The organism is Halapricum desulfuricans (assembly GCF_017094525.1).
GTDB classification, from domain to species: Archaea; Halobacteriota; Halobacteria; order Halobacteriales; family Haloarculaceae; genus Halapricum; species Halapricum desulfuricans.
Map to the genome: position 1 here is coordinate 1,839,870 of NZ_CP064788.1, position 53,652 is coordinate 1,893,521.

At 65.9% G+C, this 53,652-nt stretch carries 63 protein-coding genes and 1 tRNA gene (2 of these 64 running past the window's edge); 45 read left to right on the forward strand and 19 right to left on the reverse strand.

Annotation, left to right across the window (positions count from 1 at the left end; all coding sequences use genetic code 11):
• Positions 1-1,100, forward strand: the 3' portion of a protein-coding gene (locus HSR122_RS09495; protein WP_229109468.1) for a DoxX family protein. 34 nt of this gene lie to the left of the window's left edge; only the last 1,100 of its 1,134 coding nucleotides appear in the window; its start codon lies off the left edge, out of view; the stop codon is at positions 1,098-1,100.
• A gap of 137 nt (positions 1,101-1,237) precedes the next feature.
• Entirely contained in the window at positions 1,238-2,698 is a 1,461-nt protein-coding gene (locus HSR122_RS09500) for an RtcB family protein (RefSeq protein WP_229109469.1), read from the forward strand.
• Here the strand turns inward: HSR122_RS09500 and HSR122_RS09505 are convergent.
• Positions 2,695-3,135, reverse strand: a complete 441-nt coding sequence (locus HSR122_RS09505; protein WP_229109470.1) for a type IV pilin — start codon at positions 3,133-3,135, stop codon at positions 2,695-2,697. The two genes, HSR122_RS09500 and HSR122_RS09505, sit on opposite strands and share 4 nt — an antisense overlap.
• A gap of 176 nt (positions 3,136-3,311) precedes the next feature.
• On the opposite strand from HSR122_RS09505, the gene HSR122_RS09510 reads away from it, so the two are divergent.
• The 4 genes from HSR122_RS09510 to HSR122_RS09525 all read left to right on the forward strand — a co-directional run bounded on the left by HSR122_RS09510 (position 3,312) and on the right by HSR122_RS09525 (position 5,371).
• Positions 3,312-3,689 carry a transcriptional regulator gene (locus HSR122_RS09510; protein ID WP_229109471.1) on the forward strand — a complete coding sequence of 126 codons (378 nt, stop codon included), beginning with the start codon at positions 3,312-3,314 and terminating at the stop codon, positions 3,687-3,689.
• The gene (locus HSR122_RS09515; protein WP_229109472.1) at positions 3,686-3,979 is read left to right on the forward strand and encodes a DUF7521 family protein; all 294 of its coding nucleotides are present in this window, start codon (positions 3,686-3,688) and stop codon (positions 3,977-3,979) included. Before HSR122_RS09510 ends, HSR122_RS09515 begins: the two co-directional genes overlap by 4 nt.
• Before the next feature lie 110 nt (positions 3,980-4,089).
• The gene (locus tag HSR122_RS09520; protein ID WP_229109473.1) at positions 4,090-4,386 is read left to right on the forward strand and encodes a DUF7521 family protein; all 297 of its coding nucleotides are present in this window, start codon (positions 4,090-4,092) and stop codon (positions 4,384-4,386) included.
• Positions 4,387-4,510: 124 nt separating this feature from the next.
• Positions 4,511-5,371, forward strand: a complete 861-nt coding sequence (locus tag HSR122_RS09525) for a CheF family chemotaxis protein (RefSeq protein WP_229109474.1) — start codon at positions 4,511-4,513, stop codon at positions 5,369-5,371.
• On the opposite strand, the gene HSR122_RS09530 is transcribed toward HSR122_RS09525, so the two are convergent.
• Complete coding sequence (locus HSR122_RS09530) at positions 5,372-5,989, reverse strand: glycosyltransferase family 2 protein (RefSeq protein ID WP_229109475.1); 618 nt, start codon at positions 5,987-5,989, stop codon at positions 5,372-5,374.
• Positions 5,990-6,076: 87 nt separating this feature from the next.
• Here HSR122_RS09530 and HSR122_RS09535 point away from each other — a divergent pair, with 87 nt between their 5' ends.
• Positions 6,077-6,235: a DUF7559 family protein gene (locus HSR122_RS09535; RefSeq protein WP_229109476.1), complete on the forward strand. Its 159-nt coding sequence runs from the start codon at positions 6,077-6,079 to the stop codon at positions 6,233-6,235.
• A 26-nt stretch (positions 6,236-6,261) separates the two neighbouring features.
• Here HSR122_RS09535 and HSR122_RS09540 read toward each other — a convergent pair whose 3' ends face one another.
• Together HSR122_RS09540 and HSR122_RS09545 are read right to left on the reverse strand one after the other, a co-directional pair.
• Complete coding sequence (locus HSR122_RS09540) at positions 6,262-6,780, reverse strand: redoxin domain-containing protein (RefSeq protein WP_229109477.1); 519 nt, start codon at positions 6,778-6,780, stop codon at positions 6,262-6,264.
• Entirely contained in the window at positions 6,780-7,052 is a 273-nt protein-coding gene (locus tag HSR122_RS09545) for a glutathione S-transferase N-terminal domain-containing protein (RefSeq protein WP_229109478.1), read from the reverse strand. The genes HSR122_RS09540 and HSR122_RS09545 overlap by 1 nt, the downstream gene beginning before the upstream one ends.
• A 148-nt stretch (positions 7,053-7,200) precedes the next feature.
• On the opposite strand from HSR122_RS09545, the gene HSR122_RS09550 reads away from it, so the two are divergent.
• Entirely contained in the window at positions 7,201-8,550 is a 1,350-nt protein-coding gene (locus HSR122_RS09550) for an FAD-dependent oxidoreductase (RefSeq protein WP_229109479.1), read from the forward strand.
• Between the two features lie 160 nt (positions 8,551-8,710).
• Here the strand turns inward: HSR122_RS09550 and HSR122_RS09555 are convergent, their stop codons facing one another.
• Together HSR122_RS09555 and HSR122_RS09560 are read right to left on the reverse strand one after the other, a co-directional pair.
• Positions 8,711-10,108: a small ribosomal subunit Rsm22 family protein gene (locus HSR122_RS09555; protein WP_229109480.1), complete on the reverse strand. Its 1,398-nt coding sequence runs from the start codon at positions 10,106-10,108 to the stop codon at positions 8,711-8,713.
• The gene (locus tag HSR122_RS09560) at positions 10,105-10,851 is read right to left on the reverse strand and encodes a prephenate dehydrogenase/arogenate dehydrogenase family protein (protein WP_229109481.1); all 747 of its coding nucleotides are present in this window, start codon (positions 10,849-10,851) and stop codon (positions 10,105-10,107) included. The genes HSR122_RS09555 and HSR122_RS09560 overlap by 4 nt, the downstream gene beginning before the upstream one ends.
• A gap of 123 nt (positions 10,852-10,974) precedes the next feature.
• Here HSR122_RS09560 and HSR122_RS09565 point away from each other — a divergent pair, with 123 nt between their 5' ends.
• Positions 10,975-11,220, forward strand: coding sequence for a hypothetical protein (locus tag HSR122_RS09565; protein ID WP_229109482.1), 246 nt, complete (start codon positions 10,975-10,977; stop codon positions 11,218-11,220).
• A gap of 14 nt (positions 11,221-11,234) precedes the next feature.
• Here the strand turns inward: HSR122_RS09565 and HSR122_RS09570 are convergent, their stop codons facing one another.
• Positions 11,235-12,077 (reverse strand): COX15/CtaA family protein, encoded by an 843-nt coding sequence (locus HSR122_RS09570; protein WP_229109483.1) that lies wholly within the window; start codon positions 12,075-12,077, stop codon positions 11,235-11,237.
• A 120-nt stretch (positions 12,078-12,197) separates the two neighbouring features.
• Between HSR122_RS09570 and HSR122_RS09575 the strand changes: the two genes are divergently transcribed.
• The gene (locus tag HSR122_RS09575; RefSeq protein WP_229109484.1) at positions 12,198-13,607 is read left to right on the forward strand and encodes a class II fumarate hydratase; all 1,410 of its coding nucleotides are present in this window, start codon (positions 12,198-12,200) and stop codon (positions 13,605-13,607) included.
• Between the two features lie 42 nt (positions 13,608-13,649).
• On the opposite strand, the gene HSR122_RS09580 is transcribed toward HSR122_RS09575, so the two are convergent.
• The gene (locus HSR122_RS09580) at positions 13,650-13,922 is read right to left on the reverse strand and encodes a hypothetical protein (protein WP_229109485.1); all 273 of its coding nucleotides are present in this window, start codon (positions 13,920-13,922) and stop codon (positions 13,650-13,652) included.
• A gap of 154 nt (positions 13,923-14,076) precedes the next feature.
• Between HSR122_RS09580 and gatE the strand changes: the two genes are divergently transcribed.
• The gene (gatE, locus tag HSR122_RS09585) at positions 14,077-15,969 is read left to right on the forward strand and encodes a Glu-tRNA(Gln) amidotransferase subunit GatE (RefSeq protein ID WP_229109486.1); all 1,893 of its coding nucleotides are present in this window, start codon (positions 14,077-14,079) and stop codon (positions 15,967-15,969) included.
• 1 nt (position 15,970) lies between these two features.
• Positions 15,971-16,381 carry a hypothetical protein gene (locus tag HSR122_RS09590; RefSeq protein WP_229109487.1) on the forward strand — a complete coding sequence of 137 codons (411 nt, stop codon included), beginning with the start codon at positions 15,971-15,973 and terminating at the stop codon, positions 16,379-16,381.
• A gap of 3 nt (positions 16,382-16,384) precedes the next feature.
• On the opposite strand, the gene HSR122_RS09595 is transcribed toward HSR122_RS09590, so the two are convergent.
• Entirely contained in the window at positions 16,385-17,107 is a 723-nt protein-coding gene (locus HSR122_RS09595) for an RNA methyltransferase (RefSeq protein ID WP_229109488.1), read from the reverse strand.
• The gene (locus HSR122_RS09600) at positions 17,104-17,622 is read right to left on the reverse strand and encodes a hypothetical protein (RefSeq protein ID WP_229109489.1); all 519 of its coding nucleotides are present in this window, start codon (positions 17,620-17,622) and stop codon (positions 17,104-17,106) included. The genes HSR122_RS09595 and HSR122_RS09600 overlap by 4 nt, the downstream gene beginning before the upstream one ends.
• An 87-nt stretch (positions 17,623-17,709) precedes the next feature.
• Between HSR122_RS09600 and HSR122_RS09605 the strand changes: the two genes are divergently transcribed.
• The 10 genes from HSR122_RS09605 (at position 17,710) to HSR122_RS09650 (ending at position 27,436) form a co-directional block, all read left to right on the forward strand.
• Positions 17,710-18,327 (forward strand): hypothetical protein, encoded by a 618-nt coding sequence (locus tag HSR122_RS09605; protein ID WP_229109490.1) that lies wholly within the window; start codon positions 17,710-17,712, stop codon positions 18,325-18,327.
• 53 nt (positions 18,328-18,380) lie between these two features.
• Positions 18,381-18,791 (forward strand): DUF7124 domain-containing protein, encoded by a 411-nt coding sequence (locus tag HSR122_RS09610; RefSeq protein ID WP_229109491.1) that lies wholly within the window; start codon positions 18,381-18,383, stop codon positions 18,789-18,791.
• Between the two features lie 221 nt (positions 18,792-19,012).
• Positions 19,013-19,870, forward strand: a complete 858-nt coding sequence (locus tag HSR122_RS09615; protein WP_229109492.1) for a hypothetical protein — start codon at positions 19,013-19,015, stop codon at positions 19,868-19,870.
• Positions 19,871-19,910: 40 nt separating this feature from the next.
• On the forward strand, positions 19,911-22,115 hold the full coding sequence (locus tag HSR122_RS09620; protein ID WP_394355562.1) for a cation:proton antiporter domain-containing protein: 2,205 nt from the start codon (positions 19,911-19,913) through the stop codon (positions 22,113-22,115).
• A 78-nt stretch (positions 22,116-22,193) separates the two neighbouring features.
• Positions 22,194-22,727: a DUF5815 family protein gene (locus tag HSR122_RS09625; RefSeq protein ID WP_229109494.1), complete on the forward strand. Its 534-nt coding sequence runs from the start codon at positions 22,194-22,196 to the stop codon at positions 22,725-22,727.
• Between the two features lie 172 nt (positions 22,728-22,899).
• Positions 22,900-23,130, forward strand: a complete 231-nt coding sequence (locus HSR122_RS09630; protein ID WP_229109495.1) for a hypothetical protein — start codon at positions 22,900-22,902, stop codon at positions 23,128-23,130.
• 117 nt (positions 23,131-23,247) lie between these two features.
• Positions 23,248-25,410 carry a methionine--tRNA ligase gene (gene metG / locus HSR122_RS09635; protein WP_229109496.1) on the forward strand — a complete coding sequence of 721 codons (2,163 nt, stop codon included), beginning with the start codon at positions 23,248-23,250 and terminating at the stop codon, positions 25,408-25,410.
• 37 nt (positions 25,411-25,447) lie between these two features.
• Positions 25,448-25,768 (forward strand): DUF7312 domain-containing protein, encoded by a 321-nt coding sequence (locus tag HSR122_RS09640; RefSeq protein ID WP_229109497.1) that lies wholly within the window; start codon positions 25,448-25,450, stop codon positions 25,766-25,768.
• Positions 25,769-25,922: 154 nt separating this feature from the next.
• Positions 25,923-26,483 carry an NfeD family protein gene (locus HSR122_RS09645; protein WP_229109498.1) on the forward strand — a complete coding sequence of 187 codons (561 nt, stop codon included), beginning with the start codon at positions 25,923-25,925 and terminating at the stop codon, positions 26,481-26,483.
• A gap of 323 nt (positions 26,484-26,806) precedes the next feature.
• Complete coding sequence (locus HSR122_RS09650; RefSeq protein ID WP_229109499.1) at positions 26,807-27,436, forward strand: RAD55 family ATPase; 630 nt, start codon at positions 26,807-26,809, stop codon at positions 27,434-27,436.
• A gap of 19 nt (positions 27,437-27,455) precedes the next feature.
• On the opposite strand, the gene radB is transcribed toward HSR122_RS09650, so the two are convergent.
• Complete coding sequence (gene radB, locus HSR122_RS09655) at positions 27,456-28,178, reverse strand: DNA repair and recombination protein RadB (RefSeq protein WP_267491234.1); 723 nt, start codon at positions 28,176-28,178, stop codon at positions 27,456-27,458.
• A 98-nt stretch (positions 28,179-28,276) separates the two neighbouring features.
• Between radB and HSR122_RS09660 the strand changes: the two genes are divergently transcribed.
• The gene (locus tag HSR122_RS09660) at positions 28,277-29,470 is read left to right on the forward strand and encodes a lycopene cyclase domain-containing protein (protein WP_394355521.1); all 1,194 of its coding nucleotides are present in this window, start codon (positions 28,277-28,279) and stop codon (positions 29,468-29,470) included.
• Between the two features lie 26 nt (positions 29,471-29,496).
• On the opposite strand, the gene HSR122_RS09670 is transcribed toward HSR122_RS09660, so the two are convergent.
• Positions 29,497-29,781 (reverse strand): hypothetical protein, encoded by a 285-nt coding sequence (locus HSR122_RS09670; protein WP_229109501.1) that lies wholly within the window; start codon positions 29,779-29,781, stop codon positions 29,497-29,499.
• 182 nt (positions 29,782-29,963) lie between these two features.
• Between HSR122_RS09670 and HSR122_RS09675 the strand changes: the two genes are divergently transcribed.
• From HSR122_RS09675 to HSR122_RS09730, 12 genes are all read left to right on the forward strand, one after another.
• Positions 29,964-30,452, forward strand: coding sequence for a FlaD/FlaE family flagellar protein (locus HSR122_RS09675; protein WP_229109502.1), 489 nt, complete (start codon positions 29,964-29,966; stop codon positions 30,450-30,452).
• A 91-nt stretch (positions 30,453-30,543) separates the two neighbouring features.
• Positions 30,544-31,809 carry a hypothetical protein gene (locus HSR122_RS09680; RefSeq protein ID WP_229109503.1) on the forward strand — a complete coding sequence of 422 codons (1,266 nt, stop codon included), beginning with the start codon at positions 30,544-30,546 and terminating at the stop codon, positions 31,807-31,809.
• Positions 31,810-31,854: 45 nt separating this feature from the next.
• Entirely contained in the window at positions 31,855-32,754 is a 900-nt protein-coding gene (locus tag HSR122_RS09685) for a hypothetical protein (protein WP_229109504.1), read from the forward strand.
• A gap of 175 nt (positions 32,755-32,929) precedes the next feature.
• On the forward strand, positions 32,930-33,532 hold the full coding sequence (locus tag HSR122_RS09690) for a phosphatase PAP2 family protein (RefSeq protein WP_229109505.1): 603 nt from the start codon (positions 32,930-32,932) through the stop codon (positions 33,530-33,532).
• A 177-nt stretch (positions 33,533-33,709) separates the two neighbouring features.
• A complete protein-coding gene (locus HSR122_RS09695; RefSeq protein WP_229109506.1) occupies positions 33,710-34,999 on the forward strand; it encodes an amidohydrolase in 1,290 nt (429 codons plus the stop codon).
• 273 nt (positions 35,000-35,272) lie between these two features.
• Positions 35,273-36,556, forward strand: coding sequence for a Dyp-type peroxidase (locus tag HSR122_RS09700; protein WP_229109507.1), 1,284 nt, complete (start codon positions 35,273-35,275; stop codon positions 36,554-36,556).
• 98 nt (positions 36,557-36,654) lie between these two features.
• A complete protein-coding gene (locus tag HSR122_RS09705) occupies positions 36,655-37,677 on the forward strand; it encodes an iron transporter (protein ID WP_229109508.1) in 1,023 nt (340 codons plus the stop codon).
• A 211-nt stretch (positions 37,678-37,888) separates the two neighbouring features.
• Positions 37,889-38,032: an alpha/beta fold hydrolase gene (locus tag HSR122_RS09710; protein WP_229109509.1), complete on the forward strand. Its 144-nt coding sequence runs from the start codon at positions 37,889-37,891 to the stop codon at positions 38,030-38,032.
• Positions 38,033-38,057: 25 nt separating this feature from the next.
• Positions 38,058-38,225, forward strand: a complete 168-nt coding sequence (locus HSR122_RS09715; RefSeq protein ID WP_229109510.1) for a DUF7838 family putative zinc beta-ribbon protein — start codon at positions 38,058-38,060, stop codon at positions 38,223-38,225.
• 52 nt (positions 38,226-38,277) lie between these two features.
• Positions 38,278-38,664 carry a response regulator gene (locus HSR122_RS09720; RefSeq protein ID WP_229109511.1) on the forward strand — a complete coding sequence of 129 codons (387 nt, stop codon included), beginning with the start codon at positions 38,278-38,280 and terminating at the stop codon, positions 38,662-38,664.
• Positions 38,665-38,770: 106 nt separating this feature from the next.
• On the forward strand, positions 38,771-40,084 hold the full coding sequence (gene purD / locus HSR122_RS09725; RefSeq protein ID WP_229109512.1) for a phosphoribosylamine--glycine ligase: 1,314 nt from the start codon (positions 38,771-38,773) through the stop codon (positions 40,082-40,084).
• A gap of 146 nt (positions 40,085-40,230) precedes the next feature.
• Complete coding sequence (locus HSR122_RS09730) at positions 40,231-40,809, forward strand: MBL fold metallo-hydrolase (protein WP_229109513.1); 579 nt, start codon at positions 40,231-40,233, stop codon at positions 40,807-40,809.
• Between the two features lie 17 nt (positions 40,810-40,826).
• Here HSR122_RS09730 and HSR122_RS09735 read toward each other — a convergent pair whose 3' ends face one another.
• Positions 40,827-41,636: an ATPase gene (locus HSR122_RS09735; RefSeq protein ID WP_229109514.1), complete on the reverse strand. Its 810-nt coding sequence runs from the start codon at positions 41,634-41,636 to the stop codon at positions 40,827-40,829.
• On the reverse strand, positions 41,633-41,902 hold the full coding sequence (locus tag HSR122_RS09740; protein WP_229109515.1) for a DUF5827 family protein: 270 nt from the start codon (positions 41,900-41,902) through the stop codon (positions 41,633-41,635). The genes HSR122_RS09735 and HSR122_RS09740 overlap by 4 nt, the downstream gene beginning before the upstream one ends.
• Before the next feature lie 111 nt (positions 41,903-42,013).
• Here HSR122_RS09740 and HSR122_RS09745 point away from each other — a divergent pair, with 111 nt between their 5' ends.
• The 4 genes from HSR122_RS09745 (at position 42,014) to HSR122_RS09760 (ending at position 46,312) form a co-directional block, all read left to right on the forward strand.
• Positions 42,014-43,357, forward strand: a complete 1,344-nt coding sequence (locus HSR122_RS09745; protein WP_229109516.1) for an outer membrane protein assembly factor BamB family protein — start codon at positions 42,014-42,016, stop codon at positions 43,355-43,357.
• An 88-nt stretch (positions 43,358-43,445) separates the two neighbouring features.
• Positions 43,446-43,805, forward strand: coding sequence for a cell division protein SepF (locus HSR122_RS09750; protein WP_229109517.1), 360 nt, complete (start codon positions 43,446-43,448; stop codon positions 43,803-43,805).
• Positions 43,806-43,917: 112 nt separating this feature from the next.
• A complete protein-coding gene (gene icd / locus HSR122_RS09755; RefSeq protein WP_229109518.1) occupies positions 43,918-45,195 on the forward strand; it encodes an NADP-dependent isocitrate dehydrogenase in 1,278 nt (425 codons plus the stop codon).
• Between the two features lie 112 nt (positions 45,196-45,307).
• A complete protein-coding gene (locus HSR122_RS09760) occupies positions 45,308-46,312 on the forward strand; it encodes a threonine aldolase family protein (protein ID WP_229109519.1) in 1,005 nt (334 codons plus the stop codon).
• Here the strand turns inward: HSR122_RS09760 and HSR122_RS09765 are convergent.
• Positions 46,309-46,470, reverse strand: coding sequence for a DUF7859 family protein (locus HSR122_RS09765; protein WP_229109520.1), 162 nt, complete (start codon positions 46,468-46,470; stop codon positions 46,309-46,311). The genes HSR122_RS09760 and HSR122_RS09765 overlap by 4 nt on opposite strands.
• 223 nt (positions 46,471-46,693) lie before the next feature.
• Between HSR122_RS09765 and HSR122_RS09770 the strand changes: the two genes are divergently transcribed.
• The 3 genes from HSR122_RS09770 to rnhB all read left to right on the forward strand — a co-directional run bounded on the left by HSR122_RS09770 (position 46,694) and on the right by rnhB (position 49,383).
• Complete coding sequence (locus HSR122_RS09770) at positions 46,694-47,656, forward strand: transcription initiation factor IIB (protein WP_229109521.1); 963 nt, start codon at positions 46,694-46,696, stop codon at positions 47,654-47,656.
• Between the two features lie 116 nt (positions 47,657-47,772).
• Positions 47,773-48,618 (forward strand): methyl-accepting chemotaxis protein, encoded by an 846-nt coding sequence (locus tag HSR122_RS09775; protein ID WP_394355563.1) that lies wholly within the window; start codon positions 47,773-47,775, stop codon positions 48,616-48,618.
• Between the two features lie 111 nt (positions 48,619-48,729).
• The gene (gene rnhB, locus HSR122_RS09780) at positions 48,730-49,383 is read left to right on the forward strand and encodes a ribonuclease HII (RefSeq protein ID WP_229109523.1); all 654 of its coding nucleotides are present in this window, start codon (positions 48,730-48,732) and stop codon (positions 49,381-49,383) included.
• A gap of 5 nt (positions 49,384-49,388) precedes the next feature.
• On the opposite strand, the gene HSR122_RS09785 is transcribed toward rnhB, so the two are convergent.
• Entirely contained in the window at positions 49,389-51,002 is a 1,614-nt protein-coding gene (locus tag HSR122_RS09785; protein ID WP_229109524.1) for a DUF255 domain-containing protein, read from the reverse strand.
• A gap of 91 nt (positions 51,003-51,093) precedes the next feature.
• Between HSR122_RS09785 and HSR122_RS09790 the strand changes: the two genes are divergently transcribed.
• Together HSR122_RS09790 and HSR122_RS09795 are read left to right on the forward strand one after the other, a co-directional pair.
• Complete coding sequence (locus HSR122_RS09790; RefSeq protein WP_229109525.1) at positions 51,094-51,618, forward strand: FxsA family protein; 525 nt, start codon at positions 51,094-51,096, stop codon at positions 51,616-51,618.
• Between the two features lie 78 nt (positions 51,619-51,696).
• Positions 51,697-51,770: transfer RNA gene (locus HSR122_RS09795), tRNA-Ile, on the forward strand.
• A gap of 76 nt (positions 51,771-51,846) precedes the next feature.
• On the opposite strand, the gene HSR122_RS09800 is transcribed toward HSR122_RS09795, so the two are convergent.
• From HSR122_RS09800 to HSR122_RS09810, 3 genes are all read right to left on the reverse strand, one after another.
• Positions 51,847-52,230 carry a winged helix-turn-helix transcriptional regulator gene (locus tag HSR122_RS09800; protein WP_229109526.1) on the reverse strand — a complete coding sequence of 128 codons (384 nt, stop codon included), beginning with the start codon at positions 52,228-52,230 and terminating at the stop codon, positions 51,847-51,849.
• Positions 52,231-52,316: 86 nt separating this feature from the next.
• On the reverse strand, positions 52,317-52,928 hold the full coding sequence (locus HSR122_RS09805) for a helix-turn-helix domain-containing protein (protein WP_229109527.1): 612 nt from the start codon (positions 52,926-52,928) through the stop codon (positions 52,317-52,319).
• Positions 52,929-53,009: 81 nt separating this feature from the next.
• Entirely contained in the window at positions 53,010-53,276 is a 267-nt protein-coding gene (locus HSR122_RS09810) for a hypothetical protein (protein ID WP_229109528.1), read from the reverse strand.
• 208 nt (positions 53,277-53,484) lie between these two features.
• Between HSR122_RS09810 and HSR122_RS09815 the strand changes: the two genes are divergently transcribed.
• Positions 53,485-53,652, forward strand: the 5' end (the start) of a protein-coding gene (locus HSR122_RS09815) for an NAD(P)/FAD-dependent oxidoreductase (protein WP_229112201.1). Its footprint extends 861 nt past the window's final position; the window shows 168 of its 1,029 coding nt (coding positions 1-168); the start codon lies at positions 53,485-53,487; its stop codon lies beyond the right edge, outside the window.

Below are 53,652 nucleotides of genomic sequence, written 5' to 3' on the forward strand. Positions count from 1 at the left end.
GTCTGACGGTCGCAACCGTCGTGCTGCTGTGGGCGGCGATACGTCCCGCCGCGGCCCACGTCAGATACGTCACTGCGGACCCGCCTGACGACGGCCTGCAGTTCACCATCGGGGTGCTCACAGAGCCGGCGAACGCGCTGCTGTTCGGTACGACGGGACTGCTCGCCGTTGCCGGTGTTGGGGCGTACCTGTGGGTTCGGCCGACAATCCCCGACTTCGATGTCCTGCGGTCGGCCCTGCGGGAGTATCTCACGTACGTCCCCTGGATGCTCCGGCTGAGCCTCGGCCTCCCGCTGGTCGGGGCCGGCTTCATCGGCTATCTGTTCAGCCCGAGCGTGCGGACGGCCGACGTGCTCGGGACGACCGCCCAGGCCGAGGCCCGGATCCTGCTGATCGGGATCGGCTTCTTCCTGCTGTTCGGGCTCGCCACGCGAGCGGTCGCGCTGGTCGGGCTGGCGACCTACGTCGGATCGGCGATCGCGTTCCCGACGACAATCATCGCGCTCGAGTACGTGCCGGGCTTTATCGCGATCGCGCTGCTCGGCGGCGGACGACCGAGCGCGGATCACCTGCTCGAACGCGTCGCGAGTTCCCCGGGCACCTACTACGGCCGGATCGATCCTGTCCACCGCAGGGCCGGAACGATCCGGGATCGGCTCGATCCCTACACCGCGTACGTCCCCACCGTCCTGCGGATCGGCCTCGGGGCGACCTTCGTGTTACTCGGCCTCGGCGAGAAACTCCTCCGGCCCGGACCGGGACTGGGCGTCGTCGAGAAGTACGATCTCACGGCGGTCGTCCCGGTCGACCCGGGCGTGTGGGTCGTCGGCGCGGGACTGGCCGAAATCGCCTTCGGGATCGCCCTGCTCTTCGGGCTGTTGACCCGCGCGACTGCTGCGGGGGCGTTCGTCCTGTTCACCGTCACCCTCTTTGCCCTGCCCGACGACCCCGTGCTCGCGCATATCACGATGTTCGGGCTCGCCTCTGCGGTGTTCACCCTCGGCGGCGGGCCGCTGTCGATCGACGACTGGTTGAACTCGTCCGTCGAACCCCATCGTAAACCGGCTCCGGGCAGTCAGGCGGAGAGCCGAAGCGGGTAGCCGTCCCAGCGACCGTCGTACGTCGGTTTCGGATCAACCGCATGACCGCGGGCGATATGCCGGTGACTCGGCACGGTGGTCACTACGACTCTGGAAACCGGGAACCTTTCTTTGTGCTGGCGCGTCGATATTCGCGTATGAGGACCTACGAGGCCGGGGACATCACGCTACAGCGAGTCCGCGAGTACGTCTGGGAGATCCCCCGGGAGGGCGAGATGAACGTCCCCGCCCGGGTGCTGGCCAGCGAATCGCTGCTGGACGAGATCAGCGACGACAAGACGCTCGAACAGCTGAAGAACACGACCCACCTCCCCGGAATCCGGAAACACGCCCTCTGTATGCCGGACGGCCACCAGGGATACGGCTTCCCGGTCGGGGGCGTGGCCGGGATCGACGCCGAAAACGGCTGTATCTCCCCTGGAGCGGTCGGTTACGATATAAATTGTGGCGTGAGGTTGCTGAGAACAAACCTCGCGTACAGCGATATTCGGGGCCGCGAGGAGGAACTCGTCGACGCGCTGTTCGACGCGATCCCGTCGGGACTGGGGGGCGGCGGGATCTTCGAGGGAACGAGAGCCGACATCGAGGCGATCCTCGAAGACGGGATGGAGTGGGCACTGGAGAACGGGTACGCGGTGCCCGAGGACCTCGCACACTGCGAGGACGAGGGGCGGCGACCGGAGGCCGACGCGGACGCGGTTTCACAGAAGGCCAAGGACCGCGGGAAGGTACAGGTCGGGTCGCTCGGATCGGGCAACCACTTCCTCGAGGTCCAGCGGGTCACGGACGTCTTCCTGGAGGACGTCGCCGAGGAGTTCGGACTCGAGGAGGACCAGATCGTCGTGATGATCCACTGTGGATCACGCGGGCTGGGCCATCAGGTCTGTACGGACTATCTCCGTGAGATCGAACAGGCCCACCAGGGGTTGCTTGCCAGCTTGCCGGACAAGGAACTGGCCGCCGCGCCAGCGGGGTCACAACTGGCCGAGGAGTACTACGGGGCGATGTGTGCGGCGATCAACTTCGCGTGGGTCAACCGGCAGTTGATCATGCACCGGACCCGCGAGGTCTTCGAGGACGTGTTCGACCGGTCGTGGGAAGAGATGGAGATGGAGTTGCTCTACGACGTGGCGCACAACATCGCCAAGAAAGAGGTCCACGAGATCGACGGCGAAGATCAGGATCTGTACGTCCACCGGAAGGGTGCGACGCGGGCGTTCCCGGCTGGTCGTCCGGAACTGCCGCCGGCCTACGCCGACGTTGGCCAGCCGGTTCTCATCCCCGGGAGCATGGGCTCGGGCAGCTACGTGCTCCGGGGCGGCGAGCGCTCGCTTGAGGAGACGTTCGGCTCGACTGCTCACGGCGCGGGACGGCTCATGTCGCGTACGGAAGCGAAAAACACCTTCTGGGGAGAGGACGTCCAAGACGAGTTGCGCGACCAGCAACACGTCTACGTCAAGGCACAGAGCGGCGCGACCGTCGCAGAAGAAGCGCCGGGCGTCTACAAGGACGTCGACGAGGTCGTGAACGTCTCGGACGCGCTGGGGATCGGGGACAAAGTCGCCCGGACGTACCCGGTCTGCAACATCAAAGGCTAGACTGCGTCCGTTCCGTTCCAGGTATCGAGGACGGTCGCCGTTCCGGACGCGGGATCGATGTAGACGACGCGGATCGAATCGTCGGGGCCGACCGGCCGTCCGTACGCGCCTTCTTCGCTGACAAGGACCGGATCGCCCGGCTCGATGGTCGCAGAAGCGTCGTCGCCAGCGAGCGCTGACCACCGCGCCGAGGCGTCGTCGGGCCCCTGGACGGAAATATTCCCGGCCGCGAACGTCCCGCCGCGTTCGTAGGTCACCAGCAGTCGTTGACGGTCCTCACTGTAGTCGAATTCGAACTGCCCCTGCGGACCCGCCTGATCCTCACCCAAAAACAGAACGCTCGATCCGAGTGCGGCGACGATCACGAGTGCGATCGCGATTAGAACGAGGGTGCTGGCGAGTTCAGAGACCGCGCGGTCCACGCCTGCGTTTCGCATATGCGAGTTTTCGGTGGCTCGGCATATAAGATCCATCCCGGCACAGCCGGAAGACCGTTCCTCGGGGGCGTGGCGAGTTTCCGTTCCGATACTTGTGCGATCGGTGTGAAAGGGGTGTACAACAGTCACGATATGTCGGTGCCGTTAAACCGGTGTGCGTCGTATGGATGAGTGAAATGGTCCGTGACCCGTTCGCGGACGAGGACGCTCCCGATCTCCAGGACGTGCTCGATGCACTCGACGACCCCGAATGCAGGGCGATCATCAGGGAACTCGACGAACCGATGACCGCAAGCGAAATCTCCGATGCGAGTGACATTCCGCTCTCGACGACCTACCGAAAGCTTGAGCTGCTGACCGAGGCGTCGCTGCTGAGCGAGGGCGTCGAGATCCGTCCGGACGGCCAGCACGCGAGCACGTACGAACTCGATTTCAAGGAGGTCGTCATCGGAGTGACGGACGATCTCGATTTCGACGTCTCGATCGCCCGTCGTGCGCGGACGGCCGACGAGCGCCTCGAAAACCTGTGGTCGGAGGTGCGCAAAGAAACATGAGTCCACACACGTTCACGCTCCCGCCAAGCGCTATCGCGTTCAAGACGTTGACGCTGATCCTCGGCGGCCTCATCACGTATCTGTCGTATCGTGCGTACAGGCGAACCGGCTCCCCGGCGCTACGGGCGCTTTCGATCGGCTTCGGACTGGTGACGACGGGGGCGTTACTTGCGGGCGTGACGAATATTCTCTTGCACGACATCTCGATCGGGGTGAGTCTGGCCATCGAGAGCGGTCTCACGACTGCCGGGTTCGCCGTCATCGTCTACTCGTTGTACACGCAAGATTGACCGTATCGCCGGAGAATGTACTCGACAGCCAGGGGACACTGGATTCTCGTTTCGTGGAAATACGATCAGTATATATTGTTACCCGGATCCTACGTCGATCCGACCGGGATATGTATGGAAGCACGTCGTTGCTCGTCGCCGCCGAGACGATCATCTTCGTCTGTAGTGGGGTCCTCGCCTCGCTGTCGTACCGGGCCTATCGACGACGGCGGTCGCGCTCGCTCGGCGCTCTCTGCGGTGGACTCTCCCTCGTCGCGATCGGCACGCTAATCGGCGGGCTACTCATCGCGCTCGGGATCGGTACGTTCGTTCACGCCGCCAGCACGAGTGCGGCGTTCGTCGCGGTCGGATTCGTCGTCGTGACCTACGGGATGTACGCCGGCCGGCCGTCCTCGCAGTCGACGTGATGTGCGGCTGTTCCATACGGCGGCCCGGGCCGTATTGTCATCCGGCAGGCCGCCGAAAAGCCCTAATTGGGCGTGTGCCAACTAGCACGCACGCGGTCGATCCGACGCGATCGATCGACTTGCCATGAGCCAGGGCGAACGCAAACTCTACGACGAGCGCGGGAAGTTTATGCAGGCCGTCAAGGACGGCCACGAGATCCGCGACGCCGACTGGAGCGCCTGTCGCGTCGTCCTGACGACCGAGCGAGTCGTACTGATCGGCGACGAGAAGCGATCGATCGATATCGACACCCTGGGGCGGGTCAACGATCGGTTCGACGTCAACCAGAACGCGGCCGTCGAAGGGAGTTACACGTCGCTTCGGACGGACGACATGGTCTTTCTCGTTTCGACGCCGGATCAGGACACCTTCGAGACGGCGCTGTACAAGGCCTCGCTCAACAACGGCATCCTGCTCGTCCAGCACCCGGCAGTCGAAGGCGGGGTCGTCCAGGACGTCGAGTGGACCAAGGCGAAGACGAAGATCTCCGAAGACGCGATCCGCTTTGCGATGGCCGACGGCCAGAAAGTGAGGATCGATCGAGACGATATCGGGGACGTCGAGACCGACAAGCGAACGGTCGACGGCCAGGACCGCACCGTATACGAGGTCGAACACACCGAAGACGACCGGAGCGTCGAAACCCATCTCACCGGCGAGTCTCACCACACGGCAGTCATGGGCGCACTGCTGGAGGAGGGCGTCGAGCGCCACCGCGCGAACCTCGATCTGGACGGCGTCGAAAAGCAGGTTATCATGGCGCTGCACTCGGGGGTTTCGCCGTTCGACATCCCGGAGTTCGTCGATCGGGACGTCGAACGCGTCGAGGAAATCTTCGACCGGCTGATCGAGTACGACGTCATCGAGGTCGAGCGCGAGCGGACCGAGGTCGCGCTGACGCCCGAGGGTCGGCAGGCCGCCGGCGACTCGATCGGCGATCGGTGACTACACCCTCCGAAGATAGCGCAGCACGTACAGGAGCTGTCTCGCGTGACCCCACGCGATCGAGCGCGGCTTGTCGATCTCGCGGGTTTCGATGGGGACCTCGCCGATCCGCGCGCCGTTGGCCGTCGCTTCGAGCACGAGCGTCCCACAGGTACAGACCGTATCGAGTTCGAGATCGACCGCCAACTCACGCCGGAGCGCCCGCAGTCCAGTCCCCGAATCGCTAACGGGTACTTTCAGTCGCGTGAGGCGGTTGAGCAACCGCTCGGACGGACGTGGAATGTGCGAGCGCGCGCCCAGCACGAGGTCCAGATCGTGCGTTTCGATCGGTTCGGCGACCCGTCGCACGTCTTCCGGTCGGTGCTCGCCGTCGGCGTCGTAGGTCACCACGACCCCGGTCTCGGCCTCCCGGAAGCCGCGTTTCAGCGCCGCGATGTATCCCCGGTTGGTCGGCTGTTCGACGACTGTCGCGCCCGCGTCGCGGGCCTCGCTTGCCGTTCCGTCGGTCGATCCGTCGTCGACGACCAGCACCTCGTGGTCCCCGACCAGTTCGTCGACGACTACCCCGATCCGCCCCGCCTCGTTGTGGGCGGGCACGACGACTGTCACGTCTCGCATGCTCGGGCGTACTCGTTGTCGGCCCCTGATAGTGGCGATTTGCCCCGGGAGTCGCGGCTTTATCTTCCCGGGCGGTCAAGCAGGGATATGCCCGCAACGCTCGAGGTCGCCTGCGAGAACGACGACTGTGAACTTGACATGTTCGAGTTGCACTACACTTACGATATGCCCGACGACGTGGGCGTCTCGGATTTCCAGTGTCCGTACTGCGGCCGAACCGACTCGCTTCGGGCGATTGAGCTCTGAGAGTCGCCGAGGAGACTGCCCGATCGTTATCGGTGCTCGGCCAGCGCGTCTTCGACCGCGTCGTAGTTCGGCAGGTCGGGCCACTCGCGGGCCGCCCACGCATACTGGATCGTCCGGTCCTCGTCGACGAGAAATACTGCGGGTCGCGGCTCGCTGATCCCGGCCATCCCGTCGAGGTCGTGGACCACCCCGTATGATTCGGCGACGCCGTTCTGCGGGTCGCTGAACAGGCGATACGGAATCCCGCGATCCCCGATGAGCGTCCGGTGTTCGTACGGCGTCGAGATCGACAGCCCGACGATCGTCACGTCGTACGTCTCCTCCCACGCCCGATCCCGGAGTTCGTTCCAGATATACGTCGCCGGGAAGCTCCCGTCCATCGGATAGAACACGAGCAGGACCGGGCCGTCGGCCGTCAACTCCGACAGTGCGACGTCTTCCCAGTACTCCGAGCCGACGAGCGGGCGGACGAACTCCGGGGCCTGCTCGCCGACCTGTGGATGGTCCGCGTCGCCGAGGTCGACGACGTCGAACGCCAGATCCATCATCTCGCCTCCCCGTACGTCTGATCGAGATAGTCGACGATGTTGTCGCTCTCGGACATCGTCACGCCGGTGTTCTCGTCGACGATGGCCGGGACTGCGCGCTGACCGGTGACTCGCTTGACGACGTTGCGCTCGGAGTGCATCGGTTCCACGAAGCGCGAGCGAAACGGGAGGTCGTACTCGTGGAGCTTTCGGACGACGCGCTCACAGAACGGGCAGGCCTGCAACCGATACAGCGTGATCGGCTCGTCGAGGCGCTCGGTGTCGCTCATGCTCCGGCTTTCAGTTCGAAGACGCCTAAGCGCTGTGTTGGCGGCCGTTTTCACGGGTTGTCGTTGCGAGCGGGAGACGCGTTGCTACCACGCACAGAAATGCACACTCAACACAATTCTTTAGCACGGGCGGAACGAACGTGTGGACATGGCAGAACCATTCGTCATCGTCGGCGGCGACGCGGCGGGGATGAGCGCGGCGAGCAAGGCCAGGCGGGAAGCGCCCGATCGGGAGATCGTCGTCCTCGAGCGCGGCAAGTGGGTCTCGTATGGGGCCTGCGGGTTGCCCTACTATGTCAAGGGCGACGTCGAGTCGCTGGAGGACCTGGTCGCGGTACCGCCGGAGAAGTTCATCGACGAGCGGGACATCGACCTGCGGACCGGCCACGAGGGGATCGCGATCGACACCGACGCCGGGACGGTCACCGTCCGGAGCGACGAGGAGACCTACGAGCAGTCCTACGGCGACCTGCTGATCGCGACCGGCGCGCGGGCGCTGGAACCGCCGATCGACGGGCTGGATCTCGACGGCGTCTTCACGTTGCACAGCATGGACGCCGGGGCGGAGATCAAGTCCTACGTCGAGAACGGGGACCTCGACAGCGTCGCGGTGATCGGCGGCGGCTACGTCGGCATCGAGATGGCCGAGGCCTTCGACGCCCACGGGCTGGACGTGACGCTGTTCGAGATGCTTCCGCAGGTCCTGTCGACCTTCGGCGAGAGCGTCGGCGAGGCCGTCGGCGAACACCTGCGCGAGCAGGGCGTCGACGTCCGCCTCTCGACGCGCGTCGAGCGACTCGCCGGCGACGGGACGATCGAGGCCGTCGAGACGGAAGACGGTACAGTCTCGGTCGATGCCGCGCTCGTCGGCGCGGGCGTCGTTCCGAACGCGGAACTGGCCGAGCAGGCCGGGGTCGAACTGGGCGAGACGGGCGCGATCGCGACCGACGAGTACGGCCGGACGAACGTCGAGAACGTCTACGCCGCGGGCGACGTCGCGGAGATGACACACACCGTGACCGGCGAGCCCGATCACGTCCCGCTGGCGCTGACTGCGAACCGCGCCGGGCGGGCGATCGGCCAGACCGTCACCGGCACGGAGACGCCGGTGGGCGAGATCGCCGGTACGGCCGTCGTCAAGGCGTTCGATCTCGCGGCCGCGCGAACGGGCATCACCGACGAAGCGGAGGCACGGCAGGCCGGCTTCGAGCCCGTCTCCGTGACGATCAACGCGCCCTCGCGGGCCCACTACTACCCCGGCGGCGACGAGCTCGAGTTGACGATGGTCGCCGACCGCGAGACCGAGCGGGTGCTGGGCGCGAGCATCGTCGGCCGCGAGGGCGTCGCCAAGCGGATCGACACGGTCGCAACCGCCTTGCACGAGGGGATGACCGTCGAGGATGTCGAGTATCTCGACCTCGCGTACGCGCCGCCCTTTAGCCCGACCTGGGACCCGGTACTGACGACGGCGAAGGTGCTGAACGGCCAGCTAGAGTGAACGCCTGCGCGGTCGGGACGCTGCGATCGTCGGGGTCGATCGCCCGAAGTCGAGCGGTCGATCCGGGACAGACCGACAATAATCACTATGAGATCGTAACTTCTCGTCTCGCGTTCGAAAATCGTCACGACTCGCCCAACACTCGAAACCCGCACAGAGATCAGCGCGCGACATCGACGACCGCCTCGTCGTCGACGACGAGGTTGTACGCTGCTTCGTCGTCGTTCCACAGCACGAGCACGTTCTCGAAATCGAGCAACGCCCCGTAGGGAGCGTCCGCGAGCGGCCGCGTCAGCGACGAATCGTCGAGCAGCACGGCGAAGACGTCCTCGTTCTCGCTGCCGTCGCCGACCAGAAAGAGCGGATTGCCACCCTCCGAGAGGTCGTGACTGAGCTTGATCGCGACCAGATCGACCCGGTCGGTCACCAGCGACTCAGCCTCCGCGAGCGGCGCGACCCGCGAGCGATCCGGCGTGTACTCGATCCGCCGCTCGCCGTCGGTTCGCAGGATCGAGAAGGCGTACTGCACGTCGACGTTCTCGAACGCGCCGGAGTCGAACCGATCGCCGGCCGCCGACTCGAGGCGACGCTGGAAGGGAGGCACCGCCAGATCGGGCTTGCGGTCGAACGACCAGCAGTCGCCGTCGGGCGTCCGCCCGGGCCAGAGCCGGCAGGTGGGCGCGTAGATCGTGTACTCGTCCTCGACGGCCCGCTCGGTCCGGCGCAGTCCCGTCGCCGTGTTCCTGTCGGCGGGCTCGATCGCCACGAGCGACCCGGACGAGGCCAGCGCGGACCGATAGCGACGGAGTATCGCCGCCGGATCGTCGAGTTCGTTCAGGACGTTCGCGAACACCAGCAGATCGAACTCACCGTCGGGTTCGAAGGTCTCGGCGCGCTCGCGATGGACGGTCGGGTAGACGTTCCGGCCGGTCTCTTCCAGCAGGCGCTCGAGCACGTCTGCGTTGTCGCTCGGCTCGACCGCGTGATACTCGACGAGGGTGTCGCCAGGAAGCAGATCCGTGATCCCGAGCGCCGGCCCGCCGGTCCCGGCCCCGACGTCGAGTACCCTGAGCGGTGAGGAAAGTTTCCCCTCGCTGGCCAGTTCGGCGATCACGTACTGAGTGGCCGCGTAGGTATCAGGCAGATGGTAGATCGCATACGCCAGCGCTGTCAGTTCGTCGTATTCGACCGCGCGCTGTTCGAAGTAGGCGTCTTTCAGCGAGACGAGTCGCTCGCGGAGTCGGTCGCCGCTGGTCTCGTCCGGCCAGCCGGGACCGAACGTCTCGACGAGCAGGTCCTCCAGCGCTCGGGCATAGCGCTCGGGAAACGCCTCGACGCCGTCGAAATCGACGGAAACGGTCCCTTCGGGCACGGGGACGAACGTGCCGTCCGGTCGTTCGATCAGCCCGAGTTCGGGGGCCAACTCGCGCAGCGTCGTCCGGACGACGCCGGGGTGGGGCTGGCCCTCGACGTACTCGTAGATCTCCTCGGGATCGATAGGGCGGACGTTTCGCAGGTACTGAGCGTTCTCGCGGATCGCCTGTCGCTGGTCGTTCATCCGTCACTCGCCTCCGCGTAGAGGTCCTCGAAGGCGTCCCTGTCGGCGTCGGCGATCTCGCGGGCGGCGTCCGCGACCGCGTGGGCCCCCTCGAAGGTCTCCTGAATGTCGGCGTAGACCCGCGGATCGTTGCCGGTCACCTGCTCGACGAGATCGAACAGCCCGGCCGAGATCGGCGTGTGGAACGGCTGGGGGACCTCGCGGGCGGCCAGCGCGAACGCGAGGACGGCCGCGTGGGCGCTCGCCTGGACGGTCTCCATCGCCTCGTCGTGAGTCGCGGCGTCAGTTTCGACCCACTCGTTGCCCCGGGCGACGAGCGCGTCCCGGATCGCGCCAGCGACCTCGCCGCCGTCCTCGACGACCGCCGCGACGTTGCCGGGGGCGTTGTCGGCGGCGAAAAGCGGGTGGAGGCTGATCCGCTCACACTCGGGGACGTGTTCGCTCATCGCCGCGAGCGGGCCGGCCATGTAGCCGGCCAGATCGGCCATCGCAGCCGTCGCGTTGTCGGCGAACTCGGCGATCACCTCCGGCGTAGCCGGAATGGGAACGGCGACACAGACGAGGTCGAACCGCTCGTCGGTGTCAGGCGAGACCGCGCGGGCACCCAGCGCGTCGGCGGCCGCGTCGGCGACGGCCGGGTCGGCGTCGGTGACGGCGAGGTCGACCGGCGCGTCGCGACCGTCCCGGAGGGCCTCCCCGAGCCACCGTCCCATCTCACCGGCTCCGACGACGAGGACATTCATCGGGAAGGGGTTTCCGTTCGGCAATCAAAAGCAGTTCGGTCGTCGGACCGACGACGATCACAGTGTTTTATTTTCGTTGGGGGCAGAGAACCACGTACGTCGGGGATTCCGGCGGTGGATACCGTGAGTTCGAAACTGGGATACGTGGAGATCGTCATCGGAACGCTGATCGCGTTCGGGGGGACGGTACAGGTACTGGTCAGACTGGGCGAAACACAGCAAGTGCTTCTGTGGGGCGTCGCCGTACTCGTCGGGCTGTTCGTCCTCGCGTACGGCGTCGTCACGGTGATGAGTGCGGGCGACTCCGAGGAGGCGGCCGATCCGAACAAGGCGATCGGCAAGACCGATTCGCGGTTCGGACGCGGCTAGGCCGTCGAGCGCGGCTAGCCGACCAGCGAGCCGAGCAGCGGGAGCTCGGCGTCGGTGGCACGGTGAGCGAACCATGCGGCTCCGAGCAGCGCGACGAACACGAGACCGGCGACGCTGTCGGCCACAAGCAGGCCCTGCGGATCGAGTCCGTGACGACCGAGCAGCATCTGGACGGCGAGCAGGGCGGCGGCCAGGAGACTCAGCGTCCCCTGTCGGATCGCGTCCCGATCGCCGACCGAGCGAGTCCAGGTCCCGACCGCGACCAGCAGCGCAAACAGGACGAGCGCGAGTCCGTAGTAGACGATCTGCACTTCCGGGGTGTAGGGAAAGACCGTCCCGAAACTGAACAGATGACCCAGCGGAACGAGTGCAAGCGCAACCAAGGCGGCGTCGCGCAGCCGCGTTCGCTCGATCGGTCCGTAACTGCGTGCCGCCGCGTAGACGACGAGCGTGAAGATCGACAGCGCGGCGAGGTAGTGTGCCGCCTGGACGGGCGGCGAGTACCCCCAGGGGAAGAGCCCGCCCACCGTGACCGTGAGCGCGCCGAGGCCGATCTGGACCGGGAGCAGCGCGACGGCGGCGACCAGACTGTAACGGACGCGACGGCTCGCGCCGCGCTTCCAGGCTAGTCCCGCAATTCCGAGCAGGGCGAACCCGGTCACCATCGCGACCAGTCGGTGGAACCACTCGATGAAACTCATCCAGTTCGCGGGAAACAGCCCGAAGACGGCCCCGTCACAGAACGGCCACCGAGCGCCACAGGTGAGACCCGCACCAGCCCCGGCCGTGTACACGCCCAGCAACATGAGGACGAACGTCAGCCCGGTCGCGCCCGCGAGCAGTCGCCGGAGTTGCATAGGCGACGCTCGGTGCCCCGGGTACTTAGATGCGTCCGTCGCGTCAATCCAGTCGATCGCGGACGTACCGCCGGCAGTACGACCAGTGCTGTTTTGTCGCCGCCGCGAGTGGGTGTGTGCATGGCAGACGAACACCGAACCGAATCGGACAGCCTCGGCGAGATGGAGGTTCCGGCTGACGCCTACTGGGGGGCACAGACCCAGCGCGCCGTCGAGAACTTCCCGATCAGCGACGCCCGATTCGGGCGGCGCTTCGTGCGCGCGCTCGGGATCGTCAAGAAGGCCGCGGCACAGGCAAACCGCGATCTGGAGACGATCCCCGACGAGAAAGCGGGCTACATCATCGACGCTGTGGACGAAGTAATCGCCGGCGAGCACGACGACCAGTTCCCGGTCGACGTCTTCCAGACCGGCAGCGGCACTTCGACGAACATGAACGCGAACGAGGTGATCGCCAACCGCGCGACCGAACTCTCCGGCGGGGAGATCGGATCGCGTGAGATCCACCCCAACGACCACGTCAACTTCGGGCAGTCGAGCAACGACGTGATCCCGACGGCGATGCACGTCGCCGCGCTGGAGGCCGTCGAGCGCGACGTCATTCCCGGGCTGGAGACGCTGCGAGAGGAACTGGAAGCGAAGGAAAACGAATTCGACGACGTGGTCAAGACCGGTCGAACCCATCTCCAGGACGCGACGCCGATCCGGCTGGGTCAGGAGTTCTCGGGCTACCGGACACAGGTCGAAAAGGGGATCGCTCGCGTCGAGGACTCGACCGACCGGCTGGCGGAACTCGCACTCGGGGGGACGGCGGTCGGAACCGGGTTGAACACCCACCCCGAGTTCCCAGAACTGGCGATCGAGTACATCGGCGAGGAGACGCTGTTGCCGTTTCGCGAGGCCGACAACCACTTCGAGGCCCAGGCCGCCCACGACGCGATGAGCGAGGCCCACGGCGCGTTGCGCACGGTGGCCGGATCGCTGCACAAGATCGCAAACGACCTCCGGTTGCTCGCGTCGGGGCCGCGCAACGGCCTCGGCGAGATCGACCAGCCCGAGAACCAGCCGGGGTCGTCGATCATGCCCGGGAAGATCAACCCGGTCGTCGCCGAGTCGGTCAACCAGGTCTACGCGCAGGTCGTCGGCAACGACGCCGCGGTCTCGACCGGTGCGGCAAACGGACAGATCGATCTCAACCTCTACAAGCCAGTCGTCGCGCACAACTTCCTCGAGTCGGCGGAACTGCTCGCGAACGTCTCGGGGACGTTCGCCACGAAATTCGTCGCAAAGCTGGAGGCAGATCGCGAACACTGCGAGCAGCGCGTCCAGCAGTCGATGGCGCTGGCGACCGCCCTCAATCCCGCGATCGGCTACGACAAGGCCAGCAAGGTCGCCAAGCAGGCCCTCGAAGAGGGCAAGACGATCCGAGAAGTCGTCCTCGAGGAGGGCTATCTCGACGAGGACGAAGTGGACGAGGTGCTCGATCCGGCGAAGATGACCGAACCGGGGATCCTCGGCGGGGAAGAGTAGCCGTTGACGCACGAGTGTCGTCAAAGCTGTGCTGACACGGTCCTAGCGCGGCCACGCGGACGAGACGAGATCAAGCAGCCAGCGGAGGAACGCTTCGGCGGTCTCTGGGAAGTTCGGAACGAAATGCCAGACGATGATCGTCGTCAGGATGCCGGCGGGGATCCCTAACAGGAACCCGTATACGATATAGTCGGTCCGATCGGCCTCCAGAAGGACGTCTCTGAATTCGCGCTCGTCAGTGACGTCTCGCTCCTTGACGCCCGGATCGTAACTCGACTCGGTTTCGTCCTCTTCAGGCGGGTCGTAGGAGCTCATCGCGCACTAGTTCGATCGGCACATAATTCATCCTCCGACGGCTTATACTATCTCATCTATAAATCCCCTATCATATCGCCGATACGGCGGCCGTCGCGTTTGAAGCCGCAGCGAGACGGTGTGCTTTTTGTTTGTGCCCTCCCAGCCACCTACAATGACGGAGTTCGATTACGACGATCTGGGGCTGGTGGCCGGTCTTGAGATCCACCAGCAACTCGACACGGCGACGAAGCTCTTCTGTGAGTGTCCGACCGAGTTGCGCGACCCCGAGGAATCGACCCGGCGACTGACCCGATACCTTCACCCGACCAGAAGCGAGCTGGGCGAACTCGACGAGGCCGCCCTCGAGGAGAGTCGCGTCGAGCGCGAGTTCGAATATCTGGCCTACGACTCGACGTGTCTGGTCGAGGAGGACGACGAACCGCCTCACCGGATCGACGAGGAGGCCACGACCGTCGCGCTGGAGATCGCCCGGCTGCTCGGGATGGAGCCGGTCGATCAGGTCCAGCCGATGCGCAAGCTCGTCATCGACGGCTCGAACACCTCGGGCTTCCAGCGGACGATGTTGATCGCGGTCGACGGCGAGATCCAGACCGACGACGGACCGGTCGGCGTCGAGGACCTGATGCTCGAAGAGGAGAGCGCCCAGCGCGTCGAGGAGACCGATTCGGGAGTGCGATACTCGCTGGATCGGCTCGGCATTCCCCTGGTCGAGATCGGTACCGATCCGGACATCCGGTCGCCCGAGCAGGCCCGGGAGGCCGCCGAACGGATCGGGATGTTATTGCGCTCGACCGGCAAGGTCAAGCGCGGCCTGGGGACGATCCGCCAGGACGTCAACGTCTCGATCGCCGACGGTGCCCGCGTCGAACTGAAAGGCGTCCAGAGCCTGGACGACATCGACGACATCGTCCGCAACGAGGTGCGCCGGCAGGTCGAACTGCTGGAGATCGCCGACGAACTCGCGGATCGGAACGCCGGTGTCGGCGATCCCCAGGACGTGACGGCGGTCTTCGAGGGGAGCGATTCGGGCGTGATCCAGAGCGCGCTGGCGTCCGGCGGTGTGGTCCGGGCCGTCCGTCTGGAGGGCTTCGACGGACTGGTCGGCCGGGAGATCCAGCCCGATCGTCGTCTCGGGACGGAGCTGTCAGACCACGCCAAGCGCCACGGCGCGGGTGGGATCTTCCACACCGACGAACTGCCGGCCTACGGGATCACCGAGTCGGAGGTCGAGGCGCTGCGCGAGGCCGTCGACGCCCGCGAGGCGCGAAGCGCCCCGGATAGTGCGGGCGACGCCGTCGCGATCGTCGCGGACGATCCGGAGACTTCCGAGTTGGCGATCGACGCCGTCGTCGAACGCGCCGAGACGGCCCTCGAGGGCGTTCCCGAGGAGACACGGGACGCCAACGAGGACGCGACCTCCCGATACCTGCGCCCGCTCCCAGGTGCGGCGCGGATGTACCCCGAGACGGACGTGCCACCGGTCGAGCCCGACCCGAGCGAGATCGAGACGCCCGAGTTGCTCACCGAGAAGGTCGAGCGCTATCAGGACGAACACGGCCTCGACGCCGGGCTCGCCGAGCAGGTCGCCTACGGCGAGTACATGCCCCTGTTCGAGCAGGTTGTCGCCGAGGGCGTCGATCCGACGCTGGCCGCGGGAACGCTGGAATCGACGCTGACGGCGCTCCGACGCGAGGACGTCCCTGTCGGGGACCTGACCGACGACCACCTCCGGGACGCGCTAGCACTGGTTGACGACGGCGAGGTGCCCAACGAGGGGCTGGAGGATCTGCTGACGGCACTGGCCGAGGACCCCTCGCTGACGGCCGAAGCAGCCGTCGAGCGGGAAGACCTGGGCGGGGTCAGCGAGGACGAGGTCCGCGAGGCCGTCGTCGAGGTCGTCGAGCGCAACGCCGAGCAGGTCGAGGCGGAGGGCATGGGCGCGTTCTCCGGGCTGATGGGCGAGTGCATGGGCGCGCTGCGCGGCAAGGCCGACGGCGACCTCGTGAGCGACGTGCTCCGCGAGGAGATCCAGAAGCGAGCGTAGCGTGTACTCGAAAGCCCACGGTGCGATCTCGCTCGCGCTCGGAGTCGCGCTCGTCGCCGCCGGCGTCACCGTCGTCCATCCTGTCTTCGTCGTCAGTTATGCGACCGCTGTCGGTGTGCTCGTCGACCTCGATCACTTCCTGTGGGCCCGGTACAACACCGGTGACTGGCGGGCGCTACGGTACGTCCTCGGTACCCCCCGAGCCGCGTTCACCGACCAGCGGTCGATTTTCCGCGAGCGCGACCTCGAACCGCTCGAACGCCTGCTGAGCCACGTCGTGATCGTCGGGATCGCCGTCCCGCTGACTTGGTTGGTCGAGCCCGATATGGGGCTGGTGACCGGCGTGACGCTGTACGCACACGTGCTGGCGGATCTGGTCGAAGACGTCCGTGAACTCCGTGTGATCCGGTAGCCGTCACTTCTTGCGGCTGTCGATCCGCTGCTGTGCACGCCGGAAGATTCCCCTGAGCGTGACCGCTTCCCGATCGGTCGGGTGTGCGCGACCGACGAGCCGCCGGAAGAGTCGGCCGGCCTTGTCGCGTTTCTCCTCGGGGTGGTCGATCGCTTCGAGAAACGTCGCGAACTGGTCGTGCAACCCCTCGATTTCGCGTTCGCTCGCCCGATCGTGAGTCGGGTCTGGGAGCTGGGTCGACTCGAGCGTCAGCGAGCGCATCTCGTAGAGAACGATCGTCGCGGCCTGTCCGAGGTTCAAGACGGGGTACGCCTCGGAGGCGGGGATCGAGCACACTTCGTCAAGTTCGGCGAGTTCCGCGTTGGTGAGTCCGATACTCTCGCGGCCGAACACGAGACAGGTGTCGGCCCGAACGTCCGCGAGGCTGTCGGCCAGTTCTCGTGGCGTCCGGAACGGATACCGGACGTGCTTGCGAGCGTCCTCGTTCGTGACGGCCGTACAGCCGACTGTGTGGTAGTTCTCGATGAGATGCTCGAATGTGACCTCCCGGCTGTTCGGGAGGACGTCCTCACGGGCCTGTCCGGCGAACCCGTAGGCCTCGCCGTCCGGGTCCAGTTCCGGCGGGTTCACGAGCAACAGCTCCTCGAGGCCGAAGTTCTTCATCGAGCGGGCGATCGTGCCGACGTTGCCCGGCGTCTCGGCGCCGACGACGGCGACGCTGATCATGTGTCGAGATCGCCCAGGTCCACGTCGAGCGCCTCGCGCTCGCCCTCGTCCATCTCCTCGAGTTCCGCCTCGAGAGACGGGATCCCGCCGGCGACCGCCGCGTCAGGAAGCGCGTCCGGTTCGGAGTCGACGTGCTCGATCTCGCCGTAGTCGTCGGGCGCACGTCCGCCGTCGGCGATCCACTCCAGAAAAGTGTCCGAAAGCGCCGTGCTACCGGCGTATTCCTCGCCGCCGAGTTCGCGGAACCAGTAGAAGAAGTCCGGCTCGTGCTCCGCACAGAGCAACACCTCGTGCATCGGCTCGCCGTAGACCGCGCTGGCGACGTTACAGTGGCGTTCGTCGTCTTCGAGGACCATGCAGACGTCACAGGCGTTGCCGAGAATGGCCGTGAGCCGCGAGACGCGCCGGCGAGGCTCCGGTGGCATCTCCGCGAGCGATTTGATCGCCCCGTTCGCGTCGAATACGTCCGCCTCGTCGAAGCGCCAGCCCCGCAGTCCGATACTGACCTTGCCCATGTCGACCGCTTGGAGACCCGGCGATAAAAACCGCGTGGCGCGTTCTGTCCCCCATCGATTTAGTCACTGGCGACGTCAGGTTCGACCGTGAAGCGGTCACCCGGAGCCTCGCGCGGGCTGGTACGCCTTATGCAGGCGGGCCTGGTCGTGATCCTCGCGGCAGGCGTCGCGCTGGGGAACGTCAGCGTGATCGTCAATGCGACGCTCTCGCTGGCCGTGACAGCACTGCCGGCGCTGCTCGAGCGGGACCACGGTGTCACGCTCGACCCCGTGATCGTCGTCTGGATCACGGTCGCAGTGTTGCTGCACTCGGCGGGCATGATCGGACTCTACGATCGGGTCTGGTGGTGGGATCATCTCACACATACGCTCTCCGGCGGGCTCGTCGCCATTGCCGGGTACGCCGTGACGAGTGCGATCGACGAACACGCGCCGGACGTCACCCTGCCGCCGGCGTTCCTGTGGGTGTTCGTCTTCCTGTTTACCGTCGCCGTCGGCGTCTGCTGGGAACTGCTGGAGATGATCGGCCGGGAACTGGCGCGAGCGATGGACGTCGAACCGATCCTGATCGTCTACAGCGTCGAGGACACGATGCTCGATCTGGTGTTCAACGTCGTCGGCGCGACGATCGTCGCGGCGATGGCACGACTCTCCGGCGGACGTGCCGTTCTGGAGCGGCTGGGCGACTCGCTGGCCCGGCAGTGATCGGCTCAGCGACGACCGACACCGTTTTGCGCGCGCCACCGCCATATCCGGATATGGACGGCGGAAACGGCGAGATGACTCTCGCATTCGATCTGGAAGCACTGAAGCGGCTGGCCCACCCGGACACGGTGTTTTCCGACGCGCGCCAGTGGAGCGAGTACGTCGGCGTCGTCTCCGAGAAGCCGACCTACGTCGTGACGAACTTTACGCGCAAACACCGCATCCGGCAGGACTTCTTCTCCGGACCCAGAGGTCGCGACGAGAGCCTCGAGAACGTCCGGGATCAGTTCGATACGCCCCGGTACGTTTACGTCGGAACTGACGAGGACGACGAGGAACTGGCGACGTCGGTCGGCTGGGAGTATCTTGATATCGTCGAAGCGGCCGACGCCGCCAGCTGGGAACTCGGCGAACCCGAAGTCCCCGGCCAGGAAAGCGACGACGGCCGCGACGACTGGCCGTAGGGCGAACCGGGGACGCGGGTTTTTATATGATCGGTGCCGGAACCGCAGTCTGATGACAGTATGTGACCGTTCGTACGGTCGAATAGGGTGGGAATCGCAGGCCAACCGCCGGTCCAGCGATCATACTGCCGGCTGTAACAAACTGAAGGAATTCGCCACCCTGGGGTGGCGAATATCTTTACGAACTTACAGCCGGCAGTATCAGCTGGTAGGGGGACGCGATGGCCGCTGAGCCGTTCGACGAGCCGGGATCGCGGACGGCCCTCGACGTCGGGAGCGTGTTTTCGAACGCCCTCGACGAACTCCTTTCCGTGACCGGCGCGCAGGTCGTCGCCGCGCTGGCGCTGCTCGGGGTCGTGACGACGACGCTCTGGAACTCGCTGTTCGTGCGAGCGGTCGAGTGGACGCTCGCGACGATCCGCGATGATCTCGCCGAGACCGATCCGGAAGTCGAGGCGGCGTTACAGGACCCGCAAGTCCAGGACGGGCTCAGAGAGCTCGAGCGGTCCGTCGAGTCGGTCGGCCCGACGGTCGACGCCCCGGTTCCGGCGATCCTGCTCGGAATACTCGCGCTCGCGCTGCTCGTGGAGGCGGCCAAGATCGTCGCGACGCGGGCGTTCGCCGCCGACGAACTCGACGGCGTCCCGGCGTCGCTCGCCACGCGTCGTCTGGCGGTGGCGACGCTGTTCGGCTTTCTCACCGGGCTCGCACTGAAGATCGTGATCACGCTCACCGCCGGGGTGACGTTCTTCCTGCTTGCGATCCCGGCGCTGTTCGTCTTCGTCGGGACGATGCTCTACCGGCAGGAGATCGCGATCGCCGACAAGGGGCCACTGGCGGCAATCTCCGGGTCCTGGGGGCTTGTGAAGGGGAACCGATGGCGGATACTCGCCATCGCCGTCGTGCTATTTGTCGTCTGGGCGATCGTCTGGGCCGTCACGACGGCGATTTCGGGAACCGCCGGCGTGATCGTCGCGGCGCTGTTGAGTGCTATCGAGGTGACATTCGGCGTGGCCGTCGTGACCGAGGCCTACGTCCGGTTGCGTGGCGAACCTGCGGAGCGACAGCCATCGGTTTAAGAGACTGCCGCCGTTACGCTTGCCTGTGTCGGGGACACTCCTGCCGGTTGTCGCGGCGATCCTGATTCTCGGGATCGGCGTGCAGCTGATCGCCCGTCGCCTGCGCGTGCCCAGCGTCGTGTTCTACCTGGCCGCGGGCGTCCTGCTCGGACCGGAAGGGCTCGGCCTCGTCACGCTGGAGACGTTCGGCGACGGCCTGGAGGTCGTCGTCGGGCTCGCAGTGGCGATCATCGTCTTCGACGGGGCCTTTGCCCTGCAGTTCGACCGGGTCCGCGAGGCGTCCCGGACCTCGCTGCGACTCGTGACGGTCGGTGCCGTAGTGATGTTTCTGGGGACTGCACTGGCCGTCCGGCTGCTGACCGGCGCAGCCTGGGAGATCGCACTGCTCGTCGGCGCGTTGCTCGTCGCGACCGGGCCGACAGTCATCACACCGATTCTCGAAGTCGTCCGGGTCCGCGAGCACGTCGCTGCGGCACTGGAGACCGAGGGGATTGTCAACGACGTGACCGCGGCGATCGGTGCGGTCGTGATATTCGAGACGCTGCTGCTCGATGATCTGGGACTCCCGGCGACGCTGCTGACGTTCCTCGAGCGCCTCGGAATCGGCGTCGCCGCTGGACTGATCGCGACAGCGGTCATATACGCACTGCTCGAGGCTGACGACGAGCCCAGCCCGGATCAGGGTGTCGTCATCTGGCTCATCGCCGCCAGCGGAGTCGGATCGGCGTCACTGGCTGGCATCCTGGCGTTCGAAGCCAGGGTAGGAACACCCGACTGGTTCCTGCTGGGCCTGGCGACGGGGGCCGTCGTGACCGCTGTCACTGCCGGCCTGCTCCGCTACGATATCGGTCCGGAACAGGACGGACGAGTCGGGCTGGCGTTCGGCCTCGTGGGCGGTGCCGGCGCAGTCGTACTGGTGTGGTCACTTGTCACGGGGACACTCGCTGGCCCCGCCCGGCCCGGTCTCAGCCTCGTGGCGGGAGCGATCGTCGCCTGGGTCGTTTTCGGGCTCTTTCGCAGCGACGTCGCCCCCGGCACGGAGCCCCAGGCCGCCAGGTTCCTGACGATCGTGGCCGCGATCGGGTCGTTCGCACTCGCCGAGACAGTCGCCGCCGAGGCCGGGATCGCGGCGGCAGCGACAGCCGGCATCGCGCTCGGCAATCTCGATCTCCCACAGCGGGAGTTGATGGAGGAGTTCGGCCGGGACGCGACACTGCTCGTGCTCGCGTTCGTGTTCGTCTCGCTGGCGGCCCTGATCGACTTCGATGCGATCGCCGATCTCGGCGTCGCCGGCGTGGCACTCGCGGCCACAGTCATCCTCGTGCTCCGCCCGATCGTGGCGCTGGTCGCGACGGCGGGCGTCGACCGGTTCACCCGGCCGGAACGGCTGTTCCTGGCGGCAGTCGGACCGCGGGGGATCATCCCCGCCAGCGTCGCGACGCTGTTCGCGATCGAACTCGCGACGGCGGGCAGTCAACAGGCGGCACAGGTCCTGCTCGGGACGGTATTCGTCGTCATCCTCGCGACCGTCGCGATCGAAGCGGGACTCGCCAGACAGATCGGCGACTTACTCGGAGTGACACCTATGCGCACGATACTCGTCGGCGGGGGCCGGGTCGGCCGGGCGCTCGCCACACGACTCGACCGGAGAGGAGAGTTCGTCGTTATCGTCGAAAACGACGAGACAGCCGCGATCAGGGCACGCGAAGCGGGGTTCACCGTCCACGAGGGCGACGGTACCGAGAGTGACATCCTCCGGGCTGCCGGGATCGAGGACGCGAAGATCGTCGTCGCGGCGACCGGCGACGACGACGTCAACGCGCTTGTCACGCAACTGGCCGCGACGAAGTTCGACGTCGGGGACATCTACGCCCGCGTGAACCGCCCCGAGAACGTTGACGCGTTCGATTCCGAGCGGGTGACGGCGATCGACTCCTCAATGGCGGCTGCCTACGCGATCGACAACGAGATCGAGCGGCCCGAACTGGCCCACTGGATGACCGATATCGGCGACAGCCACGACATCCAGCAGGTCGAAGTCACCGCAGACGAGCTGGTCGGGAGATCCATTCGGGAGTTGAACGACGTCATCCCGGGGGGCTGTCTCGTCGCGGAGGTCGGCCGCGGCGAGGACGCCCGCGTGCCCGGACCCGACTACCGGATCGAGGCAGGGGAGGTCATCACCTTCCTCGGCAGCGGCGAAGCCGTCTCCGAGGCCGTCAGGCGGTTCCATCCACACGATTGATCGTTGTGGCGTTCGACCGCAGATCGACCGACGCAGGCAGCCGCCGCGCTTAAGCGCGCAAGCGTCCAACCGGCGGGTATGCCAGAGCCACGCGTCCCCGGCAGCGGCGGCGACCGAATGGAGTTGCCCTGCGGGGAGACAGTCTCGCCGCGAACGTTCGATCTCGGTCAGCGCGAGTTCGACTGCGACTGCGGGGAGACCCACGCGGTCGTGACCGACGCACATCCGCTCTCGCGGTTCGTCCCAGAAGACATCGCTGCCCAGCTGCGGACCGTAATCGACACCGACGACGAGTACGAGGAGTTCTCGACCGTCCATCTCATGGGATCGGTGATGGAGGAGTTCCCCGAGGAGATCGCTGTCGAGGATGTCTCGGAGGACGGGCAGATCGGTGCGGCGCTGATCTGGGTGGCTGACTTCGACTCGCGGCGGCTCCATCGCGTCGTCGTCGAGCTGCTCGTCGAACTGATGGATCACGCGGTCGGGCACACCGACGACGAGGACCTGCAGGCGGAGTTCGAGTCACAGATGGCCGAGTTCGACGTCGAGGGGTTCGTCGAGGCCTACCGCGACCAGCGCGACTTCGAGGACGAATACGACCGGCCGGTGTGAGAGTGACCGCTGTTCGTGTCCGTCTCGGCCGAGCCGACCCCGATCGTCGTGTGACGACCCCATGTGATCGTCTGACGTCGCCCCTCCGGCCGCAGTCGTCGATTCTCGGCCGTGAAGCCGTCAGACGCCTGTCTGACGCCGTTTAATGGTATAGTAGCACATACATACGCGTATGCGCATACGTCGCGGCGAGTTCGAGCGGATCCGGTCGGTGCTGGAGCAGGCCGACGCCGACGAGCCGTTGACGGCGCGCGAGATCCTCGACCTGCTGGACGAGCACGGCGAGGACTTCGACAGCGCCCACCGCGTTGCCACCGTCCTCGGGCGGCGCGCCCGGGACGGCGACGTCGAGGTCATCCGCGACCAGCCCTACCGGTACCGCTTCCGGGAGGCGAACAACTAGGGCGGTCCCGGCCCGCCGTTCTCAACGCAGTCACGTCTCTGTATCCGTTGCATACTCGAGGGTTCAATCTCGCCCGAAACCAGCGGGTTTTTGACCCGAATGGCGATAACAAGGGGTATGAGCCACGAGGAGTTTCCGACCGACGAGCCCGCGGTGGTGACCTGCGGGTTGCCCTACGCCAACGGCGACCTGCACATCGGCCACCTGCGGACCTACGTCGGTGGCGACGTGTTCAGCCGCGCCCTGGAGAAGTTGGGCCAGCAGACAGCGTTCGTCTGCGGGTCGGACATGCACGGCACGCCGATCGCCGTCCAGTCCATCCAGGAGGGTGTCGATCCCGAGGAGTTCGCCCTCGAATATCACGAACAGTACCAGGAGACGTTCCCGAAGTTCGCGGTCGAGTTCGACAACTACGGCCACACCCACGAGGAGACCAACCGCGAGCTGACACACGGGATCGTCCGCACCCTCGAGGAGAAAGGCTACGTCTACGAGAAGGAGATCAAGGTCGCCTGGGATCCGACCGAGGACCAGCCCCTGCCCGACCGGTACGTCGAGGGGACCTGTCCCTACTGCGGCGCGAAGGCCCGCGGCGACGAGTGCGACGAGGGCTGTGGTCGCCACCTCGAACCCGGCGAGATCGAGGACCCCGTCTCGACGATCACCGGCAATCCCGCCGAGTACCGCGACCGCACGCACAAGTTCTTCGAGGTCTCCGAGCTGTCGGCGTATCTCACCGACTTCCTCGACCGACTGGAGGGGACCGCGAACGCTCGCAACCAGCCCCGCCAGTGGATCGAGGATGGCCTGCAGGACTGGTGTATCACCCGCGACCTGGACTGGGGGTTCGATTACCCCGAGATCGACGGTGACGACGAATCGAGTGCTGAGGATCTCGTTCTGTACGTCTGGGTCGACGCGCCGATCGAGTACATCGCCTCGACGAAGCAGTACACCGAGCGCGTCGGCGACGACGTCTACGACTGGCAACAGGCCTGGAAGGACGACGGCGAGATCGTCCACGTCATCGGTCGGGACATCATTCAACACCACACGATCTTCTGGCCGGCGATGTTGCACGTCGCGGAGTACGAGGAGCCCCGGGCCGTGATGGCCAGCGGGTTCATGACCCTCAATGGCAAGGGCTTCTCGACCTCGCGCAACCGGGCGGTCTGGGCCCGGGAGTACCTCGAGGAAGGCTTTCACGAGGACCTGCTGCGGTACTACCTCGCGACGAACGGCGGCTTCCAGCAGGACGTGGACTTCTCGTGGTCGAAGTTCCGCGAGCGCGTCAACGGCGAGCTCGTCGGCACGGTCGGGAACTTCCTCTACCGGTCGCTCCTGTTCGCTCACCGCAACTTCGACGGCACGCCCGACGTCTCCGGGTCACATCCGGAGGCCAGCGAGACGGAGTCTCGCCCTGCCGAGGTCTCCGAGGAAGTTCGGGGCCGGATCGAGACGGCCGTCGAGGCCTATCGCGAGGCGATCAACGACTACTCCATCCGCAAGGCCGGACAGGCGGCGGTCGAACTGGCCCAGTTCGGCAACGAGTACATCCAGCGCAACGAACCGTGGAAGCTGACAGACGAAGACCCCGAGCGGGCCGCGCAGGTCATCCGCGACTGCGTGCAGGTCGCGAAGGCGCTTGCGATCCTGCTGGAGCCGCTCACTCCCGGCAAGGCTCAGCAGCTGTGGGACCAGCTCGGCGAGGACGGAAGCGTCCACGAGGCGACTGTCGAAGCTGTCCACGAAGCACCACCGGAGACCTTCGGCGAACCCGCGGAACTGTTCGAGAAGATCGAGGCCGAGCGCGTCGAAGCGCTCAACGAGAAACTCGAATCCCGGGCCGAGGAAGCGACCGACGACGCCGAAACCGGGAGTGACGAGGCCGGCGACGAAACCGAAAGTGACGAGGCCGGCGACGAGGGAACTGGGGATATGGACCTGGAACCGCTCGTCGAGGATCGGATCAGTTTCGAGGATTTCGAGGGGATCGACATGCGCGTCGGTCGGATCGAGACTGTCGAGGACATCGAGGACTCGGACAAGCTCGTCCGGCTGGAGGTCGACATCGGCATCGAGACCCGACAGGTCGTCGCCGGGATCAAACAGCTCCACGACGTCGACGAACTGCCCGGGACGAAGGTGATCCTGCTGGCGAACATGGAGAAAGCCGAACTGTTCGGGTTCGAATCGAACGGTATGATCCTGGCCGCCGGCGACGAGGCCGACCTGCTGACGACCCACGAAGACGCCGACGTCGGCCTTCGGATCCAGTAGCGCCAGCCCTTTTATCGCCGGTCCCGTTGGCTCTCGCATGGTAGACGACGACTCCGACTGGGCGTTCGAGACCGAGGAAGTCGGTGACGACAGTGGCAGCGGACGCGACGATCGGAGTGACGGCGAACGCGACACAGTCAGCGGGCCTGACGACGGTGAGTGGCGCTTTTCGCTGTCAGACCTCGACGACGACCAGAGCGCCGTCGAGGGCAACGTCTTCGGATCGCCGACCAGCGACACCGAGGTCATCGAGGCCGGGTCGCCAGATTTGGAGAACGTGTTCTTCCTGCTGGTGGGCGTCCTCCTCGCGCTGGCGTTCTTCCTGCAGTTCTATCTGGCCGGTGCAGGGCCCGGCTGACGAGCGTGTGGTCCCGCGCTTGATAGTGACCGTTGTGACGATTCGCCGGTGCGACCGCACGACAGCGTGTGGCCGACCCGGAACGGACGTACAACGGTCAGTATGAATAGCCGGTGACCGAAGGATTATCCAGCCGGAACCCGAAGGGAACGACATGGTCGAGTTGCTCGGCAATCTGGCGACGCTGTTGTTACTTGCCGGTGCCGGACTGATCATCGCCGAGGCGTTCGCGCCGGGTGCACACTTTATCGTCCTCGGGATCGCGCTGCTCGGCGCCGGACTGGTCGGGCTGGCGTTGCCGGGATCGCTGGGATTGCTCGCCACGACAGTCGTGCTCGCAGCGACGGTCATGATCATCGGCGGGGCAGCGCTGTACGGCTACCGGGAGTTCGACATCTACGGGGGGAAAGGGACAGCACAGACGAGCGACTCGGAATCGTTGCGGGGCCAGACCGGCCGCGTGACCGAGCGCGTCACCGCGACCGGGGGCGAGATCAAACTCGACAAGGGTGGATTCAACCCCTACTATCAGGCCCGTGCGCTGGACGACGAGATCGACGAAGGAACAGAGGTCATCGTCGTCGATCCCGGCGGCGGCAACGTCCTGACTGTCGAGAACTTCGAAGACATCGAGGAGGACGAAATCGACCGCGAACTCGCCCGGGGACGCGAGCGTGAGGACCGTGAACGCGAACAGAACGTCGATACCGCCTGACTGCTCCGTATCGTGACCGTTGTTCGTCGATGTCGTATCGATCGCTAGCGGCGGCAGCGACAACGTCTCCGTCGCGCTCGTGACGCTCCCGCGCGTGGCCGTCGACTCCCGTGAGGCGGGGTGTCGTACCGGGTTCCTGCCCCGAGGGTGTCGCGGTCGCTACGGAAGCGGCTACACACATCCGTCTGAAAGAGCTCTCGGAGAGCCGTATTTTCCGGTATCTCCAGACGAAACGCATATCGGCGCCAAGAGAGTCGAAGCGGCGTACTGACGCGGCGAACACAATATTTAATCACGTGCAAAGTCAATATTCGTGACGACCTATGCAGGATCGGCTCCGGACCGGGATAGACGTCCTCGACCGAAAGCTGGACGGAGGAATCCCGGCCGGAAGCATCGTCGTGTTGAACGCCAATCCGGCGAGTCAGGCGGAGCTGTTTCTCTACGAACTGACGGCGACGCGGGGAACGCTGTACCTGTCACTGGATCGGTCCGAGCAGGCGATTCGGGACAGCCTCAAGAACTCTCCGACCAACACCGGCGAGCCGACGATCCGACACGTTTCCGGCGAAGCGCCGCTGGATAACGCCAGCAAGCTCGTCAGCGCGCTCCCGGAGACCTCGAATCTCATCATCGACCCGCTGAACGTCCTCGAAGAGCAGGAACCGCCATCGCGGTTCCGGAGCTTCATGAACGACCTGCAAAATCACATCTTCAACACGGGGAGTCTCGCAGTGTTGCACTGTCTGGACGGGCGGTCCGTCCCGCCGCTCCGGGACACCACCGAGCACTTCGCGGACGTCATCTTTCAGATGGACACGAAAATCGAGGGCGACGAGGTCGAGAACCAGCTGGCGATTCCGAAGTTCCGCGGCGGGCGTGCGCCGACGAACGTGATCAAGCTCAACCTCGTCGAAGAGGTCTCGATCGACACGAGCCGGGACATCGCCTGATCGCAACGGGCGACGACCGTCAGAACTCCTCGACGCCTTCGAGTCCGTCGCCTGTGATCTGGAACGTCGCCGTGTCGCCGGCGGCTTTCGACTGGTGCTTTTCGAGCGTCGCACGCCGGTTGCCGCCACGGAACCGATCGAGTCGGAGGACGACTGCCGACCAGTGGTTGAGCGTGTGGCCGCCGAGCGCGCGCGTCCCGTCGCTCTCGGGATCCGTGTAGACCTGATTGGTAAAGGCGACCGACAGGTCGTGTTTGCGGGCCTGTGCGAGCAGATGGGTGATCTGGCGTGCGACCGCCCGGAGCGCTTCGCCCTCTTGCTGTTCGGTCCGTTTCAGCCGGTAGAACCCGGTCGCGCTGTCGAGGACGATCAACTCGACCTGACTCGCGAGTTCGGCGGCGTCTCTGACCGCCTGCTCCTGTTCCTCGAAGGTCGTCGCTTCCGAGATGATGATGTTCGAGGCGATGGACTCGACATCGCCGCGAGCCGCCGCGAGCTGTTCCATCCGATCGACGGAGACGCCCTCGGTGTCGACGAACAGTGCCGACGAGCCGCTGGCGGCGACCTCGACGGCAGCGCCAAGCGCGAGATTCGTCTTGCCGGCGGCCGGCTGCCCGTAAATCTGGGTCGCCGCGCCGCGCGGAAAGCCGCCGTCGAGGAGGTCGTCGATGGGCGAACAGCCCGTCGGAATCGGCTCTGACACGCTCGCCGGTTCGTCGCCGACGCTCAAAAACGCTCTCATGACCGGCGACGCCACGACCCCCCAGTGACTGCCCGGCATACACCAGCAACATTTGGGAGCGTCGAACGGGATATGTGAATTGATACCAAAATTCAGTCATGGCGATCGCCCGCCACGGGGCCGGACCCGTTCCTGCGATCCGTGCGCTGGTCTCGCAGGTCCACCCCGTGTTCATGCTCCCGCCTGTCGCGGTCTCGCTGACCGGGGCGTTGCTCGCCGCTCGGATGGAGGGCACGTTCGCGGCCGTCGTCGCGGTGCTACACGCACTGGCGATTTTCGCGGCCGTCTACACGGCACACGTCAAGGACGGTTACGTGGATTTCTTCGTCCGTGGCGAGGACGACGACCACCCCCTCTCGGTGAGCGGCTGTCGCGTTGCGCTGGTCACGGCCGGAGCGGTGTTCGCGGGTGCGCTCGCTGGACTGTGGTCGACGGCCGGGCCCGTCGCCGTCGCGCTGACGGCCCCGACGTGGGCGTTGGGGTACTTCCACGCACCGCAACTCGACACCGGGCCGATCTCGGCGACCGGGGGCTATCCCGTGGGGATCGGGCTGGCACTGCTCGGCGGTTACGTCGCTCAAGGTGGGCAGTTCGGATCGACCGTCCTCGGACTGGCCGGCGTGCTCGTCGTCGTCCTGCTCGGCATCAAGGTGATCGACGACGCCCAGGACCTGACGTACGACCGTTCGATCGACAAGCGGACGGTCGCGGTCGTCCTCGGTCCGGCCCGTGCCCGACAGCTGGCGTATGCACTGCTGGCAGCGGGCTCCGGTCTCATCGTCGTTCTGGCGGCTATCGGCGTGTTCCCCACCGGAAGTGTCATGGCCGCGTTCGCGTTCGGTGCCGTGGCGGCGATAAGCCGGCGAGCGGGACCGCGAATGGCGACGATGCTGCTGATCCGGGGCGCGTACGTCCTCCTGGCGTTACTGCTGGTCGCGCTGTGGTATCGTCCGTTCTCCGGGCCGCAACTCGTCGATATCGGAATCCTTGGTCCGTACACGTATCTCGCGACCGAGGCCGTCTTCGGCACCGTGGCGCTGGCGTTGCTGATCCGTGCCGACGCACTGACCCGGGCAGTCCGGACAATCGCGGTCCTGTACCCGGTCGCGTACGTCTGGGACTGGTACACGCTCGAAGTCGGCGTGTTCGCCATCGAATTGCGTACCGGGATCGATCTCCTGGGGATCCCCGTCGAAGAGCATCTGTTCATGATCGTCGTGCCCGCGCTGGTGCTCGGCATTCACGAGACGCTAACGTCGATGGACGGGACACTAACGGACGCTGATCGGTAGTTCGCGCACCGAGGGGTCAAACGATGCTACGCCTCGACGTCGAGCTCCGCGTCTGTCTCGTCGATCTCGATCGACGCCGCCGGTTCGTCGTCGGCGAACAGCCGGCGGGCGATCGCCGAGACGACGACCGAGACGACCAGACTCGCCACGACGAGCCGTCGGACGTTCAGTTTCCGGGCAGTCGTCTCCGGCTCGCCGATCTCGTGGCGCTCGGTGCCGGCCGTCTCCGCGTCAGACGCTTCCTGCATGTCGTTGGTCCCGAGTCGCGCACCGTCCACGTGTACCTCGAAGAGGGTCAATTTCTGAACCATGCGAAAACTACGCTACACGCCGTCTTATAGATGGTGTGACACGAAAGAGCACTGTCGGTTCTGTCAACGGCGATCGACAGCGGAGCAGGCCGAAACAGTTCACTATCGAGAGCGCGTCTGACGGGCGTCTGACCAGTGTGGAAGATTTAACACGCGGTAGTGGCAATATCTACATAGCAGGTATGACGATCAACCCCAAGGATTACGACCTCGAGGAGTTGCGGAAGATGGCCCACGACCGCGAACGGGGTTCGGTTCCCGACGAGGAGGTCCCGGACGCGGAGCCGAACCTCGAGTGGAGCGAACTGGAGAGCGGGTCGGCCGCGACCGACGACGGGTTTCGAGCGCGCCTCTATCGGGAACTGATGCCGCTGATGGCCGGCGACGATCCGTCAAAGCCCTATCTATCGACGTTGCCGGAAGTGCAGGCCGCGGAGTTTCTGCTCTTCGAGTGGCTCGAGTTTCTCCTGCTCCACGGCGGGTTTCGGGGCGCGCGGGAGGCACTTGACTACTACGAGTCGATCGACTGGATCACCGACGAGGTCGAGTCAGAGCTGGACGACTACCTGATGGGCATCGAGGAGACCGGTGCCGGCGACGGATCGCAGCTGGACGTCGACGACCACCTGCTGAGTCTCGTCTACATCGCCAAGCTGGCCGCGATGCAGTGATCGCCGGGACGGCCAGCGGTCCGAAGCGACCAGAACAGCGACTGAGAACCGGGAAGTAACTTTAATACGATGGGTCGACCGAGATGGAAGCATGAGTGATTCACAGACGTACGACCCGGTCACGGCGTCGTCGGACGGGGTGACTGTGGCCAAGCGATTCGAGGCCGACGAGTTCCCCGTGCCGGCGATCGCGTTCCGGATCGAATCACGCCGTTCGGAGCCAGTGACGATCACGCTGGTCGATACCGTCCCCGAGGACGTGGCGGTCGAGGATCTCGGCTTTCACCCGGAGTACGGAAGCGAACACTGGACGATCGACGACCAGCGGATCATGTTCGAGCGGGAGATCGAGGCCGAATCCGAGTACACGACCGTCTACGGCATCCGCTCGACGGGGACCGACGACGTCGAGAGGTTTCTCACGGAACCGACGATCGAACAGGTCGATCCGCCGCTCGAGGAAGGCGACGACGTGCTCGACGAGTCCAGCTCCGACGTCGTCAAGGACGTGATCGCCGGCGAGAGCGATAGCGTGCCCGGCCTTGACGACGACGAGGAAGACGACGAGATCGAGACCCTCGATCTCAAAGACCCGAACGACCCGGACGCACGACAGGCTCAAAGCGCTTCCGGTGACGAGGCGGCTGACGCTGAGGTCGACCAGTCGGACGTGACGACGACGCTTCTCGCGGAGATCCACCACGGGGCCGTCGACGACGACGTCGTCCGCGCACTCAGACAGGAGCTGTCCCTGGACGGGGCGAGTGCCGGCGGCGGTGCGACGGACGCCAGAATCCAGCACCTCCAGAACGAGGTCAGCGACCTGACCGCCTACACCGAAGCGCTCGAGCAGTTCCTCGCCGAAAACGGGACGGGCGATCAGCTGATCGAGGACTTCCGGAATCGCCTGACCTCCTTCGAAGACGAACTCGACCGCGTCCAGAGGTTGACGACGGAGAACGAGGAGGAACTCGACGAAGTCCGGTCCGACGTCGGAGACGTCTCCGATCGGGTGTCCGGCGTCGAAGACACTGTCGGGGAGGTCGAGGGCACCGTCCAGGAATTCGAAGGGACCGTCGGGGAGGTCGAAGACACGGTCGAGACGCTGGACTCGCAGGTCGAATCGATCGATTCGGAGGTCGATTCGCTCGGCGACGACGTCAACGGGATGGACGAACACCTCTCGACGCTCGAAGACGAGATCGATTCCCTCCGGGACGACATCGAGGACATCGACAGCCGTGTCAGTGACGTCGACGACGTCGGCGGCCGCATCGACGACATCGAGTCGGAGATCAAGGACCTGAAACAGTGGCGCGAACAGCTCTCGTCGGTCATCGGTGGTGGCGGCGACTAGCGTCGAACCGGTCTCGTTTTATTTACCCCGATACTTGAACAGACAATGACGACCGTCAGCGTCGCTGTCCCGCGGAAGGGACGGCCGCTCGAAGCGGTGCTCGAACGGATCGCCGACCGCACCGGTGCCACGGACGTGGCCGACCGGATCAGTTCGACGTTACGCTACGAGAAAGCGATCACGAAAGGTGACCAGTCGGCCGAGGAGGGCGTCTACGATCGCCTCGCGGACTACAGTGACGCGACCGATCCGACCGAGCCGGAGTATTCGCTACTCCGTGACGACCGGAACGGAATGCCCCGGCGAATCGTATTCGACAGCGTGACGATCCCGACCGACGAGGTCGATGTCCGATTGATCGGTCGGGAGGAACCGTTTCGGGCGCTTCGAACCCACGAGTTCGCCCTCGGGTTCGACAGCGCGGATCTCGTCCTCGAAGAGGTCGTCGAACTCCGCTCCGATCCGCTCGGCGACCTCGACGCGGTGAACGAGCGTATCGATCCGATGGACACCGACGTCCGGGTCCGGGCCGGTCTCGGCGATACGGTCTATCACACGCTGCTCTCGACGCCCGACGTCGCGCCGGCCGGGGACGCGCCGCTCGATCGCTCGTTCGTCGCCGACTACACGGGACCGCTGTGTATCTCACCGCGCTACGAGCGTCTCGTCGAGGCCGTCATCGGGACCGACGCGCTCGACGGCGTCGAGTTCACCTATCCCGACGAGGACCAGACCGAAGAGAAAGCCGTCGCGAACGCCGGGCTGGGCGTCTATCTGACGGTCACTGGATCGACCGCCCGCGAACACGGACTCGTCGTCGGCCAGTCGCTGTTCCCCAGCGAAACCGTGCTGCTGGAAAACGACGCCGAACGAACCGACGAGACCGACGTCGTCGCCGACCTCGTTGCCGGAGACGACCTCGAAACTGAACTCGCGATCGCATGATCCGGGCGGGCCGTCACGTGCAGTGGACCCACTACCGAAACCGCAAGACTATTTACAATTCTGTCAGATGTAGTCGACAGGGATCTCGGAGATGAATATCTCGATCGGGGTGCGTGACGTGCGGTACGTTGTCCCTCCACTTCTCGCGTCTGGCATCGCAAGCGTGGCGTCGAAGGTGACGCCGCATCCGCTTCAGACATCGGTGCTGCGTGGGCTCGAAGGGGACCTCGTCTCGCTGTTCCAGCAGGTCACGCATCCGGCAGTCACGACGCTGTTCGTCCTCGTCTATGTCGGCCTCTACCCGCTGTTGTTGGGGCTGACCTACGTCGCTCTCAAGCGCGAACCCGGTAGCCGACACGTCAGGTATGCGTTCACCTACACCGCCGTCATCCTGGCGGCGACCCCGCTGTTCTATTTCTCCCCTGTCGGTGTCACTGGCTACGCCATCGGGGGCGTCGAACCGCTGCTGTACGAGCACAGTGGCATCGTCGGCGCGGCCGTGACGAGTATCGACACGCTCCAGAAGGCGATGCCGAGCCTCCATCTTGCACTCGCCGTGACGGCGTCGCTTCACGCCCCGCGAGGGTACGAGTTCATCAGCTGGAGCGCCACCAGTCTCATCGCGATCTCGACGCTGTACCTCGGCATCCACTGGGTGAGTGATCTGCTCGTCGGCGGCGCGCTCGCGTACGGTTGTTACGTCGCGCTCCCGGTCGTGCAGGCACACTTCGAGGACAGTCGGGACCCGGCCCCCGTCGACGGCGTTCGAGGCGACTGACTGGTGTCTGCCCCGCGTCAAGTGCTGGTCTCTCGCTATGTCGTCGCCACACAGGTATGCGACGCCGTCGCTGTTCACAGAACTTCGCGGCGGATGCCACGGAGTCATCCGGAAATCGAAGATTCTCGGACGACGTGGATCCGAACGGACAAGGGAGATCCGCACGAACGGTCCCGCATGAGTGAACTTCTCGTTTCGGGCGGGCAGGTCCTGTTGCCCGACCTGTCCGTCGAGCGCGCGGACGTGCTGCTCGATCGAGACCGCGGCGAGATTGTCGACGTCGGCGACGTCAGCGGTGGCGACGACGAACTCGACGCCGGCGGCGGGCTCGTGATCCCGGGACTGGTCAACGCACACACCCACGTCGCGATGACGCTGTTGCGCGGCTACGCCGACGACAAGCCCCTCGACGCCTGGCTCCAGGAAGACATCTGGCCGGTCGAGGCCGAACTCACCGCCGAGGACGTCCGCGCCGGCGCAACACTCGGACTGGTCGAGATGCTCAAATCGGGCACGACCGCCCTGAACGACATGTACTTCTTCATGCCGGAAGTCGTCGACGCCGTCGAGGAGTCCGGCATGCGTGCCCGGCTGGGATACGGTTCGATCACGGTCGGGCGAGACGACGACGCCGCTCGCGAGGAGATGCGCGACGGGCTCGCGTTCGCCCGCGAGTACGACGGGGCGGCCGACGGACGGATTCGGACGGCGTTCATGCCCCACTCGCTGACGACCGTCGGCGAGGCGTACTACCGGGAGTTCGTCTCGGAGGCACGCGAGGCCGGCGTACCGATCCACCTGCACGCAAACGAGACGACCGACGAGGTCGATCCGATCGTCGACGAGCACGGCGTGCGCCCCCTCAAGTACGCCGCTGATATGGGACTGCTCGAGTCAGAGGACTATCTGGCCCACGGCGTCCACCTCGACGACGGCGAGATCGACCTGCTGGCCGAGCGCAGTGCGGGCGTCGTCCACTGCCCGGCCTCGAACATGAAACTCGCCTCGGGGATGGCACCGGTTCAGGACCTGCTCGATGCGGGCGTGCCGGTCGGCCTGGGCACCGACGGCGCGGCCTCGAACAACGATCTGGACATGTTCGACGAGATGCGCGACGCCGCGATGCTCGGCAAACTCGCGGCCGACGACGCCAGCGCGGTCGACGCCGAGAGCGTCGTCGAGATGGCCACTCGCGGCAGTGCCGAGATTCTTGGATTCGACTCGGGCCGGATCGAACCAGACGCGAACGCCGATCTGGCCGTGATTGATCTCGACGCGCCGCATCTCACGCCCGCACACGACCTCGTGAGCCACCTCGTCTACGCCGCGCGGGGAAGCGACGTCCGACACACGGTCGCCGACGGGCAGGTGCTGATGCGCAACCGCGAGGTAACGGTCTTTGACGAGCAGGGCGTCCGCGAGCGCGCGAGCGAACGGGCACAGGCGCTCGTCGAGCGCGCAGAGTGACCGGTGTCGAACGCCCCGCGTGTTCTGCGAGACGAGGGCTGTCCCCGCGACGGCCAGCCCGTCGGTGAGATTGACCGACCGGCCGGACTCGTCAGCCGCCACGCCTTCCGCCTCCCGGCCACCGGCGCCCTCTGCTCGTATCCGACACACTGACTAGTTAGTCAGGACCTGTTGAGAGATGAAAACGTGACGACATCGCGGCGGATCGAAACGCTACCGGACCGGATTGCAGGGACCGGAACGGACTTTTCCGAGAAGTCCCGAGAGGGGACGATGACAGAGCGCGGTATCTCGCGGCGAGCGTTCGCAAAAGCGGCCGTGGCGATCGGCGGCGCGAGCGCGCTGGCGGCGTGTCTGGATCGGGGCGGTTCCGAGCCGATCCCGTCCGGGCCGGACGACCTCTCGACGCTCCCGTCCCGCCAGCACGCCTGGAACGAGTCACTGCCGACCGACGACCACGGCAACGTCCGGACGCCGTATCATCACCTGTTGCTGTACTACGATTACGACGCCGAGACGACTGACGCCGGCGACGCGACGACGCCGACCGAAGGCGACCGCGAAACCGTCGAGAACGCCCTGCGAAGTCTGGAACGGGCCTACGAGCACTCCAGCGACGGACTCGTCTTCACGATCGGCTACTCCCGGCGATACTTCGATCGTTACGACGACTCCCTGCCCGAGAGCGTCGACCTGCCGCGTCCGGAACCGCTCGCGCCGTTCGAGGATCCCGAACCGGACGAACTGGACGCGATCGTCCATCTCGCGAGCGACCGACCGGAGGCACTGCTGGAGGCCGAAGAAGCGCTCCGGGGGAACCGCGAGACGGCAAACGACAGCGAGATGCGAGCCGCCCTCTCAGACGTGTTGACCTTCCGGGAGCGCCGGACGGGGTTCATCGGCGACGGGATGCCCGCCGAGCGCGACGATGTCGACGGAGTGCCGGAGGGGTCTGTCCCCGACGACGCGCCGATGTACATGGGGTTCAAGTCGGGTTTCCGTGCCAATCAGGCCACCGAAGACCGGGTGACGATCCAGTCCGGTCCTTTCGAGGGCGGCACGACCCAGCACGTCTCGAAGATCAACCTCCACCTCGACCAGTGGTACGAGCAGGACAGCCGCTCTCAGCGGGTGAGCAAGATGTTTTGTCCGGCCCACGCCGCGGAGGACCGCGTCGAAGGGGCGGGCCACAACCTCGGGGCGGCAAGCGGTGCCAGCGCCTGTCCGGCCCACGCCGATTCCGCCCGCGAGAGCGGCGTCGTCGGCCACGCCCAGAAGAACGCCGCCGCCCGCGAGGACGGAAGCCCGATTATGCTCCGGCGCGATTTCGACTCGACTGACGACGACCGGGCCGGGCTACACTTCCTCGCGTTACAGCGCGATATCAGTGATTTCGTCGAGACCCGCGAGGCGATGAACGGGGCCGACGCCGCCGAGGAAAGCGGTGCCGTCGGGACGCGGCTCAACAACGGAATCCTCGAGTACATGACCGTCCGACGGCGCGGCAACTATCTACTCCCGCCCCGCCCGAAGCGGGCCCTTCCCCGACCGCGTTGACCGCTGGCTTGTGAGGACCATCCGTCAGTGCGGTCGATTTCCCCCACGGGATAACCGCCACCGCATAGCTATTGACGGTCCGGCCCGGAGTACCGCCGATGAACCGACGCACGTTCCTGCAGGCGGGGTCCGTCGGCCTCGCCGGCGGGCTGGCCGGCTGTAGCGACCTGTTCGCACAGCGATCGACGGCTCGTATCCCGCCCGTCCTCGACGATCGGCCCGACGCCGTCTACCGGCCGACGCACATCGAGGGCATGAACATGATCGGGACTGAGACCGTCGGAGACCGCACTGTCGGTCTCTTCTACTCGTTTCCCCACCGGTTCTGGACGGTCGCAGGGACCACCAGCCGCGTCGAGATCCGGGACGCCCACAGCGTTCACCTGATGGCCTCGATGTGGGACCGAGAGACCGAGACGGTGGTTCCGGTGCTGGATCGGCCGCGGTTTGCCGTCTCCCGAAACGGCGACAGCGTCGACGAAAAGCGCGCCTGGCCGATGCTCAGCCAGAACATGGGCTTTCACTTCGGGGAGAACATCGCGCTCGAGGGCGACGGTACCTACACCGTCGAGGTCGGGGTCCTGCCGATCGGGATCGAGACGGTCGGCGCGTTCGACGGCCGCTTCGAGTCCGAACACACGGCGACGTTCACGTTCGACTTTGCCGAGAGCGATCTCGAGGCGATCTCCTTCGAGGAATACCCGGGTGCAGCCGGCGAGCGCGCGGCCGTCGATCCCATGGCGATGGAGATGCCGCTGTCGTATGCACCCCCTGTCGAGGAGTTGCCCGGATCGCCGGCGACCGTCGGCAGCGTCGGCGACGCCGAGTTCGTCGCGACCGTCGTCGGGGAGACGCTGATCGTCTCCCCGCGGACGCCGTACAACCGCTTTTCGATCCCCGGGTTCGCGCTGTCAGCGACTGTCGAGAGCGTCGGGTTCGACGACATCCTCACGAGTGCTATCGGGCCGACGCTCGGCGCCCACTACCGCGCCGACCTCGACGACCAACCCGCGAGCGGCGACACCGTGACGGTAACCGTCGACGGGCCGAACTCGCTGTCCCGCCACGAGGGCTACGAGACGGCGTTTCTCGAACGCGGGTCGGCCTCGACGACGCTGTAGCGTCCGTCACCGGACGGGCTGTCAGGGAACTCGCAGGCTGTCGTTCCCCACGTGATCTCTCGACGGAGTCGGGACGCTGAAGACCCGCCGAACCGTCTCTCGACGCATGGAAGCGACGAAGCGCGGCGACGTCGCCATCGGCTACGATCGCGTCGGTCCCGAGGACGGCGAGACGATCGTCTTTCTGTAGCGGCTGGGCTACAGCCGCTGGATGTGGAACTGGCAACGTCAGGACTTCGAAGACAGCTACCATCTCATCATTCCCGACAACCGCGGGACCGGCACGTCGAGCGAACCGGCCGGCCCGTACACGATCGACGAGCGTCTCGCCCCCAGCCCCGAGACGAGACTTTAAGTTGTTCAAGAAAATATAGAAGAATATGTCGATCACTCAGAAACAGCACTGTCCGTCCTGTGAAGAACAACGAACGTTCATGCAGGTTGCGACGACGAACCTGAACGTCGGCGAGAAAACCAAGTGGCGCTGTCAGGAGTGCGGGTACCGGGCCGTTCGGATCGGCTCCGCCGTCGATACGGTGACTGCGTGACCGCGTCGTCGATGGTCAAATTACAAGTTTGTGACGCTCGTAGTTGGCGTCGATGGCCGACACGATCGCTGTCTTGCTCGTCGACGAGGACACTGACGTACTCGAGTTGACACAGACGTTTCTGGAACTCGAGGACGACACCATCTCGGTGACGACCGAAACGAGCGCCCGGGACGCGCTCGACCGACTCGAATCCGAATCGTTCGACTGCGTCGTCAGCGACTACTCGATGCCGTCGATGTCCGGAATCGAGTTCCTGCAGGAAGTCCGCGACCGCGTCCCCGGCCTGCCCTTTTTCTTCTTCACAGGTAAGGACCGCGAGGAAGTCGAAACCGAAGCAGGGGACATCGAGATCACCGGCCACGTCCGGAAGGGGACCGGTACCGAGCGGTACGGCGAACTCGCAGACGAGATCAGGTCCGCCGTCGAACGCTCGTAGGTGCGACGCCCCGTGGTACGGCGCGTTCCGGAACAGACTTCCAACAGGTGCTGGCCGTCCTACTCGAACAGCAACCTTTTACCGGCTGTGCTGCGCGCTGTCGGGTATGACAGAGACTGTACTGCTGGTCGGGGGCGGCGGCCGCGAGCACGCGATCGCACGCGCGCTGTCCGGGTCCGACTGTGCCCTGTACGCTTGTGCCGGCAACAGGAATCCCGGGATCGCCCGACTCGCCGACGGGTTCGAGGCGCTCGATACGACCCATCCGCGCGCGGTGACGACCTACGCCCGGCGCGTCGAGGCCGATCTGGCGGTCATCGGACCCGAGGCCCCGCTCGAGGCGGGCGTCGCCGACGCGCTCGACGACGCCGGCGTCTACGCGTTCGGCCCGCACGAGGCCGAAGCGCGCATCGAGACCGACAAGGCGTTCCAGCGGCGGTTCATGCGCGAGCGCGACATCCCCGGTTTCCCCGAATTCGAGACCTTCGAGGACATGGACGCCGCCTGCGAGTACATCGACACCTACGACGGCGATCTGGCGATCAAACCCGCAGGCCTGACCGGCGGGAAGGGCGTCCGGGTCATGGGCGAGCAGGTCGACGCCGAAGAAGCCAAGGCGTATCTCCGGGACTCCGATTACGATCGCGTGGTGCTCGAGGAACGGCTCGTCGGCGAGGAGTTCACCGTCCAGGCGCTGGTGGCCAACGGCGAGGTGCGCGTGACGCCCGCCGTGCAGGACCACAAGCGCGCCTACGAGGGCGACGAAGGCCCCAACACCGGCGGAATGGGGTCGTACTCCGACGGCACGCTTGAGTTGCCGTTCATGGACCACGAGGACTACATGGACGCCGTCGAGATCATCGAGGCGACCGCCGAGGCGCTTGCGGGGTACAAGGGCGTCCTCTACGGGCAGTTCATGCTCACCGCCGACGGCGTCAAGGTCGTGGAGTTCAACGCCCGCTTCGGCGATCCCGAGGCGATGAACACCCTGCCCGTGCTCAATACGGACTTCCTCGACGTGCTGGTAGCCGCCCGCGACGGCGAGTCGCTGCCGCAGCTGTCCTTCGAGCCGAACGCCACCGTCTGCAAGTACGCCGTCCCGGAGGGGTATCCGACCGAACCGGAAGCCGGAGCGAAGGTGACCGTCGACGAGGCGGGCGCGCGAGAGATCGCCAGCGAGTACGACGGCGAGGCGTTGCTGTACTACGCCAGCGTCGACGAGCGCGAGGACGGGATCTACACGACGACCTCTCGGTCGTTCGCGGTCGTCGGCGTCGCCGATGAGATCGCCGCGGCCGAGGAGATCGCCGAGGCGGTCCTGAACGAGGCCGGCGAAGACGGATTGCGCGTCCGCCACGACATCGGCACCGCCGAGTTGATCCAGCGGCGGATCGATCACGTGGCCGAGTTGCGCGGGTAGCCGGCGGGATACTCTCGCTGATACTGGTGGCTATACCATTTCGAAATGATCTGGCACGCCGTCGTGCCAGATACCTTTCCGAACGTATAGCCACCAGTATGAATGGCACCGACACGCACAAGCAGCCCCTGGCCGTACGAGCGGACATGATAACGAACCTCGCGGCTGGCGAACAGGTCTTTACGAGCAACGTCTTTCTCGTCACTGGCGACCGAACCGTCCTGATCGACGTCGGCAACGACTTCGATGTCTGTGGGGCCGTGCGCGAGCACGTCGAGGACATCGACGCGGTGGTGCTCACCCACACCCACCCCGATCACGTCGGGAACCTCGAACGCGTCGTCGAGACCTTCGAGGTCGAGGTCTGGGGGTACGACCCCGACCAGGCGGGCGTCGATCACGCTATCGCGGACGGCGAGACGGTCCGGATCGGCGACGACGCCTACACCGCGTTGCACACGCCGGGCCACAAGGACGATCACCTCTGCTTTTTCGCAGCGGGACCGGGTGTCCTGTTCGCGGGCGATCTGATCTTCGCCAACGGCGGGTTCGGCCGGACCGACCTCGCGGACGGCGATCGGGAGTTGTTGATCGAGAGTATCGAGCGAGTTCGGGAGACGACCGACGAGACGCTCGCGGCGTTGTATTGTGGCCACGGCCCGAGCGTCGAGGACCGTCCGTACGAACACGTCGAACTCGCGGCCCAGGCCGCCCGGTTCGGGTAGCGAGCGCTTGCTAACGATCAGGAACCGGCAGCCGAGAGCATCGCGTCGTAGGCCGACTCGTAGGCGTCGGCGATCGCGGCCGGATCGTGGCGGACCGATTCGGGCAACGGGGGCAACTCGACAGTCTCGACGGGGTCGATCAGGTCGGTCACGTCCGCGACGCGCTCCTCGAGCGTGCCGCGGTCCGGACCGGGCGAACCGCCGGCGATCGAACACCCCTTGTCGTAGCGTCGGCCATCGTAGACGCGAACCCGTCGAGGCTCGACGACTGCGACGGCGTCGTGGTCGAGTTCGGAGAGCGGACGGGCGATCGCGCCGTAGGACTCGACGACCGACAGCGGTTGTGCCTCGATCTCCGCCAGCAGATCGGACTGGATCGGCTGATGATAGCTTGCCATCACGTCGTTGAACTCCGCCAGTGACTCGACGCTGATCGCCGACGCGATCGGGAACGACGACCGGACGAACGCCGGGAGCGTCGTCGTCCCGTTGACGACGTACGTCTCGCCGGCCCGGTCGAGCAGGAACTCCCGGCCGTCCTGTTCGAGCACGCCGCCGACGCCACCGGGAAGCGGCCGCCAGAGGCGGTGGACGGCGTTGATGTCGGTCGGCTCGTTGCCGTCGGGGCCGGCCGCAGCCAGCCGCCGGGCGTCTTTCCCGTAGAGGACGCCGTCTTCGGCGGCCGTCCGAACGTCGTCGTGGCTGTACCAGAAGTCGTTGCCGGCCCGGGGCTTGTAGCCGACCGCGCCGGTGCGTTCGACCAGCCCGACCGAGAAGGTCGTCTTGCCGGCGTCGAGCTGTTCGGAGCCGGCGACGAGCAGGTTCATGCTTCGGCGAGCCCGTAGTGGCCGGGTTCGGCGTCGTCGGCCGGTTCGGCGAAGACGAACTCCGAGCTGTACTTCAGCATCCACGGGATCGCCCAGTCAAGCAGGACGTTCTCGGTCTCGACGTCCAGTTCGGCGTCGGGCTCGACGCCCTGCAGGAGGCGGGCGACCTCGTAGATCGTGTACATCTTCTCGGGATCGAGCACCTCGCGCGGTTCGCGGAACTCAAGCGGTCGCAGATCGTCGAATTCGGCTCGGTCTCTGGGCATACGCCCGCTTCGGTCGAGCGACGCCTAAACCTCTCGAAACGGAACGACTGCGCTCTGTCCCGGAACCGATCCAGATGACATATACCGGACCGGGCCGTACGGTCGACACAGATGGACGACCCCGTCGAGCGAGGATCGACCCGACTGGAGCGACGGGCCTATCTCTCGGGACTCGGGGCAGCCGCAACGGTCGGACTCGCCGGCTGTGCCACGCTCTCGGCGTCGCCGCCGGCCTACGACCGCACGCAGGCGACCTTCGATCCGCCGGAACGGTCCTACGACGAGACCTATTCCGGGGGCGACGTCACGATGTTCCGTCGCGGAGTCCGACGGCTCGGCTACTACCCCGACGCGGCGGTTCCGGACGACCCCACAGTCGAGTGGTCTCATCCGATCAACGCCGTCGGCCACACCGCCGCCAAGTCCAGTCCCCGACCCACGCCGGACGGCGAAGGCATCGTGGTCGCGAGCGATACCGGCCGGATGTACGGCTTCGACCTCGACGGCGAGCGACGCTGGACGGCACAGACCGGGGCGACGTATCTCGGGATCCACGGGACGCCGACGATCGTCGAGGGGACGGCTATCGTCGGCGGCTACGACGGCTCGATGTACGCCGTCGACGTCGAGACCGGGGATCGTGTCTGGCGGCTCTCCCGGTCGGCGCTCGATCTCTCCATCGCGATCGGCTCCAGCCCGGCCTACTGGGACGGCGTCCTGTACTTCCAGACCGAGCACAAACACCCCGCCTCCGGGCGGCTGTGGGCCGTCGACGCCGAGACCGGCGAGCCGCTGTGGACCGACGACCGGGACATTGGCGGGATGCCACATCCCTCGCCGGCAATCGATCCGGCGACGGAGCGGCTCGTGGCGGGCTCTAACGACGGGATCGTCTACGCCTGGGCGTTCCCGTCGCTGTCGTTCGAATGGTCGTTCGAGACGGGCGGCGAGGTCAAGGGGACACCGCCGGTCTACGAGGGCAAGACCTACGTCGGCTCCTGGGACGATTCGATCTACTGTCTGGATCTCCTCGACGGGACCGAGCGGTGGTCGTTCGAGACCGACGGGATCGTGATGTCGAACCCCGGCGTCGATCCCGAGCGCGGGGTCGTCTACGTCGGCAGCGGTGACGGGCGCGTCTACGCGCTCGACGCGGCGACGGGCGAGCGACGCTGGTCGACCGGCGTCGGCGGGACGGTGCTCGGATCGCTGACCGTCACGCCCGGGGCGATTCTCGTCGGGTCCTACGACACGAACCTGTACGCGCTCGATCCGGAAACGGGCGCGATTCGCTGGCGTGTCCCGAACCGCGGGCACGTCACCAGCGAACCCGTCCCGCACGACGGGCGGATCTACTACGCCGAACGGGCGGACCTCCGAGACTACTGGAACGACGACCGCGAGACCGAACTCGTCGAGAACGGGCACGTTTACTGTCTCGGACCCGGCGAGTAGCTCGTGCCGTGGCTCTGTTTCGTTCCCGGGCCGGGAGCGCGTCGCCGTGGACGTAAAGCCTATTGTGACAGACGCCGCTGGGTGGCATATGGGACTCATGAGCAAAATCCTGGGGGAGACCGGCTCGTCCAGGCAGACCGGCGACTACGTCGAACTCAGCGCCGAGGACTTCGAGACGGACGCGACCGAGGCTGATACAACGGTTCGGATCGCCCGGATCAGCGATCAGCAAGACGTCATCGACATCAAAGACGCCGTCTACGACGGCGATATCGTCATCGCCGACATCACGCGCCACACCACGCAGGACCAGACGATGGAACACATCACGGACGAACTCAAGCAGGTCGCGGGCGAGGTCGGCGGCGACATCGTTCAGAAGGACGACGACCAGTTGATCATCACACCTTCCGGCGTGGCGATCAGTCGAGAGCGGCTCGGCCGGTAGGTCCCGGCCACCATCGTTTCTCCGGTCGTCTCCGTGCGAAGCGAGGACCGGCCGCCAGCACTCGCCGGAATGATAGGCCTTTTAGGAACTCTCGGCGTCTGTGCGAACGATAATGAACTACGACTACGAGAACGTCGAGGTACCGACCGACGGAGAGCCGATCGAAGTCGTCGACGAGGACGCGGACGAACTCTCGATTCCGGAGACGCCGATTGTTCCCATCATCCACGGGGACGGCATCGGGAAAGACGTGGGACCGGCCGCACAGAAGGTGCTCACGGCCGCGGCCCAGGCCACCGGTCACGACATCGCGTGGATGCGCGTCTACGCCGGCGAGTCCGGACGCGAGCGCTACGACGAGAACCTGCCCGACGATACGGTCAACGCCATCGACGAGTTCCGGGTCGCCATCAAGGGTCCGCTGACGACGCCGGTCGGCGCGGGCTTCCGGTCGCTGAACGTCGCGCTGCGACAGACGCTCGATTTCTACGCCAACGTCCGACCGACCTACTACCTCGACGGCGTCCCCTCACCGATGAAAGCGCCCGAGGAGATGGACATGGTCACCTTCCGGGAAAACACCGAGGACGTCTACGCCGGCATCGAGTGGGAGGCCGGCACCGACGAGGTCGAGCGAGTCCGGGAGTTCGTCGAAGACGAGATGGGATTCGACGACGTGATGCACGAGGGCCCGATCGGCATTGGGATCAAGCCGATCACCGAGAAGGGGTCCAAGCGCCTCGTCCGGAAGGCCATCGACTACGCGCTGGAGCACGACCGCGACAAGGTCACGCTCGTCCACAAGGGCAACATCATGAAGTTCACCGAGGGGCAGTTCGGCGAGTGGGGCATGGAAGTCGCCGACGAGGAGTACCCCGACGAGGAGGTCTTCGCCGCGCCCGACTCCCTGTGGGAGACCCAGGATGAGGTCAACATCCCCGAAGACGCGGTGATGGTCGAAGAACGGCTCGCCGACGCGATGTTGCAGTGGATGCAGCTGCGCACCGACGAGTTCGACGTGCTGGCGATGCCGAACCTCAACGGCGACTACCTCTCCGATGCCGCCGGGGCCCAGATCGGCGGGCTCGGCATCGCGCCCGGCGCGAACTTCGGCGACGCGCGCGTGCTGGCCGAACCGGTCCACGGCTCGGCCCCGAAACGCGCCGGCCAGAACATGGCCAACCCGACTGCGATGATCCTCTCCGGCCGGCTCATGTTCGATTACATGGGCTGGGACGACGCCGCGGACCTCGTCCGGGACGCCGTCGAGGAGACCATCTCCTCGGGTGAGGTCACCTACGACCTCGAACGACAGCTCGAGGACGCCGAGAAACTCGGCACCGACGAGTACGCAGAGGCGATCGTCGCGAACATCGAAAAACTGGCGTAGCCAGCCTGCCGGGCGAAGGCATCCGAAGACGGGCCGAAACGGATCAACCGACAAACGCCCGCGGGAGCGACCGTGCGAACACCCTTTTGAGGGGTCCCGTCGAAAGCCGGGTATGATCGATCTGCGAAGCGACACCGTCACCAGACCCAGCGACGAGATGCGCGAGGCCGCCGCCGGGGCCGAGGTCGGCGACGACGTCTACGGCGAGGACCCGACGGTCAACGAACTCGAAGCGCGAACGGCCGAGATTCTCGGGAAGGAAGCCGCGATGTACGTCCCCTCGGGCACGATGGGCAACCAGATCGCCGTCAGGGCCCACACCGAGCGCGGTCAGGAGGTTCTGCTCGAAGAGGAGTGTCACACCTACAAGTGGGAACTCGGCGGGATCGCCCAGCACAGCCAGGTCCAGGCCCGGACGATCGACGGGGGCGATCGCGGCGTCGTCAGGCCCGAACAGGTCCACGACGGTTACGTCGAAGGCGACGACCACCGACCAGGGACGGGGCTGCTCGTCCTCGAGAACACACACAACGCACGGGGCGGGACGGCGATCGCACCCGAGCGGATCGACGAGGCGGCCCGGGCGGCCCACGAACACGGCGTCTCGGTCCATCTCGACGGCGCACGGCTGTTCAACGCCGCGGCCGCGCTCGACGTTCCTGCCGCCCGAATCGCCCGCGAGGCCGATTCGGTGATGACGTGTCTCTCGAAGGGGCTGGGCGCGCCCGTCGGGTCAATGCTCGCCGGATCCAGCGAGTTCCTCGAGCGTGCCCGCCGGATCCGCAAACTCATGGGCGGCGGCATGCGCCAGGCGGGCATCGTTGCCGCGCCGGGACTGCTCGCGCTGGAGAACCGTGACCGACTGCACGAGGACCATCGTCGGGCACGCAAGCTGGCGGCCGGACTCGAAGACGCTCCCGGCCTGTCGCCGTTAGAGCCCGAAACGAACATCGTCCTCGTCGAGACCGACGACCCCGCGGAGACGACACTCGAACGGCTTCGCGAGCGCGGCGTCGCGGGCTCGGCGTTCGGCGCGCACACGATCAGGCTGTGCACACACTGGGACATCGACGACGCGGACGTCGAGACAGCGATCGAAGCGGCGGCGTCGCTCTAGCGCTCGCGACGGGCCTGTTCGACCCCTTCCTGGAACCCGGTGACGGTTCGCCGGAGGAACAGGTACACGAAAAACACGAACCCCAGCAGGACGGCGACGATCGCAACGAGCACCGGATCGACCTCGAAACCGAAGACGCTGACGAGCGGGTGAACCATACCCGGGTCTTTCCCGGCCCGCAAAAAAGACTTTTCGGGGGCGCTAGCCGTGTTTTAAGATATGTGTGAACACGTATCGTGCGCCGTGATACGGGCCGAAATCGGTACTACAGGTGTAGATACCGAAACTAATATATAGGGTTGGAACTAACCGATCGGTCAGCGACTACATTCCGGGTTTTACCAGGTATGTTCCTGCCCGGACAGCACCCGCCCTCGAACCATGAGTGAGTCAACACGAACGCGAGCACGATCGACAGTAGAATCGGAGACCGACGAACAGAGCGACCTGACCTGCCCGGAGTGTGGCGGGAACCTCGTGGCCGACGACGCGCGCGGCGAGACCGTCTGTGACGGCTGCGGACTGGTCGTCGACGCCGACGAGATCGACCGCGGGCCGGAGTGGCGCGCGTTCGATTCCAAGGAGAAAGACGAGAAGTCCCGCGTCGGCGCGCCGACGACGAACATGATGCACGACAAGGGACTGTCGACGAACATCGACTGGCGCGACAAGGACGCCTACGGTAACTCGCTGTCCTCGAACCAGCGCGAGAAGATGCAGCGCCTGCGCAAATGGAACGAGCGCTTCCGGACCCGCGACTCCAAGGAGCGCAATCTCAAGCAAGCGCTGGGCGAGATCGACCGCATGGCCTCGGCGCTGGGCCTGCCCGAGAACGTCCGCGAGACCGCCAGCGTCATCTACCGACGCGCGCTCGACGAGGACCTGTTGCCCGGCCGTTCGATCGAGGGCGTCTCGACCTCCGCGGTCTACGCCGCCGCTCGACAGGCCGGCGTGCCCCGGTCGCTCGACGAGATTACCGACGTCTCCCGCGTCGGAAAGGACGAGATCGCGCGCACGTACCGGTACGTCGTCCGCGAGCTCGGGCTGGAGGTCAAGCCCGCTGACCCCGAGAGTTACGTGCCCCGCTTCGCCTCGGACCTTGATCTCTCCGAAGAGGCCGAACATCGCGCCCGCGAACTGCTGATCAACGCCAAAGAGCAGGGCGTCCACTCCGGGAAATCCCCCGTCGGACTGGCCGCCGCCGCGGTCTACGCCGCCTCGCTTCTGACCAACGAGAAGACCACCCAGGCCGCCGTCTCGGAGGTCGCAGACATCTCCGAAGTCACGATCCGCAACCGATATCACGAGCTGCTCGAGGCCGAACAGGGCATCGCGATGGCCTGACATCTTCCGACGAGTCCTATCAGCCCTGATAACTGCGGAGTCACGTTTAATCCGGCGGGACACGCGGATGGAGATATATGGTCTCAGATACGGGCGGTCTCGACGAGGAGTTCGAGATGGCCAGCACCGACGCGTCCGACCTGGGAGGCGCGATCGACGAACTGCTGCGCGCGTCCGAGAACGTCTCACAGAGTTCCCAGCAGATCAGCGATCTCGCCCAGGAGCAGTCGGACAACATGCGCGAGGTCGCGAGCGAGGTGTCGAATCTCAGCGCGACCGTCGAGGAGGTCGCCTCAAGCGCCAACGAGGTGAAGTCGATCAGCCAGCAGGCCCGCCAGCTGGCCGACGACGGCCGGGACGTCGCCGACGAGGCGATCGAGGCGATGGAGGCCGTCGACGACGCCAACGAGGACGTCAGCGAGGACGTCACGCAGCTGCGCGACCGCATCGACGAGATCGACGAGATCGTCGAGGTAATCAACGACATCGCCGACCAGACGAACATGCTGGCGTTGAACGCCTCGATCGAGGCCGCTCGTGCGGGTGAGGCGGGTGAAGGATTCGCCGTCGTCGCCGACGAGGTGAAATCGCTGGCCGAGGAGTCCCAGCAGAACGCCGCGGAGATCGAATCGATGGTCGCGGACATCAAACACGACACCGAGAGCACCGTCGAATCCATTCAGGACGCAAACGAGCAGGTCGAGGCCGGGATCGAACAGGTCGACGAGGCCGTCGAGATCCTCAAGAAGATCGACCAGGCTGTCAGCGAAGCCGCTCAGGGTGCCGAAGAGGTCGCCGAGGCCACCGACGACCAGGCCGCCTCGACCGAGGAAGTCGCCAGTATGGTCGACGAGACCGCCGAGTCCGCCGAACGCGTCGCCGACGAGATCGAGCAGATCGCCGCCGCCAACGAGCAACAGGCCGCCAAGGTCAACGAGATTCAGCGAATGTTCGACCGGTGAACGGCGACAGGCACGCACCGAACGCGCGTCGACTGTCGCCCTGGAAGACGCGTGTCAGACAATTCGTGGCCGACCGCAACGGCTTTTTCCGTCGAGTCGGATCCCATAGCCATGCGTTTCGGCGTCGACGAAGCCGGCAAGGGGCCGGTCCTGGGTTCGATGTTCGCCGCGGCAGTGCTGGCTGACCCCGATGCGCTCCCCGGAGACGTCGGTGACTCCAAGACCGTCGCCCCGGCACGGCGGGTCGAGATGGCCGACGAGATTCGAACGGCTGCTGACCGAGTCGCCGTCGCCGAGATCACAGTCGAGGAGATCGACGACGAGGAGACCGACATGAACACCCTGACCGTCGAGGCCCACGCGAGAGCGCTGTCGAAACTGCTTGCGGGACGGGATACGGGCACGGAGGTCTCGGGGTTCGTCGACGCCGGCGACACCAACGCCGTGCGATTCGGCCAGCGCCTGCGCGACCGACTCGACGCCGACGTCGATCTGCGAGCCGAACACGAGGCCGACGCCACCTACCGGATCGTCGGCGCGGCCAGCGTGATCGCAAAAGTCGCCCGTGACGCCCACGTGCGGGCGCTAAGCGCCAAATACGGCGACATCGGGAGTGGCTATCCGTCCGACCCGGCCACCCGTACGTTTCTGGACGACTACGTCGAGACCTACGGCGAACTCCCTGCGTGTGCGCGCGAGTCCTGGCAGACCAGCAAGGACGCGCTCGCGGCCGCAGCCCAGGCCAGCCTCGACGCCTTCGAGTGACTGCGTCACCCCCCGGTCAGTACCGACTCCAGTCCTGCCGGCGTTTCGGCAGTCCCGACCGGTGTCTCGCCGTCGATCACGGTCGCCGACGCGCCACCGACGCCGGGAACGACGACGGCCTCGTGGTCGGCGAGCCGCAACGCGGCCCGATGGAGATCGCTCCCTGCCGGCGGACCGACCCGGATCGTCCGCGGCTCCAGCACGCGGGCGACGGCCGTGGCGTACTCGGCCGCCTCGACGCCCATCCGATCGGCGGCATTGGCGTAGGTCGCGACTGTCTTGCGGGCGTGCTCCCGGTAAGCCGGCTCTTCGGCGAGGGCAGCCAGGTCGAGCGCGGCACTGGCGAACTCGACGGCATAATCGAACGGATACAGCGGTCGATCCAGCAGTCCCGTCCCGCCGGACGGACCGTCACGAAGTGGACCGTCCGCCGCGAGGTGCTCGAGCGTCCAGTCGGCGACTGCCCGGGCCGGCCCGGGGTCGCCCAGCACCTGCCAGACAGTCGTCAACCCGGCGAGGACGCGAGCCTGATCGATGAGCAGCCCGCGAGGACTCTCCGCGCCCGAAAAGTGTTCGACTGCGCCGTCCTCGTCGATCAGTTCGACCACCGCCTCGAGCGCGCGCTCGGCGAACCGTCGCGAGCGGCCGTCGTCGGTGTACGCATAATAGGTACACAGCGCGTCGACCGCCAGCGCGTTGCGGTCCGCGAAGGCGGTCCCATCGACCGGCGGCGGATCGGCGTCCTCTCGGTCAGTCGCGTCCAGTCGATAGTAGCGCGCCTCGCCGGCCTGACTGGCCGCGAACGCACCGCTTGCGCCCGGTGCGTCGTCGGTCCACAGCGTCGTTGTCAGGTACTCGATCCCCCGCTCGGCGGCCTCCCGATATGCCTCCTCGCCGGTGTAGCGATAGCCGTGAGCGAACGCCCGGATCAGCGCCGCGTTGTCATCGAGCAGTTTTGCCCGACGAGGATCCGACCAGTCGCGCTCGGTCGCGTGGCGGTAGAACCCCCCGTCGTAGGTGTCCAACAGGTGCGTCCGGACGGCCTCGAGCGTGCGCGTGGCCTGCTCGCGAGCGCGCACCAGCGCGAACTCGATCGTCCGGGGGAGCGGGAACTTCACGTCCGTCCCCCAGCCGCCGAACTCCTCGTCGTAGGCCGCCAGCAGCTGTTCGACCATCCGCTCTTCGATCCGTGGCGACAGCGATCCGCCAGGCGGGTCGGTCTCCCGGAGCTGGCGCGGGACCGAGCCACCGGACTCGCCGTTGGCGTCCCAGGTCTCGCGAACGCGATCGAGGATGTCGCGGAAGCCGTCGATGCCCAGATACGTCGCGCCGGTGAGTACCTGTCCGGAGGGTGTCAGAAAGACCGTCGAGGGGAACCCGCCCATCGCGTACCGGTCGCGGACGCGCGGCCGGCGGTCGGCGTCGACCCGGACGGGGACGAACCCGTCGTTGACGTGGGCGGCGATCCGCGGCTCGGCATAGGTGGTGGCGTCCATCGCCGCACACTCGGGCGACCACGGCGCGACGAGCGACAGTAGGACCGGCGAGCCCGACTGCTCCGCCGCCGCGAACGCCTCGGGCCCCCACTCGCGCCACTCGACTTTCGGCTGTTCGTCCATGCCACGCTCTGCGTGACGCGGGGAAAAGAACGCTTGCACTCGCTTCGGGACTCGAAAAGGTTGATACATCGGGGGCCGGTAGAGAGAGACGATGCTTCGGCTGATCGCGGTCCTGCTGCTCATCCCGCTTCTGGACATCATGCTACTGCTCGCGGTCGCGGGCGTCATCGGCGGGCTCGAGACGGTCCTGCTGGTCGTGTTGACCGCGCTCGTCGGAATGTTGCTGGCTCGCGCCGAGGGGCGACACACCATTTCGAAGATCCAGCGCAAGCTCGCGCAGGGCGAGCCACCGACCGACGAGTTGATCGACGGCGGGCTGTTGATCGCCGCGGGCGCGTTCCTGCTGACGCCCGGGCTGGTGACGGACCTGGTCGGCCTGCTGCTGGTCGTGCCGTTGACCCGCTATCCGATCCGTCTGGCGCTGAAAAAGTGGGTCATCACGCCCTACGTCGACAGCAAGACCGGCGGGTTCGCAACCGGAGAGGTCTACACTGTCGGGTTCCCCGGCGACGGCGAGCGGATTGACTTCGGTGGTCGGGGCGGAGACAGCGACACGTACGACGTCGGCGACGACGATTACGACATCGGCGGGGACAGCACAGACGACAACCGCTGACACGGGAGCCGTCCCCGAGACTGGATCGAAAGGCAACGTTTAAAACTACCTACCCAGTACACGGAAATGCGCTCGCCTGGGCCAATAGCTCAGTCAGGTTGAGCGCTCGGCTGATAACCGGGAGGTCCGCGGTTCAAATCCGCGTTGGCCCATCATTTTGCTGCGAACAAAACTGTGAGCAGTAAATGCGGTATCCGAGCGGATTTGAACGATGCACGGCCGACAGTGTTAGCCGTCCACTTTGTGATCGAATTCCGCGTCCCACCAGAGGAGTGCATTGACGGCCGGACGCAGGGCCGCCCCGCACTCGGTAAGTGAGTACTCGACCCGGACCGGCTGGTCGCTGACGAGCTCCCGGCAGACGAGTCGGTGCTCTTCCAGCAACGAGAGGCTCTCGGAGAGCATCTTCGACGAGACGCCGTCGAGCGCATCCTTGAGGTCGCTGAACCCCAGTGGCCCGGACTCGAGCAGGTGGTACACGATCCGGAGGTTCCATTTCCGGCCGGTGATCGCCTGGATGGAATCGAACGCCTCGCCTGGATCGACGAACCGGGGCGGGGTCACACCCGTCTCGTCAGCGGCCGCCGTCGGTGTATACGCGTCTGAACTCATGCTGTATAGTCTACTGGGATGGCTGGCATACTCAAGATACGTCGGACGGGGACAGCAGGCACGGGTCAGCGCAAGAGTTAAATCCGTTATTTGTCTCGTCCGTCTGTGAACCGTTCCCAGAACACGGTGTCGAGACGCTCGTCGTGGTCCGCATCGAGGTATTCGGCTTTCGTGAGATTGGCTTCCTCGATCAGCGATGCGGCCTCGCCGGCCCAGACGTAAAAGCCCGTCAGCGTCTCCCGGCGCATTTCATCTAGATCGACGGAGTGGTACACTGAGACGAAGCCGCCACCCTCGCGGTTGAGCTGGGACTTCTCGAGCAGACCGAGATCGACGAGTTCGTTGAGATACGTCCGCACAGTGCTCTCGTCGTAGTCCAGTTCGGCGGCGACTTCCGCCGGAGAGAGCGGTCCCTCGCCGATGACACACAGACAGATGTCGAGACCGGCCTTCGGGAGGCCGAAGGCGTCGAGCAGGACTTCTCGAATGTCCGGTGGCTCGACGTCCATCGCGGTTTCCTCGACCCGCTCCATCGGCTCGCCGTGGCAGGTCATCCCGCCGTCGCAGTCCTGCATCGAGAGGACCACGTTCTGACAGTCCGTGCACCGATAGATGGCATAGGGACGATCGGCGAGCCGCCCGTCTTCGGGTGCCTGAGAGCGAAACGGTACCTCACCCCCGGATGACTCCTGGCTCATCGTACCGACTCGAATGTCACCAATCCGTAAAGAGTTTGCGCAGTAGTCAACGGATGCCGGTTCGCACAGCGCCGTCGGGATTCACGATCGCGGATCGCCGTCGATGTCCACGATGAACGGGCCACACTCCGCCTCGAAGTCGAGGAACTCCCGGCCGGTGACGGTCGGTCGGTACCCGCCGTCGGCCGGCGCGAGCAGTTCGCAGTCGACCAGGCGTGACAGCCGAGTCCCGACGGCTGACTCTCTCTGCTGGAGAGCGGACGCGATCGACGCCGCGGTCACGGGCTGGCCAGTCGTGTCGTAGCGTTCGGCCGCCGCCGCCAGCACCGGACAGTTCGGTTCGTCCATCAGAGGGTCCGTGTCGCTTCGGGAGCCTTGACCGTGTGTCTCACCAGTGTCTTCGGTCGCCCGAATCACGATACCGACATCGACGGCACGACACCCATAACGTCTTGCTGAACTGAGCGAAACGAGGTCACGAGAACGTAAGCGTTCCGACGGTACGTTACTCTCGGGTGACTGTATCTATTTACTGGGGGATGGTATCGTTACTGGTATAAGCGACGGAACAGATCTCCACGAGTACGAAGTCGTCGTGGTCGGGGGCGGTCCTGCGGGCATGACGGCGGCGCTATACAGCACACGACTCGGCCACCGGACGGCGATCGTCTCCCGCGGCGGCGGCCGTGCGGCGATGATGCAGGAAGTGCATAACCTGCTTGGC

What these genes read in the sequence shown, in the direction of transcription:
- HSR122_RS09735 (WP_229109514.1), bottom strand. Translation starts at nt 41,636, where the DNA reads ATGAACCTGCTCGTCGCCGGCTCCGAACAGCTCGACGCCGGCAAGACG.
- HSR122_RS09570 (WP_229109483.1), bottom strand. Translation starts at nt 12,077, where the DNA reads ATGCAACTCCGGCGACTGCTCGCGGGCGCGACCGGGCTGACGTTCGTC.
- HSR122_RS09680 (WP_229109503.1), top strand. Translation starts at nt 30,544, where the DNA reads ATGAGTGATTCACAGACGTACGACCCGGTCACGGCGTCGTCGGACGGG.
- HSR122_RS09645 (WP_229109498.1), top strand. Translation starts at nt 25,923, where the DNA reads ATGGTCGAGTTGCTCGGCAATCTGGCGACGCTGTTGTTACTTGCCGGT.
- HSR122_RS09595 (WP_229109488.1), bottom strand. Translation starts at nt 17,107, where the DNA reads ATGATCAGCGTCGCCGTCGTCGGCGCCGAGACGCCGGGCAACGTCGGC.
- HSR122_RS09525 (WP_229109474.1), top strand. Translation starts at nt 4,511, where the DNA reads ATGAGCCAGGGCGAACGCAAACTCTACGACGAGCGCGGGAAGTTTATG.
- HSR122_RS09685 (WP_229109504.1), top strand. Translation starts at nt 31,855, where the DNA reads ATGACGACCGTCAGCGTCGCTGTCCCGCGGAAGGGACGGCCGCTCGAA.
- HSR122_RS09740 (WP_229109515.1), bottom strand. Translation starts at nt 41,902, where the DNA reads ATGCCCAGAGACCGAGCCGAATTCGACGATCTGCGACCGCTTGAGTTC.
- rnhB (WP_229109523.1), top strand. Translation starts at nt 48,730, where the DNA reads ATGCGTTTCGGCGTCGACGAAGCCGGCAAGGGGCCGGTCCTGGGTTCG.
- HSR122_RS09675 (WP_229109502.1), top strand. Translation starts at nt 29,964, where the DNA reads ATGACGATCAACCCCAAGGATTACGACCTCGAGGAGTTGCGGAAGATG.
- HSR122_RS09805 (WP_229109527.1), bottom strand. Translation starts at nt 52,928, where the DNA reads ATGAGCCAGGAGTCATCCGGGGGTGAGGTACCGTTTCGCTCTCAGGCA.
- radB (WP_267491234.1), bottom strand. Translation starts at nt 28,178, where the DNA reads ATGAGAGCGTTTTTGAGCGTCGGCGACGAACCGGCGAGCGTGTCAGAG.
- HSR122_RS09580 (WP_229109485.1), bottom strand. Translation starts at nt 13,922, where the DNA reads ATGAGCTCCTACGACCCGCCTGAAGAGGACGAAACCGAGTCGAGTTAC.
- HSR122_RS09790 (WP_229109525.1), top strand. Translation starts at nt 51,094, where the DNA reads ATGCTTCGGCTGATCGCGGTCCTGCTGCTCATCCCGCTTCTGGACATC.
- HSR122_RS09610 (WP_229109491.1), top strand. Translation starts at nt 18,381, where the DNA reads ATGGACGGCGGAAACGGCGAGATGACTCTCGCATTCGATCTGGAAGCA.
- HSR122_RS09765 (WP_229109520.1), bottom strand. Translation starts at nt 46,470, where the DNA reads ATGGTTCACCCGCTCGTCAGCGTCTTCGGTTTCGAGGTCGATCCGGTG.
- purD (WP_229109512.1), top strand. Translation starts at nt 38,771, where the DNA reads ATGACAGAGACTGTACTGCTGGTCGGGGGCGGCGGCCGCGAGCACGCG.
- HSR122_RS09695 (WP_229109506.1), top strand. Translation starts at nt 33,710, where the DNA reads ATGAGTGAACTTCTCGTTTCGGGCGGGCAGGTCCTGTTGCCCGACCTG.
- HSR122_RS09775 (WP_394355563.1), top strand. Translation starts at nt 47,773, where the DNA reads ATGGCCAGCACCGACGCGTCCGACCTGGGAGGCGCGATCGACGAACTG.
- HSR122_RS09650 (WP_229109499.1), top strand. Translation starts at nt 26,807, where the DNA reads ATGCAGGATCGGCTCCGGACCGGGATAGACGTCCTCGACCGAAAGCTG.
- HSR122_RS09555 (WP_229109480.1), bottom strand. Translation starts at nt 10,108, where the DNA reads ATGAACGACCAGCGACAGGCGATCCGCGAGAACGCTCAGTACCTGCGA.
- icd (WP_229109518.1), top strand. Translation starts at nt 43,918, where the DNA reads ATGAACTACGACTACGAGAACGTCGAGGTACCGACCGACGGAGAGCCG.
- HSR122_RS09510 (WP_229109471.1), top strand. Translation starts at nt 3,312, where the DNA reads ATGGTCCGTGACCCGTTCGCGGACGAGGACGCTCCCGATCTCCAGGAC.
- HSR122_RS09515 (WP_229109472.1), top strand. Translation starts at nt 3,686, where the DNA reads ATGAGTCCACACACGTTCACGCTCCCGCCAAGCGCTATCGCGTTCAAG.
- HSR122_RS09770 (WP_229109521.1), top strand. Translation starts at nt 46,694, where the DNA reads ATGAGTGAGTCAACACGAACGCGAGCACGATCGACAGTAGAATCGGAG.
- HSR122_RS09630 (WP_229109495.1), top strand. Translation starts at nt 22,900, where the DNA reads ATGCGCATACGTCGCGGCGAGTTCGAGCGGATCCGGTCGGTGCTGGAG.
- HSR122_RS09760 (WP_229109519.1), top strand. Translation starts at nt 45,308, where the DNA reads ATGATCGATCTGCGAAGCGACACCGTCACCAGACCCAGCGACGAGATG.
- HSR122_RS09705 (WP_229109508.1), top strand. Translation starts at nt 36,655, where the DNA reads ATGAACCGACGCACGTTCCTGCAGGCGGGGTCCGTCGGCCTCGCCGGC.
- HSR122_RS09535 (WP_229109476.1), top strand. Translation starts at nt 6,077, where the DNA reads ATGCCCGCAACGCTCGAGGTCGCCTGCGAGAACGACGACTGTGAACTT.
- HSR122_RS09700 (WP_229109507.1), top strand. Translation starts at nt 35,273, where the DNA reads ATGACAGAGCGCGGTATCTCGCGGCGAGCGTTCGCAAAAGCGGCCGTG.
- HSR122_RS09660 (WP_394355521.1), top strand. Translation starts at nt 28,277, where the DNA reads ATGGCGATCGCCCGCCACGGGGCCGGACCCGTTCCTGCGATCCGTGCG.
- HSR122_RS09600 (WP_229109489.1), bottom strand. Translation starts at nt 17,622, where the DNA reads ATGGGCAAGGTCAGTATCGGACTGCGGGGCTGGCGCTTCGACGAGGCG.
- HSR122_RS09545 (WP_229109478.1), bottom strand. Translation starts at nt 7,052, where the DNA reads ATGAGCGACACCGAGCGCCTCGACGAGCCGATCACGCTGTATCGGTTG.
- HSR122_RS09640 (WP_229109497.1), top strand. Translation starts at nt 25,448, where the DNA reads ATGGTAGACGACGACTCCGACTGGGCGTTCGAGACCGAGGAAGTCGGT.
- HSR122_RS09720 (WP_229109511.1), top strand. Translation starts at nt 38,278, where the DNA reads ATGGCCGACACGATCGCTGTCTTGCTCGTCGACGAGGACACTGACGTA.
- HSR122_RS09615 (WP_229109492.1), top strand. Translation starts at nt 19,013, where the DNA reads ATGGCCGCTGAGCCGTTCGACGAGCCGGGATCGCGGACGGCCCTCGAC.
- HSR122_RS09670 (WP_229109501.1), bottom strand. Translation starts at nt 29,781, where the DNA reads ATGGTTCAGAAATTGACCCTCTTCGAGGTACACGTGGACGGTGCGCGA.
- HSR122_RS09800 (WP_229109526.1), bottom strand. Translation starts at nt 52,230, where the DNA reads ATGAGTTCAGACGCGTATACACCGACGGCGGCCGCTGACGAGACGGGT.
- HSR122_RS09715 (WP_229109510.1), top strand. Translation starts at nt 38,058, where the DNA reads ATGTCGATCACTCAGAAACAGCACTGTCCGTCCTGTGAAGAACAACGA.
- HSR122_RS09730 (WP_229109513.1), top strand. Translation starts at nt 40,231, where the DNA reads ATGATAACGAACCTCGCGGCTGGCGAACAGGTCTTTACGAGCAACGTC.
- HSR122_RS09575 (WP_229109484.1), top strand. Translation starts at nt 12,198, where the DNA reads ATGGCAGACGAACACCGAACCGAATCGGACAGCCTCGGCGAGATGGAG.
- gatE (WP_229109486.1), top strand. Translation starts at nt 14,077, where the DNA reads ATGACGGAGTTCGATTACGACGATCTGGGGCTGGTGGCCGGTCTTGAG.
- HSR122_RS09750 (WP_229109517.1), top strand. Translation starts at nt 43,446, where the DNA reads ATGGGACTCATGAGCAAAATCCTGGGGGAGACCGGCTCGTCCAGGCAG.
- HSR122_RS09710 (WP_229109509.1), top strand. Translation starts at nt 37,889, where the DNA reads ATGTGGAACTGGCAACGTCAGGACTTCGAAGACAGCTACCATCTCATC.
- HSR122_RS09745 (WP_229109516.1), top strand. Translation starts at nt 42,014, where the DNA reads ATGGACGACCCCGTCGAGCGAGGATCGACCCGACTGGAGCGACGGGCC.
- HSR122_RS09810 (WP_229109528.1), bottom strand. Translation starts at nt 53,276, where the DNA reads ATGGACGAACCGAACTGTCCGGTGCTGGCGGCGGCGGCCGAACGCTAC.
- HSR122_RS09530 (WP_229109475.1), bottom strand. Translation starts at nt 5,989, where the DNA reads ATGCGAGACGTGACAGTCGTCGTGCCCGCCCACAACGAGGCGGGGCGG.
- HSR122_RS09505 (WP_229109470.1), bottom strand. Translation starts at nt 3,135, where the DNA reads ATGCGAAACGCAGGCGTGGACCGCGCGGTCTCTGAACTCGCCAGCACC.
- HSR122_RS09625 (WP_229109494.1), top strand. Translation starts at nt 22,194, where the DNA reads ATGCCAGAGCCACGCGTCCCCGGCAGCGGCGGCGACCGAATGGAGTTG.
- HSR122_RS09500 (WP_229109469.1), top strand. Translation starts at nt 1,238, where the DNA reads ATGAGGACCTACGAGGCCGGGGACATCACGCTACAGCGAGTCCGCGAG.
- HSR122_RS09785 (WP_229109524.1), bottom strand. Translation starts at nt 51,002, where the DNA reads ATGGACGAACAGCCGAAAGTCGAGTGGCGCGAGTGGGGGCCCGAGGCG.
- HSR122_RS09560 (WP_229109481.1), bottom strand. Translation starts at nt 10,851, where the DNA reads ATGAATGTCCTCGTCGTCGGAGCCGGTGAGATGGGACGGTGGCTCGGG.
- HSR122_RS09550 (WP_229109479.1), top strand. Translation starts at nt 7,201, where the DNA reads ATGGCAGAACCATTCGTCATCGTCGGCGGCGACGCGGCGGGGATGAGC.
- metG (WP_229109496.1), top strand. Translation starts at nt 23,248, where the DNA reads ATGAGCCACGAGGAGTTTCCGACCGACGAGCCCGCGGTGGTGACCTGC.
- HSR122_RS09540 (WP_229109477.1), bottom strand. Translation starts at nt 6,780, where the DNA reads ATGGATCTGGCGTTCGACGTCGTCGACCTCGGCGACGCGGACCATCCA.
- HSR122_RS09520 (WP_229109473.1), top strand. Translation starts at nt 4,090, where the DNA reads ATGTATGGAAGCACGTCGTTGCTCGTCGCCGCCGAGACGATCATCTTC.